Source organism: Parapedobacter defluvii (genome assembly GCF_014642075.1).
Taxonomy (GTDB): domain Bacteria; phylum Bacteroidota; class Bacteroidia; order Sphingobacteriales; family Sphingobacteriaceae; genus Parapedobacter; species Parapedobacter defluvii.
Window position 1 is genome coordinate 1 of sequence record NZ_BMIK01000011.1, and the last position, 57,671, is coordinate 57,671.

Annotated in this window: 47 protein-coding genes, 1 other RNA gene, 1 pseudogene and 1 riboswitch (1 of these 50 running past the window's edge); of the genes and pseudogenes, 28 read left to right on the forward strand and 21 right to left on the reverse strand. The window is 48.7% G+C overall.

Going from position 1 to position 57,671, the window contains the following annotated elements:
- Together IEX60_RS15205 and istB (IEX60_RS15210) are read left to right on the forward strand one after the other, a co-directional pair.
- A partial coding sequence (locus IEX60_RS15205; protein WP_188752128.1) for a Mu transposase domain-containing protein occupies positions 1-854 on the forward strand: 854 nt, incomplete at its 5' end.
- 53 nt (positions 855-907) lie between these two features.
- Positions 908-1,669 (forward strand): IS21-like element helper ATPase IstB, encoded by a 762-nt coding sequence (istB, locus tag IEX60_RS15210; protein ID WP_188752131.1) that lies wholly within the window; start codon positions 908-910, stop codon positions 1,667-1,669.
- Positions 1,670-1,956: 287 nt separating this feature from the next.
- Here the strand turns inward: istB (IEX60_RS15210) and IEX60_RS15215 are convergent, their stop codons facing one another.
- On the reverse strand, positions 1,957-2,247 hold the full coding sequence (locus tag IEX60_RS15215; protein WP_188752133.1) for a type II toxin-antitoxin system RelE/ParE family toxin: 291 nt from the start codon (positions 2,245-2,247) through the stop codon (positions 1,957-1,959).
- Positions 2,248-2,249: 2 nt separating this feature from the next.
- Entirely contained in the window at positions 2,250-2,456 is a 207-nt protein-coding gene (locus tag IEX60_RS15220) for a DUF2683 family protein (RefSeq protein ID WP_188752135.1), read from the reverse strand.
- 519 nt (positions 2,457-2,975) lie between these two features.
- Here IEX60_RS15220 and IEX60_RS15225 point away from each other — a divergent pair.
- The 6 genes from IEX60_RS15225 (at position 2,976) to IEX60_RS24840 (ending at position 10,911) form a co-directional block, all read left to right on the forward strand.
- A complete protein-coding gene (locus IEX60_RS15225; protein WP_188752137.1) occupies positions 2,976-3,314 on the forward strand; it encodes a hypothetical protein in 339 nt (112 codons plus the stop codon).
- 414 nt (positions 3,315-3,728) lie between these two features.
- A complete protein-coding gene (istB, locus tag IEX60_RS15235) occupies positions 3,729-4,490 on the forward strand; it encodes an IS21-like element helper ATPase IstB (RefSeq protein ID WP_188752139.1) in 762 nt (253 codons plus the stop codon).
- A gap of 125 nt (positions 4,491-4,615) precedes the next feature.
- A complete protein-coding gene (locus IEX60_RS15240) occupies positions 4,616-5,812 on the forward strand; it encodes a protein NO VEIN domain-containing protein (RefSeq protein WP_188752140.1) in 1,197 nt (398 codons plus the stop codon).
- A 99-nt stretch (positions 5,813-5,911) separates the two neighbouring features.
- Complete coding sequence (locus tag IEX60_RS15245; RefSeq protein WP_188752141.1) at positions 5,912-10,111, forward strand: hypothetical protein; 4,200 nt, start codon at positions 5,912-5,914, stop codon at positions 10,109-10,111.
- Between the two features lie 78 nt (positions 10,112-10,189).
- The gene (locus IEX60_RS15250) at positions 10,190-10,468 is read left to right on the forward strand and encodes a hypothetical protein (protein WP_188752142.1); all 279 of its coding nucleotides are present in this window, start codon (positions 10,190-10,192) and stop codon (positions 10,466-10,468) included.
- A gap of 5 nt (positions 10,469-10,473) precedes the next feature.
- Positions 10,474-10,911 carry a hypothetical protein gene (locus tag IEX60_RS24840; RefSeq protein ID WP_229717587.1) on the forward strand — a complete coding sequence of 146 codons (438 nt, stop codon included), beginning with the start codon at positions 10,474-10,476 and terminating at the stop codon, positions 10,909-10,911.
- Positions 10,912-11,263: 352 nt separating this feature from the next.
- On the opposite strand, the gene IEX60_RS15260 is transcribed toward IEX60_RS24840, so the two are convergent.
- Entirely contained in the window at positions 11,264-11,644 is a 381-nt protein-coding gene (locus tag IEX60_RS15260; RefSeq protein WP_229717588.1) for a nuclear transport factor 2 family protein, read from the reverse strand.
- 145 nt (positions 11,645-11,789) lie between these two features.
- The gene (locus IEX60_RS15265; protein WP_188752143.1) at positions 11,790-12,080 is read right to left on the reverse strand and encodes a hypothetical protein; all 291 of its coding nucleotides are present in this window, start codon (positions 12,078-12,080) and stop codon (positions 11,790-11,792) included.
- A gap of 72 nt (positions 12,081-12,152) precedes the next feature.
- Here IEX60_RS15265 and IEX60_RS15270 point away from each other — a divergent pair, with 72 nt between their 5' ends.
- Positions 12,153-13,025 carry a HEPN domain-containing protein gene (locus IEX60_RS15270; protein WP_188752144.1) on the forward strand — a complete coding sequence of 291 codons (873 nt, stop codon included), beginning with the start codon at positions 12,153-12,155 and terminating at the stop codon, positions 13,023-13,025.
- A gap of 5 nt (positions 13,026-13,030) precedes the next feature.
- Here IEX60_RS15270 and IEX60_RS15275 read toward each other — a convergent pair whose 3' ends face one another.
- Entirely contained in the window at positions 13,031-13,306 is a 276-nt protein-coding gene (locus IEX60_RS15275) for a helix-turn-helix domain-containing protein (RefSeq protein ID WP_188752146.1), read from the reverse strand.
- A gap of 389 nt (positions 13,307-13,695) precedes the next feature.
- Between IEX60_RS15275 and IEX60_RS15280 the strand changes: the two genes are divergently transcribed.
- Genes IEX60_RS15280 through IEX60_RS15290 form a run of 3 tightly spaced genes read left to right on the forward strand, consistent with a single transcriptional unit; the run spans position 13,696 to position 19,825 of the window.
- Positions 13,696-15,219 carry a TlpA disulfide reductase family protein gene (locus tag IEX60_RS15280; RefSeq protein WP_188752148.1) on the forward strand — a complete coding sequence of 508 codons (1,524 nt, stop codon included), beginning with the start codon at positions 13,696-13,698 and terminating at the stop codon, positions 15,217-15,219.
- A gap of 17 nt (positions 15,220-15,236) precedes the next feature.
- Positions 15,237-18,431 carry a SusC/RagA family TonB-linked outer membrane protein gene (locus IEX60_RS15285; protein WP_188752150.1) on the forward strand — a complete coding sequence of 1,065 codons (3,195 nt, stop codon included), beginning with the start codon at positions 15,237-15,239 and terminating at the stop codon, positions 18,429-18,431.
- A 17-nt stretch (positions 18,432-18,448) separates the two neighbouring features.
- The gene (locus IEX60_RS15290) at positions 18,449-19,825 is read left to right on the forward strand and encodes a RagB/SusD family nutrient uptake outer membrane protein (protein WP_188752152.1); all 1,377 of its coding nucleotides are present in this window, start codon (positions 18,449-18,451) and stop codon (positions 19,823-19,825) included.
- A 62-nt stretch (positions 19,826-19,887) separates the two neighbouring features.
- Here IEX60_RS15290 and IEX60_RS15295 read toward each other — a convergent pair whose 3' ends face one another.
- From IEX60_RS15295 to IEX60_RS15305, 3 genes are all read right to left on the reverse strand, one after another.
- Positions 19,888-20,271, reverse strand: coding sequence for a hypothetical protein (locus IEX60_RS15295; protein ID WP_188752154.1), 384 nt, complete (start codon positions 20,269-20,271; stop codon positions 19,888-19,890).
- A 166-nt stretch (positions 20,272-20,437) separates the two neighbouring features.
- Positions 20,438-21,022: a MauE/DoxX family redox-associated membrane protein gene (locus IEX60_RS15300; RefSeq protein ID WP_188752156.1), complete on the reverse strand. Its 585-nt coding sequence runs from the start codon at positions 21,020-21,022 to the stop codon at positions 20,438-20,440.
- A gap of 227 nt (positions 21,023-21,249) precedes the next feature.
- A complete protein-coding gene (locus IEX60_RS15305; protein ID WP_188752158.1) occupies positions 21,250-22,380 on the reverse strand; it encodes a hypothetical protein in 1,131 nt (376 codons plus the stop codon).
- 224 nt (positions 22,381-22,604) lie between these two features.
- On the opposite strand from IEX60_RS15305, the gene IEX60_RS15310 reads away from it, so the two are divergent.
- The 5 genes and pseudogenes from IEX60_RS15310 to IEX60_RS25155 form a co-directional block, all read left to right on the forward strand.
- Positions 22,605-23,204 (forward strand): RNA polymerase sigma factor, encoded by a 600-nt coding sequence (locus IEX60_RS15310; protein ID WP_188752159.1) that lies wholly within the window; start codon positions 22,605-22,607, stop codon positions 23,202-23,204.
- Complete coding sequence (locus IEX60_RS15315) at positions 23,204-24,565, forward strand: FecR domain-containing protein (protein WP_188752161.1); 1,362 nt, start codon at positions 23,204-23,206, stop codon at positions 24,563-24,565. Before IEX60_RS15310 ends, IEX60_RS15315 begins: the two co-directional genes overlap by 1 nt.
- A 328-nt stretch (positions 24,566-24,893) precedes the next feature.
- A complete protein-coding gene (locus IEX60_RS15320; protein ID WP_229717589.1) occupies positions 24,894-25,286 on the forward strand; it encodes an NAD(P)H-dependent oxidoreductase in 393 nt (130 codons plus the stop codon).
- 13 nt (positions 25,287-25,299) lie between these two features.
- The gene (locus IEX60_RS15325; protein ID WP_188752163.1) at positions 25,300-25,536 is read left to right on the forward strand and encodes a VOC family protein; all 237 of its coding nucleotides are present in this window, start codon (positions 25,300-25,302) and stop codon (positions 25,534-25,536) included.
- Between the two features lie 15 nt (positions 25,537-25,551).
- Positions 25,552-25,698: pseudogene (locus tag IEX60_RS25155) on the forward strand (hypothetical protein); the annotation flags it as partial.
- 58 nt (positions 25,699-25,756) lie between these two features.
- Here the strand turns inward: IEX60_RS25155 and IEX60_RS15330 are convergent.
- The 3 genes from IEX60_RS15330 to IEX60_RS15340 all read right to left on the reverse strand — a co-directional run bounded on the left by IEX60_RS15330 (position 25,757) and on the right by IEX60_RS15340 (position 29,828).
- Positions 25,757-27,190: a hypothetical protein gene (locus IEX60_RS15330; RefSeq protein WP_188752165.1), complete on the reverse strand. Its 1,434-nt coding sequence runs from the start codon at positions 27,188-27,190 to the stop codon at positions 25,757-25,759.
- Between the two features lie 104 nt (positions 27,191-27,294).
- Positions 27,295-28,278: an NHL repeat-containing protein gene (locus IEX60_RS15335; protein ID WP_188752167.1), complete on the reverse strand. Its 984-nt coding sequence runs from the start codon at positions 28,276-28,278 to the stop codon at positions 27,295-27,297.
- A gap of 578 nt (positions 28,279-28,856) precedes the next feature.
- Positions 28,857-29,828: a hypothetical protein gene (locus IEX60_RS15340; RefSeq protein WP_188752168.1), complete on the reverse strand. Its 972-nt coding sequence runs from the start codon at positions 29,826-29,828 to the stop codon at positions 28,857-28,859.
- 139 nt (positions 29,829-29,967) lie between these two features.
- On the opposite strand from IEX60_RS15340, the gene IEX60_RS15345 reads away from it, so the two are divergent.
- Genes IEX60_RS15345 through IEX60_RS24985 form a run of 3 tightly spaced genes read left to right on the forward strand, consistent with a single transcriptional unit; the run spans position 29,968 to position 32,754 of the window.
- Entirely contained in the window at positions 29,968-31,956 is a 1,989-nt protein-coding gene (locus tag IEX60_RS15345) for an ATP-binding protein (protein WP_188752171.1), read from the forward strand.
- Positions 31,949-32,572, forward strand: a complete 624-nt coding sequence (locus tag IEX60_RS15350) for a response regulator (RefSeq protein ID WP_188752172.1) — start codon at positions 31,949-31,951, stop codon at positions 32,570-32,572. The genes IEX60_RS15345 and IEX60_RS15350 overlap by 8 nt, the downstream gene beginning before the upstream one ends.
- A 56-nt stretch (positions 32,573-32,628) precedes the next feature.
- Positions 32,629-32,754, forward strand: coding sequence for a VOC family protein (locus IEX60_RS24985; protein WP_262892322.1), 126 nt, complete (start codon positions 32,629-32,631; stop codon positions 32,752-32,754).
- A 150-nt stretch (positions 32,755-32,904) separates the two neighbouring features.
- Here the strand turns inward: IEX60_RS24985 and IEX60_RS15360 are convergent, their stop codons facing one another.
- Both IEX60_RS15360 and IEX60_RS15365 read right to left on the reverse strand, forming a co-directional pair.
- Positions 32,905-33,927: an NAD-dependent epimerase/dehydratase family protein gene (locus IEX60_RS15360; RefSeq protein WP_188752174.1), complete on the reverse strand. Its 1,023-nt coding sequence runs from the start codon at positions 33,925-33,927 to the stop codon at positions 32,905-32,907.
- A gap of 11 nt (positions 33,928-33,938) precedes the next feature.
- Positions 33,939-35,330: an arginine decarboxylase gene (locus IEX60_RS15365; protein ID WP_188752177.1), complete on the reverse strand. Its 1,392-nt coding sequence runs from the start codon at positions 35,328-35,330 to the stop codon at positions 33,939-33,941.
- A gap of 189 nt (positions 35,331-35,519) precedes the next feature.
- On the opposite strand from IEX60_RS15365, the gene argS reads away from it, so the two are divergent.
- The 6 genes from argS to IEX60_RS15395 all read left to right on the forward strand — a co-directional run bounded on the left by argS (position 35,520) and on the right by IEX60_RS15395 (position 42,825).
- Entirely contained in the window at positions 35,520-37,304 is a 1,785-nt protein-coding gene (gene argS, locus IEX60_RS15370) for an arginine--tRNA ligase (RefSeq protein ID WP_188752179.1), read from the forward strand.
- A 67-nt stretch (positions 37,305-37,371) separates the two neighbouring features.
- Positions 37,372-38,442 carry a Gfo/Idh/MocA family oxidoreductase gene (locus IEX60_RS15375; protein ID WP_188752181.1) on the forward strand — a complete coding sequence of 357 codons (1,071 nt, stop codon included), beginning with the start codon at positions 37,372-37,374 and terminating at the stop codon, positions 38,440-38,442.
- A 1-nt stretch (position 38,443) separates the two neighbouring features.
- Positions 38,444-39,652, forward strand: coding sequence for a BaiN/RdsA family NAD(P)/FAD-dependent oxidoreductase (locus IEX60_RS15380; protein ID WP_262892324.1), 1,209 nt, complete (start codon positions 38,444-38,446; stop codon positions 39,650-39,652).
- A gap of 65 nt (positions 39,653-39,717) precedes the next feature.
- The gene (locus tag IEX60_RS15385; RefSeq protein ID WP_188752183.1) at positions 39,718-40,944 is read left to right on the forward strand and encodes a sugar MFS transporter; all 1,227 of its coding nucleotides are present in this window, start codon (positions 39,718-39,720) and stop codon (positions 40,942-40,944) included.
- A gap of 32 nt (positions 40,945-40,976) precedes the next feature.
- An RNA gene (gene rnpB, locus IEX60_RS15390) (RNase P RNA component class A) lies at positions 40,977-41,367 on the forward strand.
- 42 nt (positions 41,368-41,409) lie between these two features.
- Entirely contained in the window at positions 41,410-42,825 is a 1,416-nt protein-coding gene (locus IEX60_RS15395) for a sigma-54-dependent transcriptional regulator (RefSeq protein WP_188752185.1), read from the forward strand.
- Between the two features lie 50 nt (positions 42,826-42,875).
- Here IEX60_RS15395 and IEX60_RS15400 read toward each other — a convergent pair whose 3' ends face one another.
- From IEX60_RS15400 to IEX60_RS15420, 5 genes are all read right to left on the reverse strand, one after another.
- The gene (locus IEX60_RS15400; protein ID WP_188752186.1) at positions 42,876-43,058 is read right to left on the reverse strand and encodes a hypothetical protein; all 183 of its coding nucleotides are present in this window, start codon (positions 43,056-43,058) and stop codon (positions 42,876-42,878) included.
- Positions 43,059-43,154: 96 nt separating this feature from the next.
- Positions 43,155-44,336: a homoserine dehydrogenase gene (locus tag IEX60_RS15405; RefSeq protein ID WP_188752188.1), complete on the reverse strand. Its 1,182-nt coding sequence runs from the start codon at positions 44,334-44,336 to the stop codon at positions 43,155-43,157.
- An 81-nt stretch (positions 44,337-44,417) separates the two neighbouring features.
- Positions 44,418-45,722: an O-acetylhomoserine aminocarboxypropyltransferase/cysteine synthase family protein gene (locus tag IEX60_RS15410; protein WP_188752190.1), complete on the reverse strand. Its 1,305-nt coding sequence runs from the start codon at positions 45,720-45,722 to the stop codon at positions 44,418-44,420.
- A gap of 243 nt (positions 45,723-45,965) precedes the next feature.
- Positions 45,966-46,080: riboswitch (SAM riboswitch) on the reverse strand.
- A gap of 153 nt (positions 46,081-46,233) precedes the next feature.
- Entirely contained in the window at positions 46,234-48,420 is a 2,187-nt protein-coding gene (locus IEX60_RS15415) for a glutamine synthetase III family protein (RefSeq protein WP_188752193.1), read from the reverse strand.
- A 178-nt stretch (positions 48,421-48,598) separates the two neighbouring features.
- Complete coding sequence (locus tag IEX60_RS15420; protein WP_188752195.1) at positions 48,599-51,442, reverse strand: S9 family peptidase; 2,844 nt, start codon at positions 51,440-51,442, stop codon at positions 48,599-48,601.
- A 177-nt stretch (positions 51,443-51,619) separates the two neighbouring features.
- On the opposite strand from IEX60_RS15420, the gene IEX60_RS15425 reads away from it, so the two are divergent.
- Together IEX60_RS15425 and IEX60_RS15430 are read left to right on the forward strand one after the other, a co-directional pair.
- Complete coding sequence (locus IEX60_RS15425; protein WP_188752197.1) at positions 51,620-52,315, forward strand: ABC transporter ATP-binding protein; 696 nt, start codon at positions 51,620-51,622, stop codon at positions 52,313-52,315.
- Position 52,316: 1 nt separating this feature from the next.
- Positions 52,317-54,878: an ABC transporter permease gene (locus IEX60_RS15430; RefSeq protein WP_229717590.1), complete on the forward strand. Its 2,562-nt coding sequence runs from the start codon at positions 52,317-52,319 to the stop codon at positions 54,876-54,878.
- Between the two features lie 7 nt (positions 54,879-54,885).
- Here IEX60_RS15430 and IEX60_RS15435 read toward each other — a convergent pair whose 3' ends face one another.
- The 3 genes in view from IEX60_RS15435 to IEX60_RS15445 are tightly spaced (at most 36 nt apart) and all read right to left on the reverse strand, a layout consistent with a single transcriptional unit that may run on beyond the window.
- Positions 54,886-56,319 (reverse strand): serine hydrolase domain-containing protein, encoded by a 1,434-nt coding sequence (locus tag IEX60_RS15435; protein ID WP_188752198.1) that lies wholly within the window; start codon positions 56,317-56,319, stop codon positions 54,886-54,888.
- 36 nt (positions 56,320-56,355) lie between these two features.
- Positions 56,356-57,099, reverse strand: coding sequence for a LytR/AlgR family response regulator transcription factor (locus tag IEX60_RS15440; protein ID WP_188752200.1), 744 nt, complete (start codon positions 57,097-57,099; stop codon positions 56,356-56,358).
- Positions 57,096-57,671: the 3' portion of a sensor histidine kinase gene (locus IEX60_RS15445; RefSeq protein WP_188752202.1), read on the reverse strand. It continues 468 nt past the right edge of the window; only the last 576 of its 1,044 coding nucleotides appear in the window; its start codon lies beyond the right edge, outside the window — the gene reads right to left on this strand; the stop codon is at positions 57,096-57,098. Before IEX60_RS15445 ends, IEX60_RS15440 begins: the two co-directional genes overlap by 4 nt.

The window sequence follows — 57,671 nt, forward strand, 5'->3', positions numbered from 1 at the left end:
GGTTCTGCCGCAAAGCAGACCCCGAGAGCAAGGGCAAGGTGGAGAACGTGGTCAAATACGTCAAGCGCAATTTCCTGTACAACAGGTATTACCGGGACCCGGAAACGCTCAATGACGAAGCGGTCGCCTGGCTTCACCGCACGGCCAATAACCTGCCCCACGGTACCACGGGAAAGGTGCCCCGCGATGAGCTGCAGATCGAACAGGGGTACCTCGCCCCGTTCTACCCGGTAGCCGTTCCGAAGCAGGAATACCCCGTGCACGCCGTCAGGCGCGACAATACCATCAGCTGGAAGGGCAACCTGTACAGCGTGCCGCTGGGCACCTACGCAGGCCCGGGCACGACCGTAACGGTAAAGCCTTCCGATGGCGTGATCACCGTGCTTGATGCGATGGGTAGCACGGTATGCACGCACCGCGTATCGCCGCTGAAAGGGCAGAAGATCATCCACACCGACCATAAGCGCGACAAGAGCGCCGGGGCGGCCGAAATGATGGAATGCCTGGCGGCCATGATGCCGGACAGGGATGCCGCAATGGCGTGGCTGAAACGGGTAAGGGACAGCAAACCGCGCTATATCCGTGACCAGGTGCAGGCGCTCACCCAGACGGTAAGCGCGCTGGAGCCGGAGGTGGCCGCGCGCACGCTGGAATACTGCATGGCCAACGGCATCGACGGCGCCGCCGATTTCAGGGCCATAGCGGCCCGGCTGGCCGCCCAAAGCCAACCCCGGCAGGGGGAAGCCAGGGTCATACGGATGAACCCGCTGGGCGGGGGAAGGATCCCCGGCGCTGACATACAGCCCGACAGGAGCGACATCACCGATTACGACGCACTGCTGGGAGGTGGCTGACCCTCCGGCGGCTATACAAAGGAATAAATCAGTAAACCAAAAACAATAATCATATGGAATCAGTAAAACAGGAAATCAGACAGTTGTGCGAACAGTTCAGGCTCGGGGGGATATACCCCGGGCTGGACGCCGCCCTGCAGGACGCGGAAAAGGAAAACACCGGGTATGCGGCCTTTACCCTGAAGCTCCTCAGGGCCGAGGCGGACCACCGATCCCGGCGCGATGAAGCTAAACGACTGAAAACAGCCGGACTGCCAAGGGGAGCCGACCTGGACGGCTTCGATACCACCGTTGACAACGGGATGTCGGCAAAGAAAATGGGCCAGCTCCGTGAGCTCAACTGGATAGACCAGATCTTCAACGTGGTGCTCATGGGGCCATCCGGGGTGGGAAAGACAAGGATCGCCTCAGGGCTCTGCCTGGACGCCGTGAAGGCCGGTTACAAAGCCTATTTCAGGACCATGCAGGATATCGTGAACACCCTGCGGACAAAGGACGCCGTCCCTTCCCAGAACACCGAATACCGCAGGCTCATGAAAGCAAACCTCATCGTCATCGACGATATCATGCTGTTCCCCCTGCAGAAGGAAATCGCCGTAGCGTTCTTCAACTTCATCAACCAGGTCTATGAAAATGCTTCCATCGTGATCACAACAAACAAAGCACCGACGGAATGGGCTAAAATGCTTGATGACGAGGTGATTGCAACAGCTCTACTGGACAGGATGCTATACCGGTGTGAGATAATCAGGCTATCCGGCGATAGCTACAGAATGAAAAATCGAAAATCGTTCTTTGATAATCAAAACGACTGATATACATTTGCACACGTTCTGCACTTATTGTTGCCATTGTTATGCACTCTTTGTTGCCGAAAACTATGTATTCCTGATTGCCAAAAACGCTGCACTTTTAAGTACCGCTTACAAATAATCTTTATGCGCTCCGGAATTTAGCAGACATTCGCGTATTGCTTCTTTGGGATATTCATAAGTCTCCATCCGATAGATTCCTTCATAACTAATTATGGCCTTGATATTACTTGGTGAATAGCAGATCGATGGTTTTTTCGACTTGTTCGAACAGGAAAGAGGGAATGTGACTATAGCCAAAAAGGTTCTTGCCGTGTGTCAATAATATGCAACAGCGTAATATGTTTATTTGTAACCTCGTAAAATAAGGAACTTAATTTATTAATTGGGGCTACACGAACGTTTTGATCAAAAGAACTGGCTTTGTACATTCGAGGAAAATTTGTGATTAAGTCAATCACTTTTTCAGTTTCTTCAACAAAGTCTGTCACCACTTTGTCTCCCCAATTTTCTCTTAAAAAGTCAATAAGTGCCTTAAAAGTTATTTCAAAGGTTTCGGCATACTGGACAGATAATCCCACAATTATTGGTTTAGGAGCGTATTAAGGCCTTCATATTTTTTAACTCGGCCAGCTTTTACGTCTTCTTGCGCCTTACGCACACTCGTTATGACACGCTCTGGAAAAGTAACGGACTCTTCGAGTTCATATTTGACCCCCAAAGCATCCAAAACAGCTTTGACCGCTTTTTCGGATTTTTTGTTTTCGATATGGACTGTCAACGTAGTCATCACTATAAGGTGCTTGCTAACAAAGTTACATATATGGATTCATACAATCAAAATTTTGTGCCCGCTCTCTGGAAAGGTAGGATTTTCGGAGGTGCTCAATGGAATTGAGCATATACCCGGGAGTCCGTCAATAACCCGGATTTTAGTTATGGGGAATTCGCGAGCAATCAACTTGAAGCAACCTTTTGAAATAGCAATTTGAATGTCTTTCTTTGTAAGAATAGCAGCTGTCTTATCTATTTGATTATGGGAGGAAGGGTAACCTCCGATCGGCTTGATATTCCAGAATGGAAGGTCTGCTTATAACAATTGGTTGATATGAAATTAAAAAAAGCTTCTGAAAAGCTTGAGTGAGAAAGAACGTAAGAAAATTTTCAAACTCTTGTAGAAAGAATTCACTATACCTACACCGAGGGAACAGCCTATTAAGAAGAAGTGGATGGTTTGACTGTAAGGGAGTGGATAGAAAGCGTGCAAACAGAGACGTTACCAAAAAGACTTTACAATTTTCTTAAGACGATGCCGGATATCCCTATTGCGCAAGTAGACCAACGGTATATCCGGGAAATGGTATTAAACCCCCAATTTCAGGGAGATAAGAAGCGTAACCCATACTGCGCGATTTTGTATAAGAGTGGGATGGCTATGTTGTCTGTCATCTCCAACCCCGCCGACTGCGACAAAGCGATCAAAAATGAGCACGAAATAATCGAAATAGATGGAGAGCCTGAGCGGCTGTTCTACTATTTCTTGGCTGAAACAAGAGACCAAGCTTGGGCCGAAGGCATGGCGCGCATGGAAAAGTTGGTGGAACTGGGCGAATTTAAATTGGATGGCGAAATTTATAAGGAATATTGACGAGTAACAAATGAAGGGATTCAATTCTTTAAGGTCCTCNGGCTGCTATTATACGCATGCTGGATGCTGTCTCCAAGACGCAGACCAAACGTAAGACTGTAAAGAAGACCCACCAAGTAGCTTCATACAACAATTTGAAGCAAATGGAGAGCTTTTGTAAGCGGTAATTAAGAGTGCAGAGTTTTTGGCAATTAGGAATACACAGTTTTCGGCAACAATGAATGCAGAACAATGNGCCCCGGCAGGGGGAAGCCAGGGTCATACGGATGAATCCGCTGGGCGGGGGAAGGATACCCGGCGCTGACATACAGCCTGACAGGAGCGACATATCCGATTACGACGCACTGCTGGGAGGGGGCTGAACGCCCGCCCCGACACAAACGGAAAAGGAATCAATAAATCAAGAACAATCATATGGAATCAGTAAAACAGGAAATCAGACAGTTATGCGAACAGTTCAGGCTCGGGGGGATATACCCCGGGCTGGATACCGCCCTGCAGGATGCGGAAAAAGAAAACACCGGATATGCGGCCTTTACCCTTAGACTGCTCAGGACAGAGGCGGATCACCGCTCCCGGAGAGATGAAGCAAAACGACTGAAAACAGCCGGGCTGCCAAGGGGAGCCGACCTGGACGGCTTCGATACCACCGTGGACAACGGGATGTCGGCAAAGAAAATGGGCCAGCTCCGCGAACTCAACTGGATAGACCAGATCTTCAACGTGGTGCTCATGGGACCATCCGGGGTGGGAAAGACAAGGATCGCCTCAGGACTCTGCCTGGACGCCGTGAAGGCCGGTTACAGAGCCTATTTCAGGACCATGCAGGATATCGTGAATACCCTGCGGACAAAGGATGCCGTGCCTTCCCAGAACACCGAATACCGCAGGCTCATGAAAGCAAACCTCATCGTTATCGACGATATCATGCTTTTTCCCCTGCAGAAGGAAATCGCCGTAGCGTTCTTCAACTTCATCAACCAAATCTATGAAAATGCATCCATCGTGATCACCACAAACAAAGCACCGGCGGAATGGGCGAAAATGCTTGATGACGAAGTGATTGCAACGGCTCTACTGGACAGAATGCTATACCGGTGTGAGATAATCAGGCTATCCGGCGATAGCTACAGAATGAAAAATCGAAAATCGTTCTTTGAGAATCAAAAAGACTGATATACATTTGCACACGTTCTGCACTTATTGTTGCCATTGTTATGCACTATTTGTTGCCGAAAACTATGTATTCCTGATTGCCAAAAACGCTGCACTTTTAATTACCGCTTACAATCAGCCTTATTATGAACGTAAAATATCTAAAGCAATACCTGATAGCATATAAAGAGAAATTCGCCTATATAAATAGAGAGGAACTTTATAAATGGAGAGCAGTTAAACACTTCCACGACCATTGGGACATCAATGCGTCTGATTTCTCGGAGATGCTCTCCCGGGCGATTGAAGAAACATTCAATCTATTGAAATCCGGGCAGTACTTTCCCTTGCGTATGATAGTTGCCTTTGCTGAACGGGAGCCTGAAACTATTCGGAGGCTTTTCACTGATCTTTACGATGAACAACAGGATATGGAAAGACGCATGTACCGATTTCAGCAAGTTGCAAGGGAGCTGAATCTCAAATATTTCCCCAATCGGAGAAATACATATCAGGATTTTCGAGCAATTATTGTTTACCTCTCGCTTCGATATCCGGAGATTCACTACCTGTACAAGTATAAGATGTACGAAAAGTTTTCTGAAAAACTTTACCTTACCAAGCCGAAAGCTGGCAGTTTTGAAACAATTATCCACTACTACAAGGTCTGCAATATCGTCAGGCATCACATTTCCGAGGACCAGCAATTACTTAAGCTTCATAAAGATCGCATTGGAAAGGATTGCTATTACGATGAAAACCTACACATCCTGACTCAGGATTTCATCTATGCGGTTGTCAGACACCTGGACGCCATTCAAGTTACGGATACACCTTCGCATCCCTCTATCAACTACCACGCGATCGAATCTCCTCGGGTTGCGACTGATGTCAGGGAAAATCCAAATTTTGAGGGTAGATTCGTTAATTTTCTTGAGAACAGTATAGAAGCGAAACGAATCGGTGATTTAGGTGAGCTTTGGGTCTTTGAGCAGGAAAAATTGAAGTTAGAAGCCGCGGGATTAAGCAAGCTGGCCAGGAAGGTACGTATGGTTTCAAATGAAGACGGAGACGGAACGGGATACGATATTCACTCCTATGGTTTGGACGGCAAGGATATTTTTATTGAAGTAAAAACCACAAAAGGAGCTTTGGGAAATACATTCCATGTCACCAGAAACGAACTCGAACGCAGCCGTAAAGAGGGTGATCGTTATTACCTCTATCGGGTGTATAACTTGGAAGAAAAGACTAACCGTGCGGACTGCCGAATCTTTCGTGGCGATATGAGCGATATCTGTCTAACACCTTCAACTTATCGGGTTAGGTTTAAAAACAACTAAGAGCAAGTTAGACGGAGATTGGAGGCTATGGCCGAGTTCTAATGACGAGGGCCGTTACAAGTAGAATGTAAAAGTGATTTCTTTTACCTTTATAACCACATGCAACTAGTAAACTTAAACACATACAGCAATGCACCGGAGCGGGCATTTGAAACACTCTGTTCCCAATTATTTGAAAATTGGGTGAAACGCCAATATGATGACATTTCATACTTCAGCGTAGTGAACGGAGCAGGTGGTGATGGGGGGGTTGAAGCATATGCACGACGCGGGAATGGACAAATTGTAGGTCTCCAAGCAAAGTGGTTTTTAAAATCGATAGGTAAGGGTCAAATTAGCCAGATTGAAAACTCCATAAAAAATGCTTTGGCAATAAGGCCCGACATACGTCATTATATTATCTGTATACCCCGCGACAACCAATCGATGCGAAGAGGCCAAAGGGGGAAGGTGCTAACTGAAACAGAAGAATCGAAGTTAAATGATTTACAAATTACAATAGAGTCCAGTTACGACGGCCTGAAGATCGAATATTGGTTTGAAACGCGCATAATTACGGAGATGGGACATCCCGCTAACGAAGGACTGATTCGATTTTGGTTTGAGAAAGAGGCAATTTCGTTTGATACATTGACGGCGCGATTCGAGGAGGCAAAGGCAGGCTGGTTATCCGATCGGTATTTTCCCGAGCTCCATAATAAGGACACAATTTCCAAAATCGTCAATGAGGTAACCATATCCGATCAATATTTAAAGAAAGAATTAGAATCAGTTCAAGAGGTGTTTCATAAATTGGAAACATCGGTTAATCTACTAAGCAGCTTCTTAGACGTACCTCTTGACGACGATCTGAAAGGGAAGCTGATCGCACTGGTAGATAATTTAAAGCTCACGCTTGTTCACTATCGACAACTATCACAGGAAATTGAACGCAATTGCGTCAATTCCGTGTTTGAGTACGATGAATTCAGCATATATCCAATCACGAGAAAGTTGTCGGAAGCCCGCGTTCCCAACAGATTGAGAGAGGATAAAATCAAGTTATGCAGGCTGTTGGACGAACTACATCGAATCCATCTTCCACAGTATCTGAATAGTTTTCACGAAAGATTCCAAGCCCACAATTACATTATACTCGGTCCGGCTGGCACGGGGAAAACCCATGCGTTGGCGTTTGAAGTTGAAGAAAGATTGAGATTCCGATTGCCTTCTCTTCTGATACGCGCAAAAGATTGTAAGAATTTAAACTGGAAAATGATTCTGTCAGATTCGCTCCAAGCCTGTTCGGACTGGAGCGTGGATCAATTGTTTTCCGCATTAAGTTCGATGGCCAGGGGCGCCTCGGTATCCCGTGCGGCTGGTGAAAAGGACAAATGGCTAAATCATCAACTGAAATTTCTGATATGCGTGGATGGCATTGATGAATGTGACGACCCGGCGAAGTGGGGAGAACTGATCCATGAGACCAAAGTTTGGATCGAACGATTCCCTAATATAGCCTTCCTGTTCAGCTGCCGAAACTACCCGCCAACGAATCAAGACCCTTTTTCTTTACATCGTAACGACGAACGAATAAAAAGGCAAGATGTGTACTCAGCTGACCTGCACGTATATTACAACTACCTGGAACATTTCAATATTAAATACGACAAAACGCCATGGATAATTTATTCATTTGAGAATGCCTTGTCTGCGAGGCTTTTTTGTGAGGAATACAAAGGGAAAGATTTAACTGATTTGTTTCCCAACCCGGTGTTCAATACTACCTGGGTACTGCTGGGAAAGAAGATTGAGAGGATGGAACGCGAGTATTTGAATTCCGTCAAAGACAGGTTTTCAATCAACGACCATCTGGTAGGAAGCACTCTGCAATTGATCAGCCGGTATTTTACGGAAGAAAAATCGATCGATAGAACTAGACTGAGGAAACTTTTATACAACGACCTCGAGCAGGTTTTGCCGTTAAGCGATATTGGTCATCTCCTGGATAAACTTATCGATAATGGCTTTTTATTGTCTCATTCGACCCCTTCCAATGACGGGTTGACATATAGGCAGGAATACGAACCGGGTATCCAGTCTTTTTTCGATTACCTGCTGGCGGCCCGCTATACGGAAACCATTGTGCAAGGGAAATTAAAGAATGTTCCTGAGCTGATTTTAGAGGAGCGCTTCGCGTATGTACGTGAATTAATCGCATTGGGTTTGCTAACGGATCACAATCAGCTCGTAGGGCAGGACGGGCTTTGGACGAATGATCTCAATGAATCGGAGTTGCTTCAGCTTCAATTCAAGGTACTATCAAAGGTTTCAAAAAAATTGTATCAGCAATTCGAACCATTTTTACAACAGTTGTTTATAATCGACCGTGACCGATTTGTTGAATACTTTGTTCTTCCGAATGCCAACCGTGAAGATCTAAACATCGTTGAAAACATTATTCATAAGACACTATTGGCGTTTCCAAGTCTTTACGAGCGTGACCAGTTTTGGTCAGGCCCTGATGACCATGATATTGAAGGACATTCTCATTTATCGCTTGTTTTTGAATACCGGACACTATTTATCTTATCCAAACCAAAACAGGAACCGCTATTATTCTCATGGGTATTGAGTACAACGTCCAATATAATACGAGACAAAATCAAAGCCGATTTAACTTCTTGGGCGTTAAATGAAATCGAGGGCTTCGTGGCTTTGTTAGACGTGATTTTTTTTCCGTGTCAAGACGCTCAAATCCAGGAAGAACTAGCCGGCGTGATGTACGGGCTTGCAACGTTAATTGATGGGGAGACCGAGAACGTCGATCGGCTGGTGGTTTGGATTCAAGATAATATTTTTCATCCTGAACAGATTGTAAAGATCAGAAATTCGGTCATAAGGCATGCTTGTCGCTGCTTTATGGAGAAAGCCTATCATCTCGGCATCTGTGAGGAAAAGGATTATAAGGATTGCGTTCCACCGTATAGCAAAGGTAATGATCTTCTTAAGTATCATCCAGACGGGTTTATCAGCCGCGATGGCATTTACCCAATAGAACGTGACCTTTACTGGAACAGCATTGAAGATGCTTTTAGAAATTTTGTTGAATATCAGCGTGGTGGGATACCCAATACAGAAATGAAGAATCTGTTGATAGAACATAAGTCGACGGATTCGCCTAAGGATTTTTTTACCCGTGTCGCCCTGCAGTATATAAAAGATATCGGTTGGAATAAAGCGGACGGCTTCGCTGATATTGGTCATCGTCAATTTCGTACGTTCGAGCAAAAATATTTGATTTCGGCGGTTCATGAGATACAAGGGTATTTGGCAGATCGTCTTCCTTTCTATGAAGGAAGCAACAAGAGCTTTCTGGATGATTACGGTAGAATACTTCACATCAATAACCCGGCCCACAAAGAATTGGTGAAACTTGAATATTTAAGTTCTGATAAGATTGGATGGTTTGTGCCAGAAGACTTTTCTCCTGAACTAAACTATACGACTTCAACAATCAAACAAGATATCAAGCAATGGACTACGGCCAATTTTGTTTACGATTTCGAAAAGTGGCTTCATCCTAATAAGCTGAATCTCTTTCATGAGAAGGATAAGGTCATCGATGATTGGCTGACACTGGATTCCCATCTTGCTATGCCCGAACCGAACGGAATCGGCCGTACATGGTTGAAAATTTCTTGTTTGTTGATTGATGCGGCAGACCAGCGACACCTGACATCGCTTTTAAATGAAATCGATGGAGAAAAAATCCGGTTTGCGACAGACCATCTCAACGCTGGAATAAGAGGACATGTTTATAATTCCTTATTGGACGTTATCTGGCGTAAACAAATAGAAGAACATGATACTGAAATCATGCTTGCAGAAAAAAATGGTATCGTCATCGAAGCGTATCCTACAACAACCGAATTAGTCGAACAAACGGCAACCCAAAGCGATATACATTTTAAGTTTCCATCCAAGTTTTTGCGTGAGCTCCTAGCGATCAACCAGTCCGACAAGGTTTCCTATTTTGATAGGAATCGTCGAGTAAAAGCCATTTCCCATTCTACTTATGAAAATCCGGACCTGCAGCAGAAATTGCTAATAGCTGATAGAAACGGTATGGAGTCGGCCCTAAAAGAGCACGGTCTAGTTCCTGTTTGGGTTTGCAAGGAGTTTAGGAGTACAATGACTTCCAATTCAATAGTAGACAAAAATCAAGCGCATTGGCAGAATTGTAGAATTTGGTTTGTGTTAATGGAGCAATCTAATTGCAAGGCTTATTTGATACATAGCAATTATTATGATCTTTAGTGCAGCTTTGTTAACAAATCTATTCACTTCAAATGATGAGCATAAACTTTGTAAACCATCACTTTTCTAGACAACCACATGGAAAAGCACCATCAAAAATATAGCCGGAATTACTTAAAAGCCGCCCATCGGAAGAGCTCATCTCATAAAGAAGAACTGTTAAGAGGAGGCCTGTGCGGTTGTTTTTACTGTAAGCAGCTATTTTCACCGGAGGAGATTACGGAATGGATAGAAGAGCCTAGTGGCGGACAAACCGCTATCTGTCCAAAATGTGGTATTGATTCCGTTTTAGGTGAGGAATTGCCCATTAAGGACAAATCGTTCCTGGATGAAATGAACATCCTTTGGTTCGGATAAAACAAATGGAAACGGATATGACGTTAGCTGACCTGCACACCCGCTTAGAAGAAAAAGGCATTCCGGCTGATCGATATTACCTTCATGGGCTTTACGGTTCGACAGACGATAATGACAAAATCGCGCTAACCATATATGCAGGGCGATACACCGTCCAATACGAGACATACTTTAGGGAGCATGGCGAAAAGCATTCGGTGCGTATATTTGCGACTGAAAATGAGGCCTGTGAATATGTATACGACAAGCTGATGGAGGAACAGACTTTTTTCCGTATCCGGCAAATCGAAGGTCTCTCAGGAATGACCGTTAACGAACGGCTTTGGGCGAGCGGACTAATGGACGAATTCGACGAGGCGATAAAAACGGACAAATCCATCGCAAAGAAAATATTAAGATGGTTGAAAGTGGACGAGGCCTCAATTGAAAAGATTGTAAAATAGCAAATAAAGACCCCAATATTTGGATAACAAAGTCACTCACTCCGCAGCCTCTCTCTGATAAGTTAGGTCACCGATCATGCGAGATGTTTGGTGACTGGGCGGTTTTTCATTGTTGAGTTTAATACGAAGATGAGTTAATAGTTCAGTTTCCACAAATTTGAAAAGCCAGGCAATTATTTTTAGTGATTTTTAAAAAACTTCTTCGTTTGATTTATCAGTGGACTCCTGATTCCCATAGCCATTACCTGGAAAACAAAGAAAACCGGATAGTCTAACACAAAAGACCTGTTTTATGACGGAAACCCTCTCTGAGCCGTTGTCCACTTTAATTTGACGACGTACGGTCCTTGAACTACGGCAGTTGCATAAAACTTGCACCGATAACTTTCAATCCATCGTCAAAGCGTTTCCAAACTCTGAAATAACGGAATTTTCCCTCTAATGGCGCCCCCATCACTTTTCCTTTCGCGGTCATGGTCACGATTGAGAGGGCTGTGTTGCCCGTGATTTTAATCTCGTCAATTTCTGTTGACGCGTGCTCAATAACCATTGTTTTCGCTTTATGCGAGTCTAGATCCATTTCTTTGGTTAAAACCTGCCCAGTAGGAGTAACTGCGATCAGGTCATCGTGCAACAGTTTATCGAGCATGTCGACATCACTTACAAGCTGAGCCGAAAAAAGCCTGTTTTCCACTTCCATTACATCTTCTCTGCTAATTTTTGTTTCGTCCATATTGCAATGTTTTCCGCTTTTTGATCTTGCAAGTTTTAGGTTTCTATCGTGTCTAGTTACCACTAAGACTCAAATATACACAATAACGTGTTATATAAGAGGGCTATAATCTTAGGATTTGTTTGCTTAAATGCTTGTTTTAAATCTATTTCGCATCAAACCGATAATTCTTGCCCTTGTAATGTACATGAATATAAGAGTCAGTGAAGTAATCATATAGCCGGGTGAAGTCACACAGCCCTTTAAAAGAATAAGGCAATTGCCTTTCTTGAAAATCCAAGTCCACCAAATGATGGCATACTTCATCCAGAACACCATCTATTTGCAGGTTCTTTTTGATGGTTGGGTGAATTTTCTCCAAATGTTTGGTATATAACTCTTGTCTCAGTACTTGCGGATTGACGACTTCTGTTTTTCGTTTTCTTCCTTGTTTCATGGATGCAAATTTACTATAAATATTAGTATTGTTGTTTCGGCTTATGCGAAAATTTTTTCTAACTTTACTGGCATGAACCGTAATCTTTCACATTTGCCGGAAGGGAAACAAAGCGAACTTGCCGAAATCGTTAAAATAATACGGGAGATTGCCGATCCCGCAAAAATCATTTTGTTTGGGAGTCATACATCCGACAAATGGGTGGAAGATGAGTATGTCGAGAAAGGCGCCACGTATTCATACATCAGCGACTATGATATCTTAGTTGTATTGTCAAATGGAGATAAGGAAAAAGAGCACGATGTCGCAAGCAAAATCGAAAATCGAACTTTGAAGTATAAAAATGATGTAAGTCCAATTGTTCATTCAATTGATTACGTCAACAAGGGCCTCGAAATGGGTCAGTATTTTTTTAGGGATATTGTCAGTGAGGGTGTTGTGTTGTTTGATAATGGTAAGTTTGAATTCGTTGAATCCAAACCATTAGCTAAAGACCAAGAGAAGGAATTAGCCGCTCGTCATTTTAATAAATGGATTACGAGCGGTTCCAGATTCCTTAATATAACAAGAAACTCACTAGTTGAAGCACTTAAAATTAATGATCCATTAAATGAAGTAATCTTCAACCTTAACCAAGCTGCTGAAAAATTCTATGGTGGTATTCTTTTGGTTTATACGGGTTATAAGCCGAAGACTCACAAGCTAAAGGTATATAGGAAATACTCCAAGCATATCAGTGAGGAATTAAACCAACTTTTTAAGCATCCATCTGGGGACGCAGAGGAGTATCGGTTGTTTGACATATTAAATAATAGTTATCTGGATGCGCGGTATCAAGATGACTATTTTATAGATGCCGAAGACTTAAAGAAGCTCATTGGAAAAGTGGAAAATTTGGAAAAAATGGCGTTGCAACTATGTGAGAGTAAGATAGCTGCATTATGAGCCTCCTATAATTTTCTATCTTTTCGAGTAGGGAGGTGCTTTGGTATTTTGACTTTGAATTCAAATACCTCGGAAGGTTGAATTTCCAAGGCTTTACAAACGGCCACCAAACCACTTACAGAAATATTATTCGTCCCTCGAACAATTCTGTATACTTGACTATAGCTAAAACCAGTTCGATCTTGGATATCTTCTAGCGTGATACTTTTGGCGTTCGAAACAGCCCACAATTTCTCCCTGACTTTTTTCAAGGTCTCTTTGTCTATATACTGTTCGGCCATAGACAAAGAGACATGTAAACATAAAGAAATATTATACCAAATTTGGAATATTTCAAATTACTAAGTATATTTGCTTCATTATCCATGTGGTTAGGCGTGAGAAACCAAAACTAAACATGGAATGGAACCTAAGAATACAAGCAACAGCATAACGAGCACGGCCTCCTTTATTTACTGGTCGCGTAGTTTCTCACGCTCAACCACAGTCGAGCAGGGGAGGTCTGTGCCCTGTGCTGCTCCGCATAAATACCAACTATTCCCATTACAAAACCCCATTATTAATATCATTTCCGCACCGGAGTAATAAGTGTTTCATGTTCAATCTGATCTGCCTTGGCATTAAAGCAGCAGTTCTACTTTTGATTTTCCATTCATCAAACCTACAGAATATGAAGCAAAATTTACGCTTAGGGGACTCGTATTGCCTTAAACGAATACCACCGTTTCCCCATATACATCTGCAATATGCACTTAAGAAGCGGAATAGTTACGCAGAAAACTCGCGAACAAGTCCAGCCTGTCTCCGTACTTTCTTCCCACTTTCTCCTGCCATTTACTATGAATCGACCGTGACGTATTTAGCCCGTACCAATCAAAATCTTAGTCAAAACTCGGATACCGGTTACTCGTGGCCTAGTAGACGGCAGGACAAGGGCAGGAGAAAGTCAGGCGTTGGTTTGCCTGGCCTACGGAAAGCAGGGGCAATCCCGTGCGTCATCCCACCTTCCCTTACCCTCCCTTCGGGTCCCATCCCCATATGTCCCGCATATACTTCGGTAAAAAGCCCAAAAAGCGGCACTTTAGCGAAGGGTAAGCGGCTACATAGCGGGAGAAAGGCATATACGGATAGGAGTGGGATAGCGGACGGAGCGGACAGGGATGCTACTGGAGTCTGCTTCGGGTCGGCTTCGGAGCTCAATGCCAACTCAGAGCCACCTCGGTTTGCACTTGATCTGTTCCAACCAAACCAAGGTACGACCAAGTCCAAACCAAGACCAAACCAAGGTACGACGAAGCTCCGAAGCCATCTCCAAGAATGCCCCGAAAGGGGGTGGAGTGTGGCGCGCCCGTCAACCACCTGGGATTGGTTCGAATATGGCATGGCAATCGTCCGGCTGTTGCTCGGCTGTGCTTCGGCATTTTCCCGAAGCGTTGTCGAAGGTTTCCCGAAGCCCAGTCGAACAATTGTCGAAGCGCTATCGAAGGATTGTCGAACAAGTCTCGAACAACAGTCGAACACCGGTCGAAGAAATTTCGAAGAATCATGTGTTTGGACCCATGCGAAGGCTCCAGCCCGTAGCGGGCTGGGCCTCGCTTTGGGATTGACACTGTTTCTCCTATTGGGGATGAGCAAAGGAGCGCACGCCCAGACGAACGTACAGCAAGGAACGCTCGTGGATAGCATGAGACCTTTACAGATCGGGGATTCCATTCCTGAAGCGCTATGGCACTTGCCGCTACAGGTAGCGAATCACCCGCCAACCGGCGGGAAGGATACCATCACGCTCAACGATTACCGGGATAAAAAGCTGATCGTGCTTGATTTTTGGGCCACTTGGTGCAAACCCTGCCTGCTTTCACTCGCCAAACTGGATACCATACAAGCCACCCTTGATAAAGGCGACCTTGCGGTATTGCCCGTATTGGTATACGACTACCCGAAGAATCTTCCCTCATTTGCTGAAAGGCGAGGCGGATGGCCCTGGGAATGGCCCACGGTGGTAAACGATACACTGCTCAATAAAGTGGTACTTGCCCGGTACCTCACCGGCTTCGGCACTGCATGGATTGCCGAAGGCAGGCTGCTGGCCGTACCGCATCCGAAAGCCATGACCCGCGAAAATATCCTAAGGGCAATGCGCCGGGAACCGCTTTCCATCCAGAACCGAACCGAATTACCATTAACCAACTAATTCCTTAAACCGTAAAAATGAAATTAATCCTTATCACTTTATTCGCAATTTCCATCGCGGCAAGTGGCGCGATGGGCCAACAGACACTTCGGGGTACCGTAGTCTCGGCTGCCGACGGATCGCCATTGGTGGGAGCAAGCGTGCGCTCAACGGTACGCGGTGCTTCCACCATATCGGATCATTCAGGGCGCTTCACGATAGCGGTAGCCGTGCCCATCGATACACTCCGCGTTACCTACGTGGGCTACGTATCCAAAGACACGGTATACATTGCAAGTCAATCCGCCGGTGAGATGGATATCAGGCTTATCCACGACGCATCCACGCTTGAAGAGGTGGTCATCAACACCGGATATTACGAAGTGCCTAGGGAACGGGCTACGGGTTCCTTCACCCACGTGGATAACGAACTGCTCAACCGGAGCGTAGGGCCGGATATCCTGCAGCGGCTGGAAGGTATCGCGCCGGGCGTGCAGTTTGTCAACGCGGGCGGTACTTCGCCGTCGGACATCCGCATACGCGGGGTAGCCACCATTGAATCGGACGAGACGCCGCTGATTGTGGTGGACAATTTTCCATATGAGCTTGACATTTCAACGATAAACCCTAACGACGTGGAAAGCATCACCGTACTGCGGGATGCGGCGGCTGCAAGTATCTGGGGAGCACGTGCGGGTAACGGCGTGATCGTGATCACCACCAAACAGGGGCGGTATAACCAAAAGGCCCGCATTTCGGTCAACAGCAACTTCACGATGGGAGAAAAGCCGGACCTCTACTATAACCCGAACCGGCTGCCCGGTGCTACTGTAATGGAAATTGAAAGGGAACTATTTGAACGCGGTAACTATGCCGAGCAGCCGCAGACGGTCATTCCCGCCTACGCGGAGTTGCTCATCAAACAACGCGACGGACTGATCAGCCAGGCGGATTTTGCAAAAGAGGAAGCCCAGATGAGGCAAACGGATATCCGAGACGAGGCGCTCCGCTATCTGTACCGGGGTGAGCGCCACCAGCAATATGCACTCAACATCAGTGGTGGCGGCGATAATTACCGCTATTACCTCGCTGCAGGCTATGACAGAAACAACGGCATCCTCGTGGGCAACAGCGCCGAACGACTCAACATCAACCTGCAGAATACCTTCCGGCCGCTGAAAGGGCTGGAGGTAACCACCGGGGTTTGGTACACCCAGCGGCAGACGGCAAATAACGGCATCGGCCTCTCTGATCTTGCTCCGGGCTCGGGACAGACCGTGAGCACCTATGCGCGGTTGGCCGACGATCAGGGCAATGCGTTACCAATCCCTTACGAAAGGCGGCTGGCCTATTACGACGAAGCGGCGGAACTCGGTTTGCTTGACTGGCATTTCCGCCCGCTCGACGAGCTGGCCCATACCGACCGCGGTAGCCACGATACGGAATACCGCCTCAACGCCAGCGTGCGGTACAGCTTTCTGAACAGCTTTAGCGTACAGGCTACCTATCAGTACGTGCGGCCAACGGGTACAAGTGAGACGTACTACGGGCCGGAGACCTACTACGTGCGTAACCTGGTGAACCGCTTCACGCAGGTGGACGGCGCACAGATTGTGCCTTACGGCGGCATGCTGGAGGGTGGGCTTAACGGGCTGACCAACATCCACTCGGGCCGTTTGCAGCTCAACTACAACCGTGAATTCGGCTTGCACCGCATCACAGCGTTGGCAGGCGGGGAAATCCGGCAGAGTGTCGGACAGACAAGCCCCGGGTTCCGGATATACAACTATGACCGCGACCTGCTCACCGGTACGGCCAACTTCAATTACTCGCAGTCGTATCCCACGAACCCCACCGGCAGTGCACAGCTCAGTGCGCCTTCGGTATCCATGGGCCATGTAACCGATCGGTTCCTCTCGTATTTCGGCAATGCGTCGTATACGTATTGCGATCGCTATACCCTTTCCGGTAGCCTGCGCTGGGATGGAAGTAATCTCTTTGGGGTAAAGACCAACCAGAAAGGGGTACCGCTGTGGTCCATCGGCGGAAGCTGGGAGGCAAGTAAGGAGGCATTCTACAGCGTTGGCGACTGGCTGCCGTATCTGCGGCTTCGGGCTACCTACGGCAGTGCGGGGAATGTGAATAAGCAGGTGAGTGTACTCCCCACGATAAATTATGCCTCTGATGGTACCACCGGGCTACCCTTTGCACGGGTGCGCAATATAGGTAACCCGTCGCTGCGGTGGGAGCAGGTAAACACGGTAAATGCGGCGGTGGATTTCGGGTTGTTCAACCGCCGGATACAGGGCAGTGTGGAGTATTACAACAAATATGCGAGCGACCTGATTGGGGAGGATTACCTGCCCCCATCAACGGGTGTCAGTCTATGGGCAACCAACCTGTCTAACGATATAAATTACGCTAATCTACGGACGCAGGGATGGGATGTGCAACTGACGGGCCGGAATTTTACAGGCGCATTCAGTTGGGAAACAACGGCGCTGTTCAGCCAGGTGAGGAATCGGATAACGAATTTCAATACACCGGAGGTATCGACAATAAGCCTGTATTTTTCGAGTCCGCCGCCAAGCGCGGGACAATCCAGGGACGTCGTGTATACGTATCCTTGGATTGGGCTTGACCACGAAACGGGAATGCCGCTTGTGGAAGTAGATGGCGAAATCGGCATGGAGTATACCGACTACATCCGCAATTTCCGCAAGGAAGACCTCCTCATCGCAGGCGTGCGGATACCACCGTACTATGGTTCGCTGATGAACACATTTTCATGGAATGACCTGCAATTGAGCTTCAATATCAACTGGAAAGCGGGCTATGTGTTCCGGCGCAGTTCGATCACGCCGGGCGAGGAATACTTTAATGTTTATCACATGGATTATTTCAGGCGCTGGGAAAAGCCGGGCGATGAGGCACACACGGATGTGCCTGCCCGGGCAGAAACGGTGCAGGCATACCGGAGCCAGTCGTACATGTATTCGGCGGCGTTGATAACGAAGGGGGATCACATCCGCTTGCAGGACATCCGCCTGTCCTACACGTTTGCCCGGAACCGGTTCAAGACGCTTCCCGTGGAATACATCCGCGTCTATGCCTACACGCATAACCTCGGTATCCTGTGGCGGGCAAACGGCAACGGCATTGATCCGGATTATCAGCTGGCGGAGTACACCGCACCCCGGACATTTGCGATGGGGATGCAACTTGATTTTTAACCTAAATACCAAATGACATGAACGATATAAAAACGTTAATCGCATTAATCGCATGCCTTGCACTGGGCGCATGCGGTAAGGAATTCCTCGAGGTAAAGCGCAGCAAAAGCCAGGCAGTGCCTGCGGAGATATCCGATTTCCAGGGCATACTGGACAACTGGCGGGAAATGAATAGCAGTTCTTCCCACAGGTTGGGTATAGTCGGTGCGGATGAATATTACGTTGCCGACAACCATTGGCGGGCACTTTCAGATCCCTATGAGAAAAACGGTTACATATGGGCGGACGACGTATATGAGGGAAAGGAAGTGGACGACTGGAACGCGGCGTATTACCGGATACTGTTAGCCAATATGGTGCTGGAGGGTACGGATAACATTCAGCCCTCACCCGCCGAACAGGAAGCGTGGGATAAGGTGAGGGGCAGCGCGCTTTTCTTCCGGGCGTGGAATCACTACCAGCTGGCTCAATTATTTTGTAAACCCTATGATCCCGCGACGGCATCCGAAGACATGGGGATTCCGCTGCGGCTGCAAACGGACGTGACACGTAGTGTGGGCCGCGGTACGGTCGAAGCAACCTATAGTCAGATTGTTCAGGACCTTAAAGAAGCGGCGGAGCTGCTGCCCGTGGAGTCTTTAAACAAGATGCAGCCCTCCCGCCCGGCGGCCTGCGCATTGCTTGCACGTGCCCTGCTCAATATGGGAGATTACGCGCAGGCGGGCGAATATGCAGGGATGTGCCTGTCGCTGAGGGACGAATTGGTCGACTTTAATAGACTGGATTTGACGACAAACCAGTTGTTCGTGTCCGACTACGGCGCGTCGAATCCCGAAGTGCTGTTCTTTTGTTTTGCGGCAAGCGGTACAATTACGAGCAACAGCCGGTTTCATGCGGATTCAGTGCTACTGGATATGTATGCGCCGGGAGACCATCGATTGTCCGGATATTTCCGGGACATTGGAGGCGGGAGGCAGGTGTTCAAGGGCTCCTATCAGGGGGGTACCTCATTTTTTACCGGATTGGCTACGGACGAAATGTATCTGATAGCGGCGGAATGCCAGGTTCGCAATGGGAACATACCGGATGCCCGGAACTATCTGAATACCTTGCTGGAACATCGCTACGATGCGTCGTTGTTCAGTCCGGTATCCACCGGGGACAGGGGCCAGTTGTTACGGATAATCCTGGATGAAAGACACAGGGAGTTGGTATTGCGCGGCCTGCGGTGGGAAGACCTCCGGCGGTTGAACAAGGAACCTGAATATGCAACTTCGGTGGTGAGGGAGGTGATGGCCACGCGCTATGAGCTGCCACCCGGTTCTCCACGGTGGGTCTGGCCGATACCGGACAATGAGGTGGATTTGGCCGATATCCCGCAGAACGACCGATAACGGAAGCGGGAGGAAAACATATGCTTTCCTCCCGCTCCTCTTTGTTTGGCCGAATTCGGGAACTAATTCTCCTCTTCCGGTTGCCTAGCCTCGCCTAATATGCTGACCAGCATATCACTCTCGGCTTCCTGTACCGTAGCCGGTTTTTCCGGCTGATTGTTTGGATCGCTCCTGTCGAATGACAATTCGATAGCGCAATTATGACCTTCGTTATCAAATTGCGCACAAGACGTGGAATCCTCGGCAGGGGGAGCAGGAATGAGGTTTCCGATACTCTGCAAGGCAGGATTTTCGGGATCCGTAGGAGAAGGGGTTACCTCGTACCATCCATCATCCGGAGCAGCAAACCGCTCGGCAAACTTAAACGCCGAAAACCCGATAAACGTAGCTACTAAAGCCAACATGAAAAAGTACTGTTTAATAAAATTTGTTGTTTCTGTAATCATACAATGGACTTTTCTTTCGCATTTGGAAAAAAAGCACCCCAAAAAAAGGTTTTGTTTAACTTGTGGCTTTTCAAAGCCATTACACTTGTCCGGTCACTGACGTGGAGATTCCGGTCACGTGCCTCCGCATATACCTTCGGCATATGCCAACAGACAGGATGAGTTTTTACAAGGCCCTGCGCCTGAACAGGGCGAACTTGCGAGGGAAACGCTTAGCGAAAGCAAGCAGACATCGTTTGACAATAAAGTGCCCGGCAATATCGTTCGCTGTGTCCGCTTGCCGGAATATTTGCACTGCCTTCTGATATTTCCGCCGACGGCTGCCAGGGAGTGCCGGACAAGTAAGCCATATGCCAAGGACCGCCAATAAGAAGAAAATCGCATTGAACCACAAGTGATCGTCCCAGGATAGGCCGCTGATGACCGATCCGCACCCGCAGGGGCGCTTTTCATACCAGCCGAGCACACCGAAACCGATGAACAGGGTGAAGGACAGCATCAAGATGGCAGATAACCACATGCCCTGATGTGTGCGTTTCCTGCTACGGGGCCAGGCAATCAGCGCGGCGGCACCCAGCTCGGCCAATGGCAGCAACCAGAATAGGATATCCGTACTCCACTCCGGAATCGGCTGACGCCGCAGGGTGCTGTGGAACCCCGAAAGATCCCACAGCTTCTCTACGGCTACCGGAGACCACAACGCCAGGAGAGTCAACCTGATTATACCTGCTATGATGGATTTCGTTTTCATCTTTTGTCTTCCTTTTTGAACTGCCTTTGTGCTATTTTCTTTCGAAGATAGGATAGGGAAGACCCCGCTTGGGGGGCGGGCCAGCAGCCTTAACAGGGCGCGGAAATAGGCTAGGGGGCGGTAGGAATTTAGGGGTGTGGGCTCGGCGACGCATGAAGGGCCAGTTTTGGGCGAACTAAGGGGGCGGATTCACCGCCCCCCAAAAAGTTGAAGATTTCGAAAAAACGTTACTTTCCGCGACAACTGGAAAGCAACAGCCTGAACAACTTGACAAGCGCTTCCCTTTTGTCACTGAGTCTTTCTTCGACACGGTCGGCTGCGCTGTAATACTTAGCATTGTCTGACTTTCGGAGCGAATGTGCCGAAAGCTTTACACCTTCCGGGCCACGGATAACTGCGGTATACGCTTCAGATGCTTCCTTTTTACTACCATAGGCGGCATACACGCCCGCTTCAAAATCCAGATTGAAATGCACATTTTGTTCATCCGGGGGAATATTGACGATCAATGTGCTAGCTTCTTGTACCTCTTCAAGCAGCTTTCTGTCTGTAAGCAGTTCCTTCCGTCGCTCCAAATAAGCCAATAGCTGCGCTTTCAGCGGCTTGCGCCACGTCTGGTATCCCAACTCGGTTTGCTGGTCGATGTGTTCGATATCGTTGATGAACTGGTAGATCAGTTCGAGGGCATCGATGGAGCCTCTACCATGCAAAGCTTGCACCGTTGTGCGCTCCCACCAATTGTACACGCCCATGTGGTTGTAATTGTACTGGATGAAGAACCGGAAGAGGCGCAGGTTCCAATCTTTCGGGAGCGTACTTTGGCTCAGCTCAGTAAGGACGGGCAGAAATTGCTGTAAGTATCGATAAGTGGCATAATTCAGGGTGCCAGTAGGCTGGCTCCGGATCAGGTGAAAGCCGTGTGTGATTTTATCGATGAGCACAGGGTTGACCTGCTTTTCGACCAACGCGGGTACGATGATGCGTTCCTGCCTGAGAAGTTCGTCGTTGAGTTGCCGTTCGTACACCAGTGGCACGGATGTCTTCAGGTTTATGGGGACCTGGAATTTCTGCTCGCAGAATTGCAGGGTTTCAAGAAGCCGCACGAGCATCGGTATAAGCGGCTCATCGGGGCTTGGTGGCGTATGTTGATCAATGAGCTGCACCAGATCGGCATGGAAGTTTTGGGCATCCCATACGGCTACGCGATCGGGATTGTTTTTGAATACCGTGTACACCTCGGTTTCAATACGGGTTAGTTGCTGGTCGAAGTGTTGCCATTTCGTTTCAGAGTCCGTGGGATCCGAATCGTTCAAAAGTATATCAATTTGCTGTTTAATGGAAAGTAACTGTCTAATCATAATGGTCTGCTTTAGTATCTGGGGCAGGGCAATACGGATTACTCAGTGTGATGTTATCACAACTTGCTTTTAATCAGGTATTTATTTTAATTTTTTCTTGGTTTGTTTATTTCATATCGTTACCTTAGCCTAACTAACTAATGGCCGCTCAGCCCTATTATACATAAGTATAGTCGCCGCGGGCAGGCAAAAAGTACCAATAAGCGTATGATTTTTTTTCCGGCATGGATCCATATGACACCTATACCGATAAGCAATTGTTCGAGTTTCTTGCCGAAACCCGGAAACAAAGGGATATGGAACGATTGCTCAAAGAAATCATCAGACGTTACGAAAAGCCGTTGGCAACGAAACTAAGATTGACAATTCCCTATGACGAGGACTTAATTGGCCGTATAGTGAACGACGTATTCATCGATGTGTGGAGAAAACGGCGGAAGCTGGCATCTGTGGAAAGCCCGCGGGCATGGCTGTTGAAGGTACTGAGCTTCAAGATGAGCGATGCCATCCAAAAGATGAAAGGAAGGGAGGTATATGTGGATTTCACAAACAGTGATTACCAGGAGATCCCGGAAAACCATCCTGATTTTGATGAGGAGCGTTATGAGCGGATGGTACAAAAAATCCAGGGGGCCATTGCAAATCTGCCCGTCAAACGAAGAGTCGCCTTTACGATGAGGATATTCGATGAGCTGAGCATCGCGGGAATTGCGCGGATACGGAAGCTGAGCGAGCAGACCGTTAAAAACCATGTAGGCCTCGCCAAGCAGCAATTGAAAAAGATGCTTGGAAGTGGAAAAAGCAGGAAGGAGGGTTGCAAATAATGTACAATCCGACAAATATCAAGAAGATCATCCGGCGGGGGCTGGAAAGGAAGTTGAGTGCACAGGATGCCGCCATACTCAAATCTGCCCGGATGATCTACGAAGAAAATGAACTGCTGGAGATGGAGATGGATGTGTTGGAGGAAATGGCGGCAGAAGGCCCGATGGGTGTATTGGGGCAGCAAAACATCGATGCACGCGCTATTATCCGGGAAGAGCGGAAGCAGTATATCCGTCAGTTACTTACCGGAGGTATGCGGGTATGTGCGGGTATTGCGGTGGTGTGGTTGATCGCTTGGGCTGCATGGGCCGTCAACGATTGGTGGAGTGAGCGGACGGTGCCATCTGCCTACGAAAAATTGGTGGTGGCCGGCAGCCGGATTCCCTCATCCGAATTTGCCTGTACGGTTTACTGGGACAATTCCATCACGGCAGTGGGCAAGGAGAGCAGCGGGCGCTTGGGCCGTTTTGGAGACAAAGAGTTGCACCGCCGCGACAATGGCGAACTCGAGTTGGTTCAGTTGCCATCGCAATTCGCTATTTCGGCAGGTCACCAGCCAGACATCCGGGTGGTCACCGGTGCGCAGCAGCAGTGTGCGGTGTGGCTTCCGGATGGGAGTTTGATACGGTTGGATGCCGGATCCAGCTTGTCGTTTCCGATGGAAAAACGGGGTGCTCCGAATACGGAAATCAGCGTGACGGGCCGGGCATTAATCCGGGTACGCGAACATGCGGATCAACATCCGCGGACGGTGTTGCTCCATACCCCCAATGGATCGCTGGCTACGCAGGAGGGCGAATTTACCGTGCTGGCCAGCCGGACGGATACCCGGGTGGTGCTGCTGGATGGGAGGGTAGAGGGGCAATTCCCGATCGATGACGGACACCGTATCCTCACTAATATGGGCGATCAGGTTACATACGACCGCTGTTGCACGGATGCCCAGGGAAACATCAACATGACACTCTCTGAAGTTACACGTACGGACCCGTGGCAGGCAGTGGCATGGACCACCCGGGAGAGGAATTACCGGAATGTCCCGCTCAGGGCTTTTGTCCAGGAGATGAACCGGACATATAACCTGGGGGTGAAGAGCGTAAACTGCATCCCCGAAGAAAAGACCATTACGGCTTCGATACATTTCAAGGATCCGGTAGATAAAATCTATGGCTACATCCGGAAGGCTGGGTTAATCATGTACGAGAGTAATGGCATGATCAGTTTCTGCGGTCCGGAGTTTGACCCCGGCCGGATTCGATATCCGGTTGGGATCGATGATTCGCTGGACTTGATGGACGTGTTGCATGGCCGTGATTTGCTGGCGGCGGTGCTAAGTAACCAAGATGAAAAGCGGCATTGAACCAAGCACTGAACACTCCGAAAATCCCCGATTTCAGCCATTGTTTACCCCGTCTGTCGTGCGGTATTTTGTGCCATGATACGCTTTCTGCGGTGATCGCCGGGTTACACCTGGGATTAACAAGAAGAGCCAAAAGCCGAGGCCTAATACGATAAATGGATCCGCTGTCATGTGGGAAGCGTACCCTACAATGGGTTGCTGACATACACAACTAACTTTTGCGCCTTACTTTTGCAACACACAATCTTACTGACAGATGAAGACATTGATCATGGTTATCCATCCCGACATGGCGAATTCGGTCATCAATAAAAGATAGGTTGACGAGTTGGGTAAACATCCTGAAAAATACAAAGTCCGCCTCTTGCATCAGCTTTACCCCGATGGGAAAATCGATGTGGCGGCAGAACAAAAGCTGATTGAACAATACGACAAAGTTGTGTTTCAGTTTCCGTTTTACTGGTTCAATTGTCCGCCGCTCTTCAAACAATGGCTGGATGAGGTGCTTACCTATGGATGGGCTTACAGTAGCAATAGTGGGTACAAGGTTGCGGGGAAAAAAATTGTATTAGCCCTTTCCGTTGGGATCGATGAACACGAGTGCCGCTCGGAAGCCAAGTACAAATACACGTTGGCTGAATTAACCCGACCCTTCGAACTGACTTTTGAATATGTAAAAGCCGATTATAGGCCGTTTTTGCTTATTATGGCATTGAACTGAATAGCGAAAAGGATTGGATAGAACGAAGTGTACCCATCTCGGCTTAGCAACAGAGGGTATTATCGGTACCGAGTACGAAAATGGTGCTGTAGCGTTCTTTCGGTTGCAGGATGGCTTGCAATTGGCCTTATGGCCTTGGACTAGCATAGCCGCGGACACCGGTCTGCCTGTAGGCGGCGGCACGCCCGGTGCGTTTACCATTGGCCATAACGTGAAGAGTAAGACGGAAGTGGATCAAGTGATGGACTAGGCGGCAAAAGCCGGAGCTGCCATCGTCAAACCGCCGCAACAGACGTTTTATGGCGGTTATGCAGGTTACTTCCGGGATGTTGACGGCCATTTGTGGGAGGTGCGATGCCCGCCCTGTGGGTCAATCGCGGACGATCAGGGAGCATCACCGTTGTGTAATTGATCGACGGCATGGCCATGTTGGTCCATCGCCTTGATAAATCACGGTTCAGTCGGTTATATCACGGTATATCCATTCCCTGTAAATAAAACTCGCCCGTAAGTGTATGTGACGGTGCAGGTCCGCAGGGAACGTCTTCTGGGTCGTAATAAAATACGTCTACTGAAAAGCTGCCCTGAACATCATATAATGTGCCGGCACCGGGAACGGCCATGGTTTCAGTTCGGCTGATGGCCAAGGTTACAGGAACAAATGTCTCGCTATCGGCGTCGGGAATGCAATTTCCCAAATAGGGAATCCCAGTATATTTTATATTGTAATGGTTCATGCTCATTCCGTTTGTTACGAGTTCCACAGTATAGGGAAGGGAAGAAGATTCATCTCCTTTTATGTAGGTCCTGGGATGCCTACTAAAATCAAGAGCCTCACCCATAATTTTAAGGGATAACATGAAGTCTATGCCGCCGACAGCCTGCAACAACAATTTTTCATCGTCACCTGGAGTAAAGGCCACTGTAGCATTGGTCTGGTCAAACATGTACGCATTGCCGTCAAACGTTATTTTCATAAAATAGCCGTCCACAATTGTTATGTTGGAAAAGAGAATGGCGTTGGTGCTTCCGCCGCCGGGTCTTTCGGCTTCTATGGTGGCGGCTACTTGCACGGGGTTATTAGGACTGGGTACTTGTGCAGGAGCGGTATAGGTGGCTCCCAGATTCTGCGATTGCAGGCTGCCCTTATTGCCCTGCGTGGGCGCGGTGGCACCATCCAGCGACCAGCGGGTTACACGCATGGCACTGTACCGGTCTATTTGCAGCAGCTGCTCCATAGAAGGTATGGGGGCGAGTTCCTCCTCCTCTTTCGGGTGTATGGGGGTGAGCGGCACCAGTTCATCGTCATCGCCGCCGGCGGCAGGCTTCAAAAAACCGGTAACGGCTATTTGCCGCGTTTGTTTCACGCCCACCACGGCACTTTCAGGAGCCATCCGCAAATCCATCACCCTGCCGTTTGCCCAATCACTGAAATGGATAGTTTCCACGGTGACGGTTCCCGCCGCTTCGTCGGCAACGGCACGCGTATCGCCCAACCACGTGCCGTCGGCTTGCTGCGTTACAATCCATGCGAACATTGCGGGGATGTTGTCGTATTTTGTCGTAATCTTCACGGGCTTCGCAAAGGTGATGCCTTCGGGCGTTAGCCGAAAACTCTTGCCGGCACCGAGCGGCGCGGTGTTGGTGATTTCCTGAATACCGATGGTCTGCGTGCCGGTCAATGCACCTGCGGGAATTTCAACCTTGATCTCTCCGCCGGGCGACTGCACCGTACCGCCGCCTGTGCCTACGGACTGGCTTATGCTAATGCCACCCGCAATGACTTCGCCCTTGGGCGTAACGGCGGGTGTGAGGTTGGAGAAATCCGGCGGTGCAGGATGGTCGGCGTCTTTGTTGCATGAGATGAGTAACAGTCCCAGCGATGCAACGAATACTATGATCATTCCTAAGTTGCGCTGTTCGAAGCAGTGGTTAGCGCAGCCAGCCCCTAAATTGCTTTTGATTGTTTTGAAAGTTGTCATCGTTATGAAATTCTATGCCGTTGATATCAATATGCCCAGGTCCGTACCGTGCCGTCGGTGTCCAAGCGGCGCACCTGATGCTCGTCCAGAACGAACAGGGTGCCGTCCGGAGCGTAACAGATGTTTTTCGCCTTGCGGAAATTGGCGTATGCGGCGGTTCCGTCGTGGGGTGCTTCCTCGTGACCGGCGCGGTAAGGGGTGCCCCACTTGCCGAAGGACTGTCCAGTCAGCACTGTGAGTTTTGCGGCCTTCTCGTCCAAACGGGTGATTTGCCTCGTTGCCTGGTCGTCCATTATGATGGTGGTCGCCACAATCCTGCCCTTTGCGTCCACTGTGAGCGACCAGATGGCATCCGTATTCTGCCCTACGGGGCTGCGTCCTCCCTTCACATTATAATAAATGCGACGGGCTTGCCCGTCGGGACGAATGCGCCATACACTGCTATGCAAGTCGTGCGGCTTGGCGGTAATGAACCCTCCGCCGGCTACCAGTTCGTTGTGTACCGGATCCCACGCAATATGTTCGAGCGTAATACGCTCCTTTGGGTCTAATGCCTTGTTGCTCCAGCTACGCTCAGCGCTGATGACAGTGAAAATGGCGCCGTCTGGCGAAATGCGGAGTAGTTCTTCGAATTTCTTGTTGCTTACCCAAATGTTGCCAGAGGGGTCTTGCACCGGCATACCGGGATGCTCCAAGCCTTCGGCAACCGTCTGCATGCGCCCGTCTGGAAAGATGCGAACTACTTTCGTCCCTACTCTGTTGGTATTGATTTCTTCTGTAAAAATGGTGAGCAGCGAGCCGTCCGGAGCTATGCTGAATTCGTCGCTTGGATGCACACCGGGATTTGGGCTGCCAATAGGGCGTGACACCAGCGAGGTAATCGCGCCATCGGGCGAAATCTTCCACCAGCCTATACCCTTAACACCACCCTCCGCATCCAGTCCGGCAGAGCCTGCAAGCACCAGGCTGCCGTCCGGCGCAGATTGCAAATGGTACATCTCGCTAAACATCGGACGTTCGGGAGAGAGATAAGGATTCATCGCAACGACTTGCTTGATCGTGCTGTCTTCTGCTGGTTTGAATTTCTTGCCTACCCCAGGGTCGAGCCACCGTACCTGCGGTGGCTGGCTGACTTTCGCGGTGGCTTGCGGTGCGTCATAGGACACGGCTACCGAGGCTAAAACCTTACCGGACATTCCGGAAGAAGAGACCCCGACCGACTTCCCCGAAGAAGCTGAACTTTGCTCTTTTTCAGAAGAACTGCCTTTCTGGTAGGTCTTCGGATCGGTGGCTTTGTCCGCCGCTTGGTCGACCGCTTCTTGGGTTTTCTGCTCCACTTTGCGCTCCACAGCCCTTTCTGCGGACTTCACCACTTTGTCCCCCAGTTTTTTGAGGAACTGCGCCTGCGTAGCGCTGCTACACATCAGGAAAAGCAAAATTATAAAAGCAGCAGGGAACGTTTGCAGGGGCAGAAAATGCCCCATTCCCGTGGTATTACCCCCTCTGGGGTGTTGTTGCTTTCTGGAATTCGCCATTATTTTAAAAATTTTAAATCGTGATGCGTTTTTATGAAACCTTTTATTGATTATCAATGCTTCGCCAGTGTGGTCACGGTATTATTTCTGTCTACGAGAACGAGCAGCAAGCCGCTTGCTATGGCTTCAAAATAGCTGTCAAATACTTCTGTGTCGCCCTGAAAGCGGTTGGTAAACTGTATTTTCCAACTGTTCTGAATGGTGTAGCTGCCTTGGTATTCTACGTGTGAAAACTGCATATCACCAATCATACCGGAAGCTCCCGAGTGGTCGCTTTCGTATTGGTTGCCGGAAAAAAACCGAAATTTATCGGCCACCGCAACGCCCGTAGCGCCTGCATAGCCGCCGTTGGCATAGTAGTAGCTCAATGTGGAGGTATTGCCGGATGACCATGTGCCCGTGAGCAAATCCGATGACAGGGCAAACCGATTGCGCCATTGCATATTGGCCAGTTTGTTCCAGCTGTTGATCTGATCCATATAATCCCAGCTTGAGGAATTGATGTAATTATTTCCAAATTCATTTTCAAAAGCGGATTTGCTGTCTGCAACCACGAGCATATACCGCCCGTTGCCCGTGCCGTAATGCTTTTTAAAGAAAACAAGATGAACCGGCTTGCCCGTTTCATTATCCATAGCGTCTGCGGTTAAGAAAGTGATACTTTCAAAACTCTGGATGCCTCTATCCTGGACGGAGGTAATGTTGGAAAAATGGGGAACCACCAAAATGCTGGCAGCATGATCATTTCCTTCCGCCAAATTGGAATGATACGCATCCGCTTGTTGGTTCGGGTGAAAAATGTAGATTTTCAACTGCCCTTTTGCCACTTCCGTCCAGTTATCTTTTATGTGGCTTACCCAGCCGTCGTCCCATTGGGTAGCCAGCAAGCTGAGGTCAGCATGCTCAAAGCCGTTGGCATCGTCGTCCGGATTAGGGTTATCGTCATCCGCTTTGGAGCACGATGTGGCAAAGAGCATCACAGCTGTGCAAAGCGCCATTGCTGGTTTTAAAACTGCTTGTTTCATTTTTTAATCAATTTTTCCATTACAAAGTTGAGACGTGGATACACACGAAACAATCCCGCGAAAAGTGGAAATTTGAAAGGATAAAATTCCCCCGAAAAGGGGATTGGCGGCAGCGGAGGGTTATCACTATCTTTACAGCATGAAGATATTTATATCTGTCCTTTTTTATATGGCGTTTTATGTTGGCAACTCACAAGATATTGTAAGTGAGAACATTACCGAACGGATAGGACAGATGCGTCTGTTGCCGTTGGATACCGCACAGGTGAACCAAATGCGCAGATTAGGTTTTTCTTTAATGGAAAAAGACAAAAATCTTTCCCGTCGGTTACTCGAAGAGGCATTGGATAAAAGCCTGAAAGTAAAAGAACCGGAAAGCATCATAGACTGCTACCGGCTTTTGGGAATCTGGTATGCAAACTACGGTGATAATGGACGGGCAATGTTGCATTATCAATTATCTTACAAGGTCGCTGAAAAAAATAAAAAGCTGAACCTGATGGCAGGTGTCCTCTATAATATGGGCAACGTGCAATATTGGCGCAGCCGGTACGACAGTTGTATTTATTACTATCAGCAGGCGCAACGCCTCTATGAGACCCCAGGATTTATAAAAAATGCCGGCATAACGCAAAATCAATACGACCGCAGGACTTCGGAGCTGTACCAGAACATCGCAACCGTTTTCGGCACCCTGAGCAATTTTAGGAAAGCCCACGAATATATGGACAAGGCGATTGCCATTGCTCAAAAATATGACAGCCGGGCCGCCCGGGAAAACCTCGCCTTTTTTCAGCAGGAAAAAGCAGGGCTGTATGACGACAGCGGCGAAACAGAGAAAGCCCTGAGGCTGCGGTTGTCCTATCTGCCGGGCATAGAAAGTGCCCAGTTCGACAGACCTTTGGAAAATGCCTACGTTAATATCGCAACCGAGTATTTAGAGCTGAAAAAAACCGACTCGGCCGTGTTTTACGCCGATAAGCATGCCGCGCTCGCCCAAAAGCTTAACGAACCGGAATACACCGCATCCGCTGATTTTTTGCAGGCTAAAATTGCGTACCAAAACAAAAATTATCGGAAAGCGGAAATATATATCGAAAAAGCGAAATCCTATTATGAAAACGTTGAAGATTTATTTGGAAAAAATAAATTCTACGGGCTTATCAAGGATATAGCATTTGCCAACGGGCATTACAGGGATGCCTTTTTGTATGCACAAAAATACGATGAAACAAAAGATAGTCTACAAACCGGCAAACAGGCTATCGAATTCATGGAAAGGGAAATGCGTTACGAAACCGAAAAGAAAGAAACACAGATTAAACTCCAGGAAGCAGAAATCAAACAAAAAAAACTGTTCAATTACATTTTTACCGGCTGCACGTTGGGATTAATACTCATCCTTGTGTTACTGTACCGCAACCACCGCCACCGACAAAAAATACAAAAAGCCAAGATAGAAGAATTAGAATTAGGAAAACAATTAGCCGCTACAGAAGCCATCCTCAAAGGTGAAGAGCAGGAACGAAGCCGCCTGGCAAAAGACCTGCACGACGGACTGGGGGGTATGCTCAGCGGAATAAAATTACAATTAGGAGCGATGAAAGGAAACCTGATACTTACGGAAGAAAACGGTGCACTATTTAACAATGCCCTGAACAAACTGGACCAGTCTATTTCCGAAATGCGCCGTGTGGCGCACAATATGATGCCCGAAGCCCTGATACAACTGGGACTGGAGCAGGCGCTGCAGGACTATTGCAGCAGCATCAGTGCATCCGGTACTTTTACCGTCAACACCGAATTTTACGGCCTTGGACAACGGTTGAGTGCTGCTACCGAAGTAACGGTTTACCGGATTATACAGGAGCTGGTCAATAATGCGGTGAAACATTCAAGCGCCAAAAGCATACTGGTACAGGTGCTGCGCCGCGATCAGTGGCTCAGTATTACGGTAGAAGATAATGGTAGGGGCTTTGATGTCGCGCACTGGCAGGAAAAGCCAACGGCCGGATTGCAGAATATTGAATCGAGAGTGCATTATCTCGGCGGAAACATGGATATTAAATCTGCACCGGGAAAAGGTACGTCGGTATATATAGAATGTAAAATCGAGCACAATGGGTAGGATAAACGTGTTGGTGGCAGACGATCACCCTATGGTACTGGAGGGGATGCGCAGTATGCTTGCTGAAATAGATTTTGTAGCAGTGGCGGGTCTAGCGCAAAATGCCTCTCAGGCATTGGAGCTGATTAAGGCCAATAAGCCTGATATTGTCATTACCGATATCAATATGCCTGAAATAAGTGGCATAGAACTTACGGCAGAAATCGGAAAAGAATATCCGGGGATAAAGGTCATTGCGATGAGTACTTTCAACGAACGCAGCTATATTTCCCAGATGGTGCAGCAGGGTGCATCTGGTTACCTGCTCAAAAGCGCATCGAAAGAGGAAATAGAAACGGCGATCCTTACCGTCAACGCGGGCAGGCTGTATATGAGCTTAGATCTGGATATGAGCAAACAGGAGCAACAGGAAATAAAAAAAATTCCGGTGCTGACCAGCCGCGAAAAAGAAGTACTCTTGTTGATAGCGGAGGGGCTTACTAACCCGCAAATAGCGGAAAGGTTATTTGTAAGCCCCTATACCGTTGATAGTCATAGGAAAAACCTGCTTACAAAATTTGAAGTAAACAACACGGCAGGATTGATTAAGCTTGCTGTAAGGATTGGATTGGTTTAAATAACCGGCCTACCTGCAGGCAGGGTATGCCCGGTGCGTTTACCATTGGCCATAACGTGAACAGTAATACGGAAGTGGATCAAGTGATGACGTTTTATGGCGGTTATGCGGGTTACTTCCGGGATATTGATGGCCATCTATGGGAAATGGTTTGGAACCCTTCTTTATTCGTGGAGGAATAAGATGCCTTGATCGCCGGATTTCAAAGTTTAGCTTCAGATATTTCAAAGTTTTACTTCAGATATTTCAAAGTTTAGATTCGTCACCGGCCCCCGCCAGTCTGGCAAAACCACCTTATTGAAATCATAGAGATTTGGCGTTTTGGGCTGGATTCAGCCCCCCGCCGGATCGTAATAGCTTAGGTACCAATCGATAAATTTCTTTACCCCGGCATCCACGGAGGTTTGAACCTCGTAGCCGAAATCTGCTTTCAATTTGTCGACATTGGCCCACGTCTTTTCCACATCGCCCGCCTGCATGGGCAGGTATTCCCGGATGGCTTTTTTGCCGGTGTGCTTTTCGATGGATTCGATGAAATCCAGCAGCCTGACCGGTTTACTGTTGCCTACATTGTAAAGGGTATACGCCGGTAGTTGCCAATCCGATGTGGCAGCAACGATACGGTTGATGCTATGGGCAACGTCGTCTACGTACGTGAAATCACGGTATAGGTTTCCATGGTTGAAAACCCGGACGGGCTTACCCTTTAGGATGGCGTCCACAAACAGGAACATGGCCATATAGGGCCTGCCCCAGGGGCCGTAAACCGTAAAGAAACGCAAACCGGTTGTTTTCAGTCCATACAGATGGCTGTAGGTATGCGCCATCAATTCGTTGCTGCGCTTGGTGGCTGCATAGAGGCTCACCGGATGGTCCACACGGTCGTCTTCCGAAAAGGGAATCTTATCATTTGCTCCGTAGATGGAAGAGCTGGATGCGTAGATCAGGTGGCCGATGTGATGCTGACGGCAGCACTCCAGCACATTGGCAAAACCAACCAGGTTGGAATGCACGTAGGCCTGCGGATTTTCCAGGGAATACCGAACGCCGACCTGTGCGGCTAAGTGCACCACCAGCTCGAATTTTTCGTGCCGGAAAAGTGCATCCAATTTATCTAAATGGGTGATGTCCAGCAGCTGAAAACGATAGTTCGGGTGGGTTTTGCTGGGTACTAGTTCACCTTCCCATACTTGCTGCCGGTCGATGCCACAAACTGCCAATCGCGCGTATTTCAGGTCGACATCGTAGTAGTTGTCGAGGTTATCCAGTCCAACAACCGTATGGCCTTCGGCCAGCAGCATCTGCACCGCATGAAAACCAATGAAACCCGCTGCCCCGGTTACCAAAATCTTCATCCGGGTGGTTATTATTGGTACCCCAATAGCCGGAGTACCTGTTTGCTGTTCTGTTCTTCGCCGAATACTTCAAAGTTGAACGTCTCATCTCGGTTCCGCCGGATGAGCACATGCTTGGGTGAGGGGAGCAGGCAGTGGTGAATGCCGCCGTATCCACTCAGCACCTCCTGGTAGGCACCGGTGTGGAAGAAACCGAGGTACTGTATTTTGCGGGTTTTGGGCATGAACACGTTGTTCATGTGGGCTTCCTGGTTGTAATAGTCCTGCCCGTCGCACGTAATACCCCCAAGGTTTACGCGTTCATATTCCGAATCCCAGTTGTTGATGGGCAGCAGGATGTATTTTTGATTGAGCGCCCACACATCCGGAAGGTTGGTAATGAAAGAGCCGTCCAGCATCAGCCACTTTTCCCGGTCGTTCTGCTGCTTGCGCCCAAGTACTTTGTACAGGATTCCCGAGGCTTCCGCCACGGTGTATTTACCGAATTCGGTAATGATGTCGGGTTCCATCACCTCATGCTGGGCGCAGATCTGCTTAATCCGGTTGACGATTTCATTGACCATATATTCATAGTCGAAATCATGCACCAGCGAATCTTTGAAGGGCATGCCCCCGCCGATGTCCAGCGTATCGAGGTCAGGGTTTATTTTCTTGAACTTACAGTAAAGCGTGACGTATTTTTCAAGCTCATTCCAATAATAGGGCGTATCGGAAATACCCGAATTGATGAAAAAATGCAGCAGTTTAACCCGAAAGTTGGGGTTGGGTACCACTTTGTTGTTGTAGAAATCCAGAATGTCTTCCAGCCGGATGCCCAGCCGGGAGGTATAGAACTGCGAATCCGGCTGTTCTTCCGCCGCAATCCGGATGCCCAGGTTGCAGGGTTCTTCCAGCTCGACTTCATCGTCGTAGATATTGAATTCCTCCTTGTTGTCAAGTACGGGTATGATGTTCTTATACCCGTCGTGGAGCATGTCCACGATGTATTGTTTGTATTGATAGGTCTTGAACCCGTTACAGATCACGGTAATGTCCTTATTGACAATCCCCTTTTTTTCCAGGGCGTCAATCATGGGCATGTCAAAGGCCGACGAAGTCTCCAGGTGGATGTCGTTTTTCAGGGCTTCCTCTACCACATGGCGGAAATGGGAACTTTTCGTACAGTAACAGTATTTATAGGTACCCCGGTAGTTATGCTTCAAGATGGCGGTCTGGAACAATATCTTTGCCTGCTGGATCTTTTTACTGATGATGGGCAGGTAGGTAAACCGCAGCGGGGTTCCGTAAGTCTCGATCATTTCCATGAGGTTGAGGTCATGGAAATACAGCTCGTCGTCGATGATATCAAATCCATCCTGGGGAAACCCCACGCTTAGGTCAAGAAATTCCTGGTAGCTTTGCATTTTTATTTTCTTCTAAATAACCCCCTGCTTTTCAATGGCAGAAGCGAATTAGACAAACATCCATTTGCATATAAAGGCCTGTTTGTCTAAGTTTGGCAAAGATATGTTTTCGGTGTGAAATCAAACAGTTATCTAAATGTAATTTTATGATTTCGGTACCGGCGAAGGAATTAATGCTTAAATACTTACATGATCAACGCCATACAGCAACAACTTATAGAATATACCAAACAGGCAGTCAGGGAATTATATCAATCAGACGTACCCGATCATCAGATTACATTGCAGGAAACCCGGAAGGAATTTGAAGGGCAGTGGACCATCGTTACCTTTCCATTCACCCGGTTTTCCAAAAAAACACCCGAGTTGACCGGTCAGGAAATCGGAGCTTATCTCGTGCCCCGTATTTCGGCCATTGAGTCGTTCAACGTAATCAAAGGATTCCTCAATATCAGCCTTTCCGATGCCTATTGGGCGGATTTATTTAAAACAGCCATCACGGGGAAAAGTTTTGGCACGTTTGGCCCCAACGGCAGGAAGCTCATGGTGGAATACTCGTCGCCGAATACCAATAAGCCCCTGCACCTCGGCCACATCCGCAATAACTTATTGGGCTATTCGGTAGCCGAAATCCTGAAACGATACGGTTACGAGGTTATAAAAGCCAATTTGGTAAATGACCGCGGTATCCACATCTGTAAGTCTATGCTGGCCTGGCAACGGTGGGGAAACGGAGAAACCCCCGAAAGCAGCAGCCTCAAGGGCGATCACCTGGTGGGCAAATACTACGTGTTGTTCGATAGGGCGTATAAACAAGAGATCGATGCCTTGCGGGCACAGGGCCTGAGCGAGGAAGACGCCAAAAAGCAGGCGCCGATTATCCGCGAAGCCCAGCAGATGCTCCAGCAGTGGGAAGCAGGTGACGAAGCGGTGATCGGATTGTGGAAAATGATGAATGGGTGGGTGTACGCAGGTTTTGAACGAACCTACAACCGGCTTGGTGTGGATTTTGACAAATACTATTACGAGTCCGATACGTACCTGCTCGGCAAGGATATCATTCAGGAAGGGCTGGACAAGGGGGTGTTTTTCCGGAAAGCAGACAACTCGGTCTGGATTGACCTGACGGAAGACGGCCTGGATGAAAAGCTGGTGTTGCGCGGCGATGGAACCTCGGTTTACATCACGCAGGATCTGGGCACAGCTCAGCTGAAGTTTGACGAGTTCGGAATGGAGGAATCCATTTATGTGGTGGGCAACGAGCAGGACTATCATTTCAAAGTGCTCTTTCTGATTTTAAAGAAGCTGGGCAGGTCCTGGGCGGATGGGCTGTTCCACTTATCGTATGGGATGGTCGATTTACCATCGGGCAAGATGAAATCCCGGGAGGGAACCGTGGTGGATGCCGACGACCTGATGGATGAGATGAGGGAAACCGCCAAAAAGCGGACCGAAGAATTAGGCAAAACAGAAGGATTGTCAGATCCGGAAAAGGAGCACCTGTATCACATCATCGGTATGGGCGCCCTGAAGTATTTCCTGCTGAAAGTAGAACCCAAAAAACGGCTGCTGTTTGATCCCAATGAGTCCATCGACTTCCAGGGTCATACCGGCCCGTTTATCCAATATACCCATGCACGTATCAAGTCTGTGCTGGCGAAGGGAAGTTTTTCAGCACATACCCCGCTGCCCGTGCGGGATGAGTTAACGGACAGCGAGCGTGACCTGATCCGGTTACTGGGCGACTATCCGGCCGTGATTGAAGTATCGGCCAAAGAATTCAGCCCGGCACAACTGGCTAATTATTGCTTTGAAGTGGCCAAGCAGTATAATAAATTTTATCACGAGGAATCCATCCTCAAAGCGGAAGTGGAGTCCTTAAAGAATTTCAGGTTGCACCTTTCCGAGGCTACTGCCCGGATCATCGCCGATGGGATGAGTCTGCTGGGTATCGAGGTGCCGGAGCGGATGTAACCTTCTTCGCGTGCTCTGCGGGTAAGCGTGAGCGTCTTTGCAGCTTGGCGTGAAAAACAATCAGCAAATGAACAAATCTAGTATAAATGTTGGCCTTATTGGCTTCGGCATAGGTGGACAGGTGTTCCATGCGCCGATTATTACTTCCGTGGATGGGTTGCGCCTGCATAAGGTCAGTGCCCGGCGTCCGGAGCAGTTGGAAATCCTTCAGCGCCGGTATTCGGATACCCGGATCGTCGACAATGCGGATGCCATCATTCATGCCGACGATATCGACCTGGTGGTGGTGGCTACCTCCAACGACATGCATTATCCTTTTGCGAAAGCGGCTCTTCTGGCGGGAAAGCATGTCGTGGTGGAGAAACCTTTTACCAACACCACCGCGGAGGCGGATGAACTTATTGCATTGGCAAGACAGCAAAACCTCCGGTTGAGTGTGCATCACAATTCCCGGTGGCACAGCGATTACCTGACCGTACAGAAGGTGGCAGCGAGCGGAAGGCTCGGCAGGCTGGTTTCTTTTGAAGCCCGCTTTGACCGTTTCCGTAACGCACTCCGCCCCAATGCCTGGCGTGAGGCCGACCTGCCGGGATCGGGAATTTGGTATGACCTCGGGGCACACCTGGTTGATCAAACCATGCAGCTTTTCGGCCTGCCGCTTGCGGTAAATGCGGATTTGCGGATTCAGCGGCCCGGCGCTGGCGCGGTGGATGATTTTGACGTGATCCTGCATTATCCAAACCAGCTTAAAGCATCGCTGAAAGGATCCATGCTCGTCAAGGAGCCCACGCCGCGCTATGCTCTGTATGGGATGGATGGCGCCTTTGTAAAACCGGGAGTGGATCCGCAGGAAGCGGCATTGAGGGCGGGCCTGTCGCCCAAAGGGGATCCCGATTGGGGCAAAGAACCCCGTGAAATCTGGGGAAAGCTTAATGTATTGGAAAATGGGGAAGATCGCATCGAGTATGTCGAAAGCGAGCGGGGAGACTATCCGGCTTTTTACCGCAATATCTATGACGCGATTGCGAATGGCAAGGAATTAGCCGTTTTGCCCGAACATGCCCGGAATGTCATCTACGTGATTGAGATGGCTGAGAAGAGCTGGGCAGAGCGGCGAACGGTGGATTTACAGTTTTAAGTTGGCGACGGAGGAGAACCCATATGACGCGGTGATCATCGGCGGCGGAGCCTGTGGGCTTATGTGTGCCGTACAGGCGGGATTGCGCGGAAAACGAACCCTAGTATTGGAACGGAATGGGCACCCGGGAGAGAAGATCCGGATTTCCGGTGGCGGACGCTGTAACTATACCAATCTGTATACCGATGTCGGTAATTTTGTTTCGGCCGACCCTTCCTTTGCCGGTCCTGTGTTCGCCGGTTGGACCGTGAATGATACCATACAGTTTTTCGAGCAGCAAGGCATTACAGGAAAAGAAAAAACACTAGGCCAATTATTCCCCGTGAGTAACAACGCAAAGGATGTTGTTGCTGCATTTACGCGTTTGATGCATCGGTATGGCCAGCAACTGCAGACCCATAGCAACGCATTGTCTGTCGACAAACTGGAAACCGGAGAATTTGAGGTAACCTACGAACACAGGGGAGCGACGCATGGGGTGATTACCCCTAAGGTGGTGCTTGCGAGCGGTGGCTTGCCGGTAGCGAAACTGGGTGCCAGCGATTTTGCGCTCCGGATAGCCCGGCAGTTCGGGTTGGATATTGTGCCTACTGCCCCCGCACTGGTTCCGCTGACCATAACAGGCAAAGATGCGGAGTGGTTTGCTGCGCTGTCAGGCAATAGCGTGTACTGCCGGGTGTCCAATGAACGCATCAGCTTTGAAGAAAACATGTTGTTTACCCATTGGGGGCTGAGTGGGCCCGCCATACTGCAAATTTCTTCGTACTGGAGACCGGGAGAAACCTTAGTCCTTGACCTGCTCCCGGCACATTCGCTGGAACAGCTGATCAAGACCGAACGCGCGGCAGGAGGAAAACGGTTGGTGGGGCAGCTTTTAGGTGATTTTTATTCAAAAAGGCTGGTGGAATCGCTGGGCCGTTTTCTTCCCATTCAAACCAAAATTGCCTCGTTGGGTAAGGCAGATGCCAAACGGATTGCAGAAACAATTCATCGGTTTGCGGTTAAGCCAGCGGGGGATAAGGGGTATGACAAAGCAGAGGTGATGCGGGGAGGTATTGCCACGCGGGAATTGGAGCAGACAACGTTGGAAGCGAAGAAAATACCGGGATTATATTTCGGGGGCGAATGCGTAGACATGACCGGATGGCTGGGCGGGTATAATTTCCAATGGGCATGGGCCAGCGGCCACGCCATTGCACAAGCAATTTAATGATATTTTTTTTGGAAGGCTAAAACGGTTTACTATATTTGGGCCGCTGATTAAAAACCTTGCTAATGAAAACTACTGCAAAACTTACTGAGCATAAATATCTATGGGTATTCGGCTTTGTTACGCTGTTATTTCTGTTATGGGGCGTGGCCATTACCATGGGTGACGTATTGAACAAGCATTTCCAGAAAGTGCTGGGGATCTCGAAAGCTGAGTCAGGCTTGGTGCAGTTTTCCATTTTCGGGGCTTATGCCGTAATGGGTATTCCCGCGGGGCTTTTCATGAAGCGGTTTGGTTACAAAAGCGGCGTATTGCTGGGCTTAACGCTCTATGCAATTGGGGCGTTTCTTTTTGTACCCGCGGCAGACGCCGAATCGTTTGGCTTCTTCCGGATTGCACTCTTTGTGCTGGCCTGTGGCCTGGCTACGCTGGAAACCGTCGCACATCCCTTTATTGCGGTACTGGGCGATCAGGCCTCCAGCGACAGGCGGATTAATTTTGCACAATCCTTCAATGGCTTGGGAACGATTATCGGACCTACCTTGGGTAGTTATTTTATCCTGAGCGGGAATATCGGGGCGACTGGCAGCCTTACTTCCGTGAAATTGCTTTACATCGGTATCGGGATTGCCATAACCGTGGTAGCGGTAGCATTCAGCCTGCTGCGTGTGCCGGCCTTGCCTACCGAGCATGTCCATACTTCTGCGGATCAGGTCGTAACGGCAGCACCTAAAAAATCTCTTTTCCAGCATCGTCATTTTATTTGGGCGTTTGTTGCTCAGTTTTTTAATACCGCAGCCCAAGGCGGTACCTGGGCCTTCTTTATTAATTATGGGCACGAAAAGATGGGGCTCAGCGATGAGGTAGCTGGATACTATTTTGCGGTGAGTATGGTGATGATGACAGTCGGAAGGTTCGTCGGCACGTTCCTGATGAAATACATTGCCCCGAACAAATTATTGGCTGTGTTTGCCCTGTGCAACGTGCTGATGTGTCTGATTATTGCCCAAAGTTGGGGGTGGCCGTCGTTTGTGGCGCTGCTGATGCTTAATTTCTTCTTCAGCATTATGTTCCCGACCATTTTCAGCCTTGGCCTCAAGGATTTGGGGCCTCATACGCAGCGTGCATCTTCTTTCATCGTGATGGGGGTAGTCGGAGCGGCTCTCTTCCCATTTGTGATGGGTAAGCTGGCCGATCACGACGTAGCTATGGCTTATTACCTGCCCATCATTTGCTATTTGGTGATTTTTCTGTTCGGCGCGAAGCTGTATAAAACCGGCCCCCGCTTCTGAATTCGTGACTTATTGTTTACCTTTGCAACAAAAAGCAGGCCCGTTCTATCGCCGCGGCAATGGCCGGGGAGGAAAGTCCGGACAACATAGAGCGCCTCGCTTCCTAACGGGAAGGGTCCTGATGCAGATCGGGGTACGGAAAGTGCCACAGAAAACAAACCGCTCCGATTCGTCGGAGCAAGGGTGAAAACGTGGGGTAAGAGCCCACGGCTTTGCATGGTGACATGCATCGCGGTAAACCCCGGGGGTTGAAAGGCCAAATAGGTTGCGGATTGCAGGAAGTTGCTCGCTTCCGTCCCGTCATCAGGCGGGAACCGCAACGGGTAGGCCGATGGAGCCTGACAGCAATGGCAGGCCTAGATAAATGATAGAAGTCCGCCAGCTGGCGGAACACAGAATCCGGCTTATAGGGTTTGCTTTTTTTGTTCTCAATACGCATATCGCAATAGGCTATACGATATAAATATGACCAAAATATTAATCATTGACGACGAACGGGCTATCCGGAGTACACTCCGGGAAATTCTTGAATACGAAGACTATAAAGTGATTGATACCGACAACGGTATTGACGGACTGGCTATTATCAAGAAAGAGGAGATAGACCTTGTTCTCTGCGATATCAAAATGAGTAAGATGGACGGTATGGAGGTGCTTACCGAAGCGTTGGCCTTCAAACCGGATTTGCCTTTTATCATGATATCGGGACACGGTACCATTGAAACGGCTGTCGAAGCCAGTAAAAAGGGTGCCTACGATTTCATTTCGAAACCGCCTGATCTCAATCGATTGCTCATCACTGTGCGCAATGCGCTGGAACGCGGTACATTGGTTACCGAAACCAAAGTGCTGAAACGGAAAGTCAGTAAGACACGTGATATTTTGGGCGATTCCGCTGCCATCCAACGCATTAAGGAAACCATTGAGCGGGTTGCGCCAACAGACGCAAGGGTGTTGGTAACGGGAGCCAATGGTAGCGGTAAGGAACTGGTGGCCCGTTGGCTGCATGAAAAATCGCCCCGGGCAGGTGCTCCGCTGATTGAGGTTAACTGTGCTGCCATTCCGTCCGAGTTGATCGAAAGTGAACTTTTCGGACACGAGAAAGGTTCGTTTACCTCGGCTGTGAAACAGCGCATCGGAAAGTTCGAGCAGGCGCATAACGGAACACTGTTTTTGGATGAGATCGGCGATATGAGCCTTTCTGCCCAGGCGAAGGTGCTGAGGGCGTTGCAGGAAAATAAAATTACCCGGGTAGGCGGGGAGAAAGAAATTACCGTAAATGTACGGGTGATTGCGGCCACCAACAAAGACCTGCTCAAGGAGATTGATGCGGGTAATTTCCGCATGGACCTGTATCATCGGTTGAGCGTGATTATTATCCATGTGCCACCGCTGACGGAACGGAAAGAGGATATCCCTACATTGGCTGAACATTTTTGCGAGGAAGTGTGTAACGAATACAACATGCCGGTAAAGAAAATTACGGCTGAAGCAATGGAGGCCCTGAAAGAATTGCCCTGGACGGGTAATATACGGGAGCTGCGCAACATGGTGGAACGTTTGATTATCCTGAGTGATAAATCAATTACCGACCGCGATGTACGTACATTTGCGAATCCGGGGTTATCCGCTGTAAGGCACGAGGAACCCGTAAAAATGGAAGCGACAGGCACCGCGCCGCACTCCGTCGTAAATAACCAGCCCGACTACGATAATTTTTCCTCTTTTCAGGACTTTAAGGATTATACCGAGAAGGAATATATCAAATACAAATTGGAGAAGAATGGATGGAATGTGTCCAAGACTGCGGATGAGATTGACATCCAGCGGAGCCATTTGTATAGCAAGATAGAAAAATACGGTTTAAAAAGAGAAGCATAGCCCACGATCCGGTCTTATTTGCCATTTTTAGATCGTGGGCCAGCGCAGGATCATTCGTTGAATTTCCTGTGTTGTTTCCGGACAAGTACCACCACGGCTATAATCAGTACGATTCCCCCCAAGACGATATAACCGTACGTCTTCCAGGCGCTTGATGCGGTTTCCGGTTCGCCCTGCTGAACAAGGGTGATGATGTTAAAAAATGCAACTAATAAAGCAACGGTGCTGTGCATGATGGCATATAATTTTCCGTACAATATACAAAAATATAAATGCACAAACAATCGTTATGTTTTTATTATTTTGCTTTTTGACAAAGTATATATCCGTTAGGCGATTTCTGCCATAAATACACCATCGCGGTTGATGGCTTCCCGGTTTTTGAGAATGTTACCCAGATTTATCCGGCCGATTACATACTTGAAATTGTTGGCATAATAACGCTCGCTGATGGACGAAAAACCCAGCGTCTCGATCAGTTGCTCATCGGCATACCGAAGGTAAACCGTGAGGTCCCAATCGGTGCTATAGGTAAGCCCCCCGGCGCCCAGGTGTTTCTTGTATTCGTATCGGTAGCCATAGCGCAAAGCGGCGATATCAGACAAGACCGCCGATCCAGTGGGGTGTCCCCCAGCACCTTTGCCGTAGAAAAACTGTTCGTCAGCAAAGGCTGCTTTCACCTGTACTCCGTTATATTCGTTTTCTACGCCATACAGAATGTTATCAGGCAGCACCAGTTTGGGCAGTACATAGAGGATAACTGCCTTATCGTTAATTTCCCGCGCGGTGGGAATTAGCTTGATCTTGAAATTTTTCTCGCGCGCAAATTGGATATCCTGCGCACCGAGTTTATCGATTCCGATGTTCAGAATGGCATCGGGAGCAATGTATAGGCCATATGCGTGGGAAGCCACAATGGCCAGCTTAAACTTGGCATCGTATCCGCCGACATCCAGTGTGGGGTCGGTTTCGGCAAAACCGAGATCCTGCGCCTGTTTCAGCGCGGTTGAATATGCCAGGTTTTCATTGAATATTTTTGACAGAATGTAGTTGGATGAGCCGTTGAAGATACCGGTTACCGAATGCAGCAGTTCGTTGTCGTAGTACTCTTCGAGGTTCCGGATAATGGGAATGCTGCCGCATACGGCACCTTCGTACAGCAGGCTCGTGCCGTGTTGGTGCTGGATGTCTACCAGTTCCTCCAGGTGGTTGGCAATCATTTTTTTATTGGCCGAAACTACATTTTTCCCCGAGCGGAGCGCAGTAGATACAATTTCGAAGGCTGCCGTGGCGTCGTCTATCAGTTCAACCACGGTATTGACTTCGGGATCATCCAAGATCGATGAAGCATCCGTCGTGAACAATGCTGCGGAGAGTGTCCGTTCTTTTTCGGGATGTTTGATGACAAACCGTTTGATGGCAAGATTGAGATTTTTGGTCTTGATGATATCATGCAGTCCTTGCCCTACTACACCGAATCCGAATATTCCTAAGGTAAGTTTGTTGTTCATGTTTGTTGTTTATACGAAAGGTGGCCCAGGGGAGAATGGGCAGCATTTGTTGTGCCTGCTGCCCACTCAACACCCCGGGTATCACTTGATTTTGTCGAACGCCCGTTGCAGGTCGGCTTTGATGTCATCGACATGCTCGATGCCCACGGCCAACCGTAATTCACCCGGAAACACACCTGCGCTTTTTTGCTCGGCCTCGCTGAGCTGCTGGTGGGTGGTTGCCGATGGGTGGATAATCAGCGTTTTGGTGTCGCCCACATTCGCTAAGTGGCTGATCAACTCCAGGTTGTCGATAAATGCGTTGGCCTTTTCGGCATCGCCTTTTATCTTGAATGATAATACACTGCCAAACCCGTTTTTGAGGTATTTCTGGGCATTCGAATGGTTGGAATGACTTTTCAGTCCGGGGTAACTGACCCGTTCCACCTGTGGGTGGCTTTCGAGCCATTTGGCGATCTCCAGGGCATTGTCCACGTGCCGTTGCACGCGCAGCGACAGGGTTTCCAGCCCCTGCAGCAATAGGAACGCGTTAAAGGGAGACAAGGCCGGTCCGAAATCCCGCAGCCCTTCCACACGGGCGCGTATAATGAATTGGATGTTGCCTAACGGACTGTTTACACCAAACACGTCGCTGAATACCAATCCATGATAGCCTTCGGAAGGCTCACTGAACTGCCTGAATTTGCCGTTGCCCCAATTGTAGTTGCCCGCATCGACAATAACACCGCCAATGCTGTTGCCATGCCCACCGATCCATTTTGTGGCGGCCTGAACCACTACATTGGCGCCATGTTCGATTGGTTTGAAGAGGTAACCCGCAGCACCGAATGTATTGTCTACAATCAAAGGCAGGTCGTATTTTCTGGCAACCGCCGCGATGCGGTCGAAATCTGGAATATTATAACTGGGGTTGCCTATCGTCTCTACGTAGAGTGCTTTGGTTTTTTCGTCAATCAGCGCTTCAAAGCTTTCTGCAGCGTCGTCTTTTGTAAACCGGGCTTCGATTCCCAAACGCTTGAAGGAGACTTTAAATTGGTTATAAGTGCCTCCATACAAGTTTGAGCTGGTTACGAAATTCTCACCGCTTTCCAGGATGTTGGCCAATGCAATGAATTGGGCAGACTGGCCCGACGCAACCGCAAGACCCGCGACACCTCCTTCAAGGGCGGCCACACGTTTTTCGAGTACGTCGGTGGTGGGGTTCATAATGCGCGTATAGATGTTTCCGAATTCCTTCAGTGCGAATAGATTTGCACCGTGTTCGGCACTGTTAAACACAAATGAAGTGGTTTGGTAAATGGGAACTGCACGCGAGCCTGTTGTAGGATCCGCTTCCTGTCCCGCATGTACTTGCAGGGTTTCAAATTTTAGATTTTCGTTAGCCATGATTTATTAGAGTTTAAAATTTGTTTTGAAATGGATTAATCCGGTTCAGCACCAAGAGGGTGCTATGCTAGTTCATTGCCCTTTATAAAGAAGCAAGTTGCCTTCAGACAGCACGCGAAGGAATCAGTCACGACACATTCGGTCGGTACGAATGGAAGGGGTAGGTAAGGACCTGGGTGATCCGGTTTTCGCGGATGCCAACGGGTGAAAATCGATTGTAGGATACGTGTTCATCGTCTTATTAATTTATATGCTCCCAACCTGCACGGGCCGGGACAGGAATTGGCACCTTTTCTGCCGTTTGCGGATGGTTGCCAGTGGGTCGCTGAGCCAGTCTCTCGCCACTTCTTTATAAACCAAGACCTGTAAGAGGAATTGATTTTGCGTGCTTGAAACACACAACGCGTGCAAATATAGTGGGTGTGGTTTGGTTGTGCAAAGTTTTTTTGATTTTTTTAAAAAAAAGCGGCCTCCAATGGAGGCCGCGGAATTTAAGTTTAGAGGGTGTTAGTTATCGTACGAATAGAAGCTCACGCAATTTCGGCAATGGCCATTGGCCGTCATCTACAATTTGCTCCAGCTTATTGATGTGGTAGCGGATTTTGTCGAAGTAAGGCTTAACATTTTCATCGTAAGCGATTGCCTTTTCACGGATATCCTCCAGTACATTGGCTTTTTTGCGCTCCTGGCGCATGGCCTCGGCATCGATGAGGATGGTATTGATGTGATTGGAAATACGCTCAATCAGGTTGGATTGTGAGCTGTAGGCATCTGCCTTAAGCCCGAGTTCCTTCAATCCCTTTACATTGGTAATCAAATCGTTTTGATACTTGAACGCTGCGGGAGCGATGATGCTGTTCACAATTTCACCGATGACGCGGGCCTCGATCTGGATTTTCTTGTAATAGTTCTCCAGCAGGATTTCGTGGCGGGCTTCACTTTCACGCCTGGTCAGAACAGAAAGCCTTTCAAACAAGTCAAGGGATTTTTCGCTGACATATACATCCAGTGCTTTCGGTGTCGTCTTGATGTTGGATAGACCGCGTTTGTGCGCTTCTTCTTCCCACTCCTTGCTGTATCCATTTCCTTCGAAGCGGATGGCTTTGGATTCTTTGATGTATTTACGCACCACATTCAGCAATGCGAGGTCCTTTTTCGTGCCCTTTTTTATTTGTTTGTCGACTTCCGACTTAAATTCGATCAGTTGGTTGGCGACGATGGCGCTGAGTACGGTCATCGGACTGGCACTGTTGGCAGACGAACCTACCGCACGGAATTCGAATTTATTTCCGGTGAATGCGAACGGGGAAGTCCGGTTACGATCCGTATTGTCTAACTGTAATTCCGGTATTTTCGGAATACCATGCCATAACAATGCTTCGTTTTTCACTTTCTTGGCTACCCTTGCTGTTTCCACTTCATCGAGCACGGCATTCAGCTGGCTTCCCAGGAAAATGGAAATGATGGCAGGAGGCGCTTCGTTGGCTCCCAACCGGTGGTCGTTGGCTGCACTGGCAATGGAAGCCCGCAGCAGGTCTGCGTTGTCGTGTACGGCTTTGATGACGTTGACGAAGAACGTCAGGAACATCAGGTTGGTCTTCGGTGTTTTTCCCGGAGAAAGCAGGTTAACGCCCGTGTTGGTGATCATTGACCAGTTGTTGTGCTTGCCGGAACCGTTTATATCTGCATACGGTTTCTCATGAATAAGCACCTTGAATTTGTGGCGCAGTGCTACCTGCTCCATCAGGTTGAGCAGCAACTGATTGTGGTCGATAGCGAGGTTGATTTCCTCAAACATCGGCGCGCATTCAAACTGCGAGGGGGCTACTTCGTTGTGACGGGTTTTCAGGGGAATACCTAATTTAAGTGCTTCCTGCTCCAGATCAACCATAAAGGCTAGAACGCGCTCCGGAATGGCACCGAAATAGTGGTCTTCCAACTGTTGTCCTTTGGCCGACATATGTCCGAATAAGGTCCGTCCGGTCAGCTGCAAATCCGGCCTGGCGTTAAACAGTGCCAAATCGACAAGAAAGTATTCTTGCTCAATACCCAGTGAAGCAAAGACTTTCGTAACGGATTTATCAAAGAAATTAGCAACGTCTACTGCTGCCTTATCCAATGCGTTAAGTGCTTTTAACAAGGGGGCTTTATAATCGAGTGCTTCGCCTGTATAGGAAACGAAGATCGTAGGGATACAGAGTGTCTTGCTGCCGCCCGTTTCATAGATGAAAGCAGGAGAGGAGGGATCCCAACCGGTGTATCCCCGTGCTTCAAACGTGTTGCGGATCCCGCCGCTGGGAAAGCTGGAAGCATCCGGTTCTTGCTGCACCAATGCGCTCGCCGTGAATTTGTCAATGGCAGACCCGTCGGCCAGCGGTTCAAAAAAAGCATCGTGCTTCTCGGCCGTTGCACCTGTAAGCGGCTGGAACCAGTGGGTGTAATGCGTTACGCCATTGCTGATCGCCCAGCTTTTCATGGCCTGCGAAATGTGTTCAGCAAGGTCTAAACTGATTGCTTTTCCTTCATCGATTGTTACGGCCAATTCTTCATAAGCGTTCTTTGGAAGGTATTCCTTCATTTTGGCGGTTGTGAATACATTTTTGCAATAATAGGATGAAGGCTTAATTGTTTCGGAGGTTTGGTGGCGATTTAACCTGGATATAGCGGCCTCTACCGCCTTGAATCTTAATGCTGACATTTAATTTGTTTGTTTATTTGACGTGTTGTTGTGCTTTTTTTAAATTCTGCATCAATATTCGAAAAAAAAAATGACATATCCTTATTTTTTTTGATAAAAATGAAAGTATTTGTTGTTTTTTATGAAAAATAGATTCCTTTTTAATCTTTTTGTTGTGTTTTTTGTAATAAATAAGCTGTCAAAAACCCCAGTCAATGCCTTTTAATACGGCTGGAACTCCTTTGTCTATCCACGGTGCTGCGGGTTGTCCTTTTAAAAAGTGATCAAAAAATTCCAATTCCCGGCGCTGGATGTCTTTGCGGTTTTGGCGTTGCACCAAATTGTGCGCCTCGCCATTGTAATTTAACAGCCAGACCGGTTTCTGTAGGCGCCGGAGTGCGGTAAACATTTCGATGCCCTGATACCAGGGCACGGCACCGTCTGCATCGTTGCTCATGATGGCGACCGGTGTGGTTACATTCGACAGGTGAAACAGGGGTGAGTTTTCGATGTATAGATCCGGGTTTTCCCATAAGGTGGCCCCGATGCGGCTTTGGGTGCGTTCATACTGGAACTGTCGGTTCATGCCGCTTCCCCAGCGGATGCCCCCGTATGCCGATGTCATATTCACAACGGGTGCACCGGCCCAGGCCGCGGCATACATGTGGGTGCGGGTTATCAGGTGTGCCACTTGGTAACCGCCCCAGCTTTGGCCCTGGATACCGAGTTTTTCGCCGTCTACCCAAGGTTGCTTTTTCAATTCTTCCATGCCTGAATTGACGTATTCTTCCGCCGACCGGCCGGGATAACCGATTTCATACCGGATGTCGGGGGCGAAAACCAGGTATCCGTTGCTCACAAAGAAACTGATGTTGAGGCGGGAAGGGGTCGGCGTAGGTGGAATATAGGTGTGAAGCCCATCGGAAAGCCGTTCGTAGAAATAGGCAATGACCGGATATTTTTTCGTGGGATCGAAATCCTCCGGTTTATACAGTATGCCTTCAGCCGCATAACCTCGTGGGGTGGTCCATTTTATCAATTCTGCGGTTCCCCAATTATAGGTCGCTTGCTGGGGGTTAATATGACTCAGTTGTGTTTCGTGTGAAAAATCCGGTGTTGTGTACAGGTCGGGTGCACATACATAGTTTTCTTTGGTGTATAGGTAGTTTTCGGCTTCAGTGGCTTTTTGTACAGCATGATAGCGGAAAGGCCCCATCACAATCTCCCGGGGGTCTCGACGGTTGCGCCCATTGCCTGTATACCATCCGCTTTCTTTATTGGTATGGTTAAAGGCGGATAAGATCAGTGGTTTTTTTAAGTCAATGATGATGGGTTTCCGCTGTCCGTGGTAAGAACCGGCATCTTCGGGAAAATGAGTGTACCGGAAGGTAATCTGATTGCTTCTGCCCGCGCCGTTGGTCAGGATCCGGCGTTGGGTGCCGTCTGGACTGAATCCCCAGATATCGTATTTGTCGTTAATGAATACTTCTTCGTCATCTGCACTCCAGCCTGCAATTCCATATCCGTTGGGTTCATCGGGTACGTCGTTGTCTTCATCGGCAAAGCTGACCGGCAGATCACTGTTTAACCGCACGGTGCTGCCCGATGAGAGGGTGTGGCTATACCAACTGCTGTCCGATCGGTTGAACCAGGTGATGTACCTGCCGGTCGGCGAAAGCGCAATGGAACCCCGGATGTTTTCCGCCACTTTTTTACGGCTTCCGTCCGTTGTAGAAACGGCATAGATATCCTGAAACGAACCTCCCACCCATTGGGTTTCAATGCGCCGTCCTACATCGGTGGTTCCCAGGGCAAACTCATTATCGGCATCGTATGTTAAGCGTACCTCCGGTAGTTGCTCGTCGGCCAAAGGGATAACCCTTCTGCCCTGTTGGGGGTAGGTCACCGCCAGGTAACTCCGGTTTTGTTCCCGGCGGAGGTTAACCAGCTGCTGCGTTTGCAGGTAGTCGTCTTTCCAATGCCAGATGTCTACATTCGCATGTTCAAATTCAACAAGCGTGGTATCTTTTATCCGGGGTACAGGGGCTATGCCGAAAAAAAGTTTTTCCCCGTTTTTGCTGAACCGGACATTACCCTCACCGCTTATATACCAATTTGGCGGTATGCCGTTGGTTCGGGCGTCGGCAATGACGATCGCCGTATCCTGGGTATGCTGCCTGGGTACGTAATAGTAAAGTTTGAATGCTTTCCGGAGGGACTTCTCAGGGCTTTTATCGGCGGTAAACGCCAGTTGTAAGGCAGGTTCGTCAAAGGCAATGTTTTTATAAACGCCTTTTCCACGACTGATGTGATGGGATTCGTGGGTCGCCAGATCGTAATAATAGAGTCCGGCATCTGCACCGATGCTGTCTTTTTCCGCCGCATTGCGTACAAATACCAGTGCAGTTCCTGCTTTATTGAAATAATAGGTATCTACCCGCTCAAATGTCATCTCCTCGCCGCTGGGCAAATGCTGTATATGTAAGATGGGCACCGGCTTTTTGTGCGGTGGTTCATCCGTACGGGTCGTATCCGTTTTTGTGGTATCCGCGGCCGCTGACGGGGATTCACTTATATAGGCAATGTATTCGCTCGTTTCCTCGGGAACTTTGTAGGACGTTACCCTGGCCACTTTGGCAAGCGCGGCTGTTTCCAAGTTAACGATTGCCAGTGAATCCTTCGGCATCTCATCGGGTTTCTTCTTCTTTATCCGCGCTTCCCGGGTTTCACTGAAAAAGGGCCTGATGAGTGCAACCAAGAATCGTTTATCTGCGGAAAAACTTGCTTGAGTTCCCCTGTCGATTTTTTGTACGTGCTGCTGATCGGGTGTAGTGATAATTAATTGCGCATCACCTTCCTGCGGTGTTATGGTGTAATAGATAAAATGCCCATCGGGAGAAATTCCCGACGCGCCAATGCTTTGCCAGCCGTCATATACACTGTGGTCAAGCGGCTTTTTCTGGGCATGGGTTGCATAGGGTGTCAATAACACAATGCATAAAAAAAAGATAGTTTGCTTACGAGTGGGAAATTGGATTTTCATAGTGCAATATTGGCATAATTAGCTGTAAGTGCATGCTGGTGTATTATTTTTTTTACACGTTTGCATCGATAGGGGGGGGCAATACGCGGTTTTTTACCGTAACAAACCTGTTTGCGGGGTGTCAAAATCAGGCAAATAGTTTATTTTTACGGGAATCTTGGATTAAATGAATCTTACGTGTCGACGATATTAAGTGTAAAAGATGTGGGTAAAACCTACGAAAGCGCGGGTAACTCCTTAACGGTTTTGCACCGGATCAATTTTGACGTTGAAGCGGCATCAGCCGTGTCGATTGTGGGGCCTTCGGGGAGTGGAAAAACTACGTTACTGGGATTATGTGCCGGATTGGATCGGGCCAGTACGGGAAGTATCGTGTTAAACGGGATTTGCCTGGATACGCTGGGCGAGGACGACCGCGCGGGTGTACGGAATCAGTACGTGGGTTTTATTTTCCAGAATTTCCAGTTATTGCCTACGTTGACAGCGCTGGAAAATGTTAGGGTACCCCTCGAACTGCGCGGTGAGCGCAACAGCAGGAATCGGGCGTTGGAATTGCTGGATAAGGTGGGATTGGCCGACCGGAGCCATCATTACCCCTTGCAGCTGTCGGGAGGTGAGCAGCAGCGGGTTTCGATTGCGCGGGCATTTTCCAATTCCCCCCGGATTTTGTTTGCCGATGAGCCGACTGGAAACCTGGATGCTGAAACCAGCGATACGATTGAACGCCTGTTGTTTGATCTCAATAAGGACATGGGAACTACGCTGGTACTGGTAACGCACGATATGGATCTGGCATTTAAGACCCAGCGCATTATCCGCATGAAAGGGGGAGCCGTGGTTTCGGATGAGGTTACACAGCCGAAGGAATTGTAAGATGGAAGTCCCTTATACACGACCGAAGCTGGCAGCGGGCTGGATAGTCCGGATGGCGTGGCGGGACAGCCGGCGGAGCCGTTCCCGGCTGTTTTTGTTTGTTTCCTCCATTATCATCGGAATTGCCGCGCTGGTTGCAATCTACGCTTTGGGTGATAACTTTGAAAAGGATATCGACAATCAGGCAGCGACGCTCGTAGGCGCCGATTTGGTGATCAGTAGCAACCATTCACTTGAAGAGGGGGAGCAAGGAATCATTGATTCGGTCAGGGGGCTGAGCAGGGCGCATGCTGAGGAGCAGAGTTTCGCATCGATGGTGTTGTTTCCCAAGAGCGGGGGGACGCGGTTGGTGCAGATACGGGCTTTGGGAGGAGACTTTCCCTATTATGGCAAACTAGAAACAGTGCCAGAGGCCGCGGGAAGGGAATTCCGGAACCACCGGCAGGCATTGGTTGATAAAACGCTCCTGTTGCAGTTTGGAGCAGAAGTGGGCGATTCCATTAAGGTAGGTGAAGTGCTATTTGAGATTGCCGGGCGCCTGAACCAGGCACCCGGCCAAAGCGGAATCTCTACCACCATTGCGCCGGCTGTGTTCATTCCCATGGCGTACCTGGATGCAACCGGACTTAACCAAAAGGGAAGTCGGATCAACTATAGCTATTATTTCCATTTACCGGGTGGAAGGGATGCGGATGTACTCGCCAAAGGTCTGGATTCATTGCTGGAGGTACACCGGATGGGGTACGATACGATTGCGTCACGGAAGGAGGAAACCGGAAGGTCGTTTTCCGACTTAAGCAAGTTTTTATCATTGGTGGGGTTTGTTGCCCTGTTGCTGGGATGTATCGGTGTTTCAAGTGCCATTCATATCTACATTAAGGAAAAGCTGAACAGCATTGCCATTTTACGCTGCCTGGGAGCCAGTTCAAAACAGGCATTTTTGATTTTTCTCGTACAGGTTATGGGTGTGGGCTTCATCGGCTCGCTTATCGGTGCGATACTGGGTACTGGTGTCCAACAACTCTTACCGTTGGTGTTTAAAGATTTTGTTCCCGTTGCCATCAGCACGGATGTATCGTGGAGCGCCATTCTGCAGGGCATCGGCTTAGGCGTTTGGATATCCGTCCTGTTTGCCTTACTACCCCTGATCGGTATCCGGAATATCGCGCCACTGAATACCCTGCGGCTATCGCTGGATACCCCCAGTCCGATCAGAGACAGACTGAGTTGGCTGGTCTACGGCTTAATTGCCTTGTTTATCTTCGGTTATGCCTATCTGCAATTGAGCGGCTTCTTGCAGACGCTCGCATTTACCGCAGGTGTTGCGGTATCCTTTATGGTGCTATTTGCCACGGCGAGCTTGCTGATCTGGTTGGTCCGGCGCTTTTTTCCCGCCTCATGGAGTTATTTGTGGAGACAGGGGCTTTCCAACTTATTCCGTCCCAACAACCAAACGGTTATCCTGGTGATTTCAATCGGACTCGGAACGGCCTTCATTGCCACCCTGTTGCTGGTCCAGGAAATGCTCATTTCGCGTGTATCGTTATCGTCAAGCGGAAACCAGCCCAATATGGTGCTTTTTGACATACAGACTTCCCAAAAGCAGCGGGTGGCTGAATTGGTTAAAGAGCAGGGACTGCCCGTAATCGATCAGGTGCCGATTGTAACCGTGCAGTTGGAAGCCATCAACGGAATTACGGCTGACCAGGCCCGGGCCGATAGTACCCTTCAGGTATCACGGCGCGCGCTGGGAGGCGAGTTGCGGGCAACGTACCGGGACAGCCTGATCGATTCGGAAAAAATCACTGCAGGAACGTGGATGGGGGAAGCTGCACGGGGAGAGATGCCACGCGTATCGTTGGAAGAGGGGTATGCAAACCGGATCCACGTATCGGTGGGTGATACGCTTTTGTTTAATGTGCAGGGCGTGCGCATACCGACCCTGGTGGGCAGTTTGCGGGAAGTAGACTGGAACCGCGTGCAAACCAATTTCAGGTTGATTTTTCCGATGGGTGTGATTGACAACGCGCCACAATTCCACGTACTGATGACCCGTGTGCCCGACGAGTCGGTGTCTGCCCGGATGCAGCAAGCGGTGGTTACGCAATTTCCCAATGTATCCATTATTGATCTGGGATTGATTTTGTCCGTATTGGATGAGATTTTAGATAAAATCGGGTTTGTTGTCCGTTTCATGGGTGGATTTAGCATGCTCACGGGTTTTGTGGTATTGGTTGCCTCGGTGATGATCAGCAAATACCAGCGGATCAAAGAGAGTGTGCTGTTGCGCACCATGGGTGCCTCAAGAAAGCAGATTTTGGTCATTACCGCATTGGAATATTTATTTTTGGGCTTGCTGGCTGCATTTGCAGGAGTTGTACTTGCCTTGGCAGGAAGCTGGGCATTGGCTGCATTCAGTTTTGAGGTGCCGTTTGCCCCCAATTTACTTGCAATGGGGCTGCTGATCATCGGGGTTACGGCAATTACGGTGTTGGTTGGCCTTTTCAACAGCAGGGGGATTACCCTGCGGCCGCCGCTTGAAATCCTGCGTAAGGATATATGACAGGAAATTAATTCAGCATATATTTTAAGATCGCCAGGGCAACGGAGTCCACCGGTTCCGCCGTGTTGGACAATACAACGATGGCCATTTTCCGGTCGGGTGTCAATGCGAGGTAGCTGCTGCTGCCGAATGTACCACCGTTGTGCCAATAAATAAGTTCATCGCCCACGACGTTCATATGCCAGGCCAAGCCGATGTCGGTATCGGGGGGATTGAAATAGGTGAATTGGCGGGTCAGTGCCAAGGCATGCTCCAAATCGGTTTCCGGCATTTTAAAATGAGCCTTTGCATACAAAAGCAAATCGGATACCGTAGATTTAAGTGAGCCGTGTGCCGTAAATGCATCAAATGTCCATAACGGGGTTTCCTGGCCTTTTTCGTTATATCCCTTTGCCACGTATTGGCTGTCGGGATCGGGATGTTCGGTCGTGTTTTTCATCCCCAAAGGCTGGCAGATGATTTCCTTCACCATCTCATTGTATGGTTTTCCATAGACGGTGGAAAGAATGTCGCCCAGTATTCCGAATCCGAGGTTGCTGTACTGGTACATGGAATCCGGCGGAACAGTTGCTTTGTAGGCTTTCAGATAGCTGTACAGGTGTTCTTTGGTATAACTTTTATAGGGATCCAAGGGATGGCCGGCAGCCGTTGCGTCGAGGTTGCCGGGCATACGGGGCAGACCCGACGTATGGTTGGCCAGGTGCATCAGGGTAATGCGTTGCAGGTCGGGGTTTTCTGCTACCGAGTCAGGCAGGTATTTGGTGATGGAATCTTCCAGATTTACCTGCTGGGTTTGAACCAGATAGGCTAGCAGTGTTGCGGTAAAGGTTTTGCTGATTGAACCGATCTCAAACAGCGTGTTTTCATCCGGAAGCTGCTTGTTGTTTTTTTCGGTTTCCCCGTAATAAAAACCGCTGGTCTTTCCGGCATTGATGATGCCGATGGCTAACGCATGCGTATGGCCCTTGCGGCTATAGCTTAGCGCAACGGAATCTACATACCGATCAAACTTGGAGGCTGCCGCATTACTCGATTCGACGGCTGCATTTTTCTCCGGTACCGGATCGCCCGCATACGGCTGAAAAAGAAAAACATCAATTTTATTCAGGCTGTCAAGCCCCAAGACCAATTGCAGCGGAGTACTGATAAAGTTTAACTTATAGGTACCGGTACCCTTTTCGAAGGTTTTTAATTCGGCTGACTGAATTTGCCCCAGTGGATAAAGTTGCTGGGACATGACGGTTTGGAATGCCTGCAACGAAAGAGATTGCTTGAATTTTGAGCTACCCAAGGCATAGATCGAATCCGTCTCCTGTTGATTGAAATGATACTCTATCTTATTGAATACTGCCTGGTTGATTCTCCGGGGTGTATCTTCTTCTTGGGCAAAGGCCGAATATAGAGGCAGTAAAGCGAGTAAAAAACAGAGGGTTCTGATCATGATTCCAAACATCCGGCAAAATTACGTGAAACGTAGTTACATTCCTAATAATTGTTTCAGACGCGCGTAGCCGTTTTTACTGACGCTTACTTTTTTTCCATCCGAAAGTACAGCGATATGGCTGTCTTTTTCGTGGGGTTCCAAACGGATTATGTGATCGATTTTAACAAGGAATGAACGGTGCACGCGGACGAATTGAAGCGGATCCAGCTGCTCTTCAAAGGAAGCCATGGTTTTGTTTTTCATAAATGTGCCTTCATCCGTGTGGATTTTTACATAGTCGTCATCTGCTTCCAGGTAAATAATACTGGCTGTGGGAATGATTTTGATCTTGGTACCGGTCTTTACGACCACACGTTCGAGTTTGCCCCCTGTATGGCTGACGTCATCAATCAGCTTCCGTGTGTTTTCCCGGTCGGCTGCCAGCCCGCGCGTATCGAGAAACTTCGTCACAGCCTGATCAAAGCGGGTTTTGGAGATCGGCTTCAGCAAATAATCAACCGCATGCTGTTCAAATGCCCGGATCGCATGGTCATCAAAGGCGGTCGTAAAAATAACAGCCGGTTGCCTGTCAATGATTTCCAGCATTTCAAACCCATTGATTTTCGGCATTTGTATGTCGAGGAATATGAGATCCGGTTGGTATTGCATGATCGCCTTGGCACCTTCAAAACCGTCGTTGCACTCGGCTACGACGGTTATTTGAGGGTAGCTTTCCAGGTATTCAGCCACCATGCTCCTAGCCAAAGGTTCATCATCTATCAATACCGTTTTAATCATAGTTGGGGGATCTTGATTATGCTGGTAAAGATATGTGTTGTTGCGTGAGTTTCCAACAAATCTGTCCGTCCAAACAATAAAAACAGGCGACGTTGCACACCGCGGAGTCCAAATCCTGTACCTCTGCGCGGTTTGTTACTTTGGCTATCGTACGGGTTCTCGATTTGTATTTCCAGCATGTGATTATTGCAGGTACAGGCTACCCCGATGGTTACTTTTTCCGTGGTGTCATACAATCCGTATTTTATGGCGTTTTCCACCAATGGCTGCATGATCATGGCAGGCAGTGTTTTGGTCAGGCACGCTTCGTCATAGGTTACCTGGGTTTCCAGCCGATGCCCGAAGCGTACTTTTTCGATAGACAAATACAGTTGCAGGTGTTCCAGTTCATCTTTCAGGGCAATCAATTGCTGGTCATCCTTACGCAGGGTGCCCCGTAAAAAATCCGACAACTGAAAGGTCATATTGCGGGCTTCTTCGGGCTTGCGTCCAATCAGCGCAATGATGGAGTTGAGACTGTTAAATAGAAAGTGGGGTTGAAGTTGCTGCCGGAGGTTGTAAAGCTCCGCTTC

What these genes read in the sequence shown, in the direction of transcription:
- IEX60_RS15240 (WP_188752140.1), top strand. Translation starts at nt 4,616, where the DNA reads ATGAACGTAAAATATCTAAAGCAATACCTGATAGCATATAAAGAGAAA.
- IEX60_RS15340 (WP_188752168.1), bottom strand. Translation starts at nt 29,828, where the DNA reads ATGAAACAAGCAGTTTTAAAACCAGCAATGGCGCTTTGCACAGCTGTG.
- IEX60_RS15275 (WP_188752146.1), bottom strand. Translation starts at nt 13,306, where the DNA reads ATGGCCGAACAGTATATAGACAAAGAGACCTTGAAAAAAGTCAGGGAG.
- IEX60_RS15435 (WP_188752198.1), bottom strand. Translation starts at nt 56,319, where the DNA reads ATGATCAGAACCCTCTGTTTTTTACTCGCTTTACTGCCTCTATATTCG.
- IEX60_RS15345 (WP_188752171.1), top strand. Translation starts at nt 29,968, where the DNA reads ATGAAGATATTTATATCTGTCCTTTTTTATATGGCGTTTTATGTTGGC.
- IEX60_RS15395 (WP_188752185.1), top strand. Translation starts at nt 41,410, where the DNA reads ATGACCAAAATATTAATCATTGACGACGAACGGGCTATCCGGAGTACA.
- IEX60_RS15360 (WP_188752174.1), bottom strand. Translation starts at nt 33,927, where the DNA reads ATGAAGATTTTGGTAACCGGGGCAGCGGGTTTCATTGGTTTTCATGCG.
- IEX60_RS15330 (WP_188752165.1), bottom strand. Translation starts at nt 27,190, where the DNA reads ATGATCATAGTATTCGTTGCATCGCTGGGACTGTTACTCATCTCATGC.
- IEX60_RS15375 (WP_188752181.1), top strand. Translation starts at nt 37,372, where the DNA reads ATGAACAAATCTAGTATAAATGTTGGCCTTATTGGCTTCGGCATAGGT.
- istB (WP_188752139.1), top strand. Translation starts at nt 3,729, where the DNA reads ATGGAATCAGTAAAACAGGAAATCAGACAGTTATGCGAACAGTTCAGG.
- IEX60_RS15430 (WP_229717590.1), top strand. Translation starts at nt 52,317, where the DNA reads ATGGAAGTCCCTTATACACGACCGAAGCTGGCAGCGGGCTGGATAGTC.
- IEX60_RS15405 (WP_188752188.1), bottom strand. Translation starts at nt 44,336, where the DNA reads ATGAACAACAAACTTACCTTAGGAATATTCGGATTCGGTGTAGTAGGG.
- IEX60_RS24840 (WP_229717587.1), top strand. Translation starts at nt 10,474, where the DNA reads ATGGAAACGGATATGACGTTAGCTGACCTGCACACCCGCTTAGAAGAA.
- IEX60_RS15250 (WP_188752142.1), top strand. Translation starts at nt 10,190, where the DNA reads ATGGAAAAGCACCATCAAAAATATAGCCGGAATTACTTAAAAGCCGCC.
- istB (WP_188752131.1), top strand. Translation starts at nt 908, where the DNA reads ATGGAATCAGTAAAACAGGAAATCAGACAGTTGTGCGAACAGTTCAGG.
- IEX60_RS15270 (WP_188752144.1), top strand. Translation starts at nt 12,153, where the DNA reads ATGAACCGTAATCTTTCACATTTGCCGGAAGGGAAACAAAGCGAACTT.
- argS (WP_188752179.1), top strand. Translation starts at nt 35,520, where the DNA reads ATGATCAACGCCATACAGCAACAACTTATAGAATATACCAAACAGGCA.
- IEX60_RS15310 (WP_188752159.1), top strand. Translation starts at nt 22,605, where the DNA reads ATGGATCCATATGACACCTATACCGATAAGCAATTGTTCGAGTTTCTT.
- IEX60_RS15335 (WP_188752167.1), bottom strand. Translation starts at nt 28,278, where the DNA reads ATGTTTAGCGAGATGTACCATTTGCAATCTGCGCCGGACGGCAGCCTG.
- IEX60_RS15415 (WP_188752193.1), bottom strand. Translation starts at nt 48,420, where the DNA reads ATGTCAGCATTAAGATTCAAGGCGGTAGAGGCCGCTATATCCAGGTTA.
- IEX60_RS15225 (WP_188752137.1), top strand. Translation starts at nt 2,976, where the DNA reads ATGCCGGATATCCCTATTGCGCAAGTAGACCAACGGTATATCCGGGAA.
- IEX60_RS15265 (WP_188752143.1), bottom strand. Translation starts at nt 12,080, where the DNA reads ATGAAACAAGGAAGAAAACGAAAAACAGAAGTCGTCAATCCGCAAGTA.
- IEX60_RS15440 (WP_188752200.1), bottom strand. Translation starts at nt 57,099, where the DNA reads ATGATTAAAACGGTATTGATAGATGATGAACCTTTGGCTAGGAGCATG.
- IEX60_RS15400 (WP_188752186.1), bottom strand. Translation starts at nt 43,058, where the DNA reads ATGCACAGCACCGTTGCTTTATTAGTTGCATTTTTTAACATCATCACC.
- IEX60_RS15365 (WP_188752177.1), bottom strand. Translation starts at nt 35,330, where the DNA reads ATGCAAAGCTACCAGGAATTTCTTGACCTAAGCGTGGGGTTTCCCCAG.
- IEX60_RS15245 (WP_188752141.1), top strand. Translation starts at nt 5,912, where the DNA reads ATGCAACTAGTAAACTTAAACACATACAGCAATGCACCGGAGCGGGCA.
- IEX60_RS15410 (WP_188752190.1), bottom strand. Translation starts at nt 45,722, where the DNA reads ATGGCTAACGAAAATCTAAAATTTGAAACCCTGCAAGTACATGCGGGA.
- IEX60_RS15300 (WP_188752156.1), bottom strand. Translation starts at nt 21,022, where the DNA reads ATGAAAACGAAATCCATCATAGCAGGTATAATCAGGTTGACTCTCCTG.
- IEX60_RS15420 (WP_188752195.1), bottom strand. Translation starts at nt 51,442, where the DNA reads ATGAAAATCCAATTTCCCACTCGTAAGCAAACTATCTTTTTTTTATGC.
- IEX60_RS15315 (WP_188752161.1), top strand. Translation starts at nt 23,204, where the DNA reads ATGTACAATCCGACAAATATCAAGAAGATCATCCGGCGGGGGCTGGAA.
- IEX60_RS15350 (WP_188752172.1), top strand. Translation starts at nt 31,949, where the DNA reads ATGGGTAGGATAAACGTGTTGGTGGCAGACGATCACCCTATGGTACTG.
- IEX60_RS15385 (WP_188752183.1), top strand. Translation starts at nt 39,718, where the DNA reads ATGAAAACTACTGCAAAACTTACTGAGCATAAATATCTATGGGTATTC.
- IEX60_RS15260 (WP_229717588.1), bottom strand. Translation starts at nt 11,644, where the DNA reads ATGGACGAAACAAAAATTAGCAGAGAAGATGTAATGGAAGTGGAAAAC.
- IEX60_RS15220 (WP_188752135.1), bottom strand. Translation starts at nt 2,456, where the DNA reads ATGACTACGTTGACAGTCCATATCGAAAACAAAAAATCCGAAAAAGCG.
- IEX60_RS15290 (WP_188752152.1), top strand. Translation starts at nt 18,449, where the DNA reads ATGAACGATATAAAAACGTTAATCGCATTAATCGCATGCCTTGCACTG.
- IEX60_RS15285 (WP_188752150.1), top strand. Translation starts at nt 15,237, where the DNA reads ATGAAATTAATCCTTATCACTTTATTCGCAATTTCCATCGCGGCAAGT.
- IEX60_RS15305 (WP_188752158.1), bottom strand. Translation starts at nt 22,380, where the DNA reads ATGATTAGACAGTTACTTTCCATTAAACAGCAAATTGATATACTTTTG.
- IEX60_RS15295 (WP_188752154.1), bottom strand. Translation starts at nt 20,271, where the DNA reads ATGATTACAGAAACAACAAATTTTATTAAACAGTACTTTTTCATGTTG.
- IEX60_RS15280 (WP_188752148.1), top strand. Translation starts at nt 13,696, where the DNA reads ATGAAGCAAAATTTACGCTTAGGGGACTCGTATTGCCTTAAACGAATA.